This window comes from Phaeobacter piscinae (assembly GCF_002407245.1).
GTDB classification, from domain to species: domain Bacteria; phylum Pseudomonadota; class Alphaproteobacteria; order Rhodobacterales; family Rhodobacteraceae; genus Phaeobacter; species Phaeobacter piscinae.
In genome coordinates this window covers 1-57,671 of sequence record NZ_CP010684.1, presented here as the reverse complement: position 1 = coordinate 57,671, position 57,671 = coordinate 1, and the positions used below count along the sequence as shown (strand labels likewise).

Here is a 57,671-nt window from a genome sequence, read left to right as displayed (position 1 = left end):
GCCGTCGCGCCTTCAAGGATGAGCCACATTTCATGCACCCGTCCAGTCGCTGGGGAGCCTTGCGTTCGGCGCACAACCAGTGCGTTGGAAACCGCCGAAAAGGCTGCGACAATTACCAGAGAACGGTCTTCTGTCGCGACTTCTGCAGTATGGGTCGGATTAATTTGCAGGGGATCCTGCAAGAACGGCATCACGAACAGAGCCACTGCGAACGCGACAGCCGCAATACCCCCTGTGCCAAGTAGCCAAGCCCAGATGGTGCTTCGTGAGGTCAGCTCAGGTCCAAAGAGACGCCTATCAATGGCGGACTTTGCCCGTTTCGGCGGCGCGACTTCAGCGACTTCATCGGAAAACACAAAAAAGTGCTCTTCCCATCCGCGCACAAGATCACGGAGCGCAGCATCGTCGCGCAAACGTTCCTTAAAGCTGGCCCGCTCCGTTGGCGACAGCAGATGCAAGGCATATTCTGCCGCCAGAACATCGTCATCCGGGTTATATGTCTGTGCACTGCTCATCGCGTCAAACACTCTCTCAACTTTAGTAAACTCCGGCGCAGCCAAGTGCGCATGGTGTTTACAGGCACCGCATATCGAGCGGCTAAATCTTCGTAGGTCTCCCCCATTATATAGGCACCACGCACCGCGCCTGCTTTGGGATCGTCCAGTTCATCCAAACAATGATCAATCCTGCGCCTGTCCGAAGCGGCCATCACCGATTGTTCCGGCGTGGGGCCTTGATCGGCGATATCTGCGCGTTCGCTAATATCATCATTCGGTGCTTTTCTGGCCCGCAAACGATCTATCGCCAGATTGCGGGTCAGTGTGATTAACCATGTCATCGGGCTATAGCCATTCGCCTTGAAGCGATCCGCACGTTGCCACACGCGGATAAACGCCTCTTGCAAAGCCTCTTCTGCTTCGGCCCGGTTGTTTAAAACACGTAAGCAAACGCCAAAAAGTTTCGCCGAGGTTGCATCATATAGCGCATTAAATGCTTTGCGGTCCCCAAGTCCGACCCGCACAATCCAATCCTCAATGTCATTTATATCAGCCATGGGTATTCAAAACGTCCTGCTATGGATCAACGGTCTGTCGATTCAGCGTTCGATAGACGGTTGGCCGTGACACCGAAAACACCTCTGCGAGGTCACTGATTGAATAATCACCGGTCGCATGCATGCGGGTGAGTTCGCGTTGCTGCCTGTCTGATAGTTTTGGCTGTTTGCCGCGCAGCTTGCCTTTGGCGCGGGCGATGGCCATGCCTTCGCGGGTGCGCATGCGGATCAGATCGGATTCAAACTCAGCAAAAGTGGCAAGGATGTTGAAGAACATCTTTCCCATGGGGTCGGAGGGGTCATAGACCGATGCGCCCAAGGCGAGTTTGACGCCCTTCGTTTCGAGTTGGTCGGCGATAGCACGGGCATCTGGAACGGAGCGGGCCAGCCGGTCGAGCTTTGGAACAACGAGCGTGTCACCTGTCCGCACAGCAGCGATAGCTTGATCAAGGCCGGGGCGGGCGCGGTTGGTGCCGGTTAATCCATGATCAGCGTAGATGCGATCTGGAGCCACGCCCAAAGTTTCGAGCGCCTGTTTTTGAGCTGTGAGGTCTTGGCCGTCGGTCGAGCAGCGGGCGTATCCGATTTTTGTCGCAGTCATGTACAAAGTGTACGAATAAGGGGCCTCTTTTGCAAATCTAATCGTACCAGATATATGAGACACCGAAAGCAGCGGTTTCATGCGGTGCGTCTGTTCGCCTGAACCTGTCCGCTCAGCGTCCGCCTTACGGACGCCGCCGTCAACTCCCATTCAGGAAATCACCTTGCCACGACGACAGATTTTGAATGCCCGCCAACGGGCCGCGCTCTTTGACTTGCCGAGCGATCAAGAAACGCTGCTGCGGCATTACACCTTGGCGGATGATGACATTGAGCACATCCAATCTCGCCGCCGGTCGCACAACCGTTTTGGCTTTGCCCTTCAGCTCTGTGCATTTCGATATCCGGGGCGGCTCTTGGTGCCCGGTGAAATCATCCCGTCAGTGATCGCGGAATTCCTCGCGGCGCAGCTTGGTTCGAACCCCGACGATCTGGCCGATTATGCGCATCGTGCTGAAACCCGCCGCGAACACTTGGCCGACCTGCGCGAAATCTACGGGTACAAGATGTTCACCGGGCGTGGGGCCCGCGACCTCACAGAATGGTTGGCGGGCGAAGCTGAAACAACGCAATCCAACGCCGATCTCGCCCAAAGATTTGTGGATCGCTGCCGCCTGTCCATGATGATTGTGCCTGGGGTCACCACTGTCGAACGGCTTTGCGCGGATGCCTTGGTTGCCGCCGAACGGCGGATCGAGACCCGGATCGTTGATCGGCTCGATGACGATGCAAAGCATAAGCTGGGCGGCTTGCTGTCTGAGTTGATTGACGACCGGATCACCCGTTTGGTCTGGTTGCGCCAGTTTGAGATTGGCTCGAACTCCGCTGATGCTTGTCGTTTGTTGGAACGTTTGGAGCTTTTGCAGGGTCTCAATCTCAGCCCCGGCATCCTCGATGGTATCCCACCTCACCGGGTCACACGCCTCCGCCGCCAAGGCGAACGCTACTTTGCTGACGGCTTGCGTGACATATCCAGTGACCGGCGGCTTGCGATCCTGGCTGTCTGCGTCATCGAATGGGCCGCTGCCATCGCGGACGCCATTGTCGAAACCCACGATAGGATCGTTGGGAAGACTTGGCGAGAAGCCAAGAAGATCTGTGATGCGCAGGTCGATGCTCAGAAGGTGACCATTGAACAGACGCTACGCTCATTCACAGAACTCGGATCAGCGTTGTTGGCTGCAAGGGCAGATGGTTCCGATCTGAATGCCGCTATCGCAGATCACCCAGGATGGGCCGGTTTGGAAAGCCTGATCGCCCAATCCTCTAAGCTGACCGGAGCGCTTGCCGCTGACCCGCTCAGTCACGTCAAACAAGGCTATCGGCGCTTCCGACGATATACGCCGCGTATGCTGCGTGCTCTGGATATTGAAGCCGCGTCTGTCAGCACCCCGCTTTTGCAGGCGGCACAGATTGTGTCTGGGGCAGTTGCTTCAGGTACGCGCCCAACGGGGTTCCTGCGCAGAACTTCGAAATGGCACAGGCATCTGAGCGCGGAACCCGAAGACGATCACCGATTGTGGGAGGTGGCCGTCTTGTTCCATCTGCGTGACGCCTTCCGTTCAGGCGATATCTGGCTCGCGCATTCCAAGCGCTACGCCGACCTCAAACAGGCGCTTGTCCCGGTTGATGCCGCAAAATTGGTGCCGCGACTGACTGTTCCCTTTGATCCTGATACCTGGGTAAGAGACCGAAAAGCGAGAATGGCAGATGGTTTGAAACATCTCGCCAAAGCAGCGCGAAACGGAGCCATCCCCGGCGGCACAATTGAAGATGGCATCTTGCATGTTGATCGTCTGAAACACGACGTACCGCCAGAAGCAGATGAGCTTGTACTTGATCTGTATCGCCGTCTGCCTGATGCGCGCATCACTGACATTCTGATGGATGTGGAAGACGACATCGGATTTGGCGAGGCCTTCACCCATCTCCGCACGGGTGTACCGTGTACAGATAAAATCGGCCTGTTGAATGTCCTTTTGGCTGAAGGCCTGAACCTTGGCTTGAGCAAGATGGCAGAGGCAACCAGCACCCATAATTACTTTCAGCTTTCCCGCATCTCGCGGTGGCATGTCGAAAGCGATGCCATCAATCGCGCTCTGGCCATGGTGGCCAAAGCCCAATCTGACCTGCCAATGGCCCGTTTCTGGGGAACCGGCGTGACTGCATCAAGTGACGGCCAGTTCTTCCCTGCGTCCCGGCAGGGCGAAGCCATGAATCTGATCAACGCAAAATACGGCTCCGAACCAGGCCGCAAAGCCTATACCCACGTCTCCGACCAGTTCGGCCCGTTCGCGACGCAAGACATTCCGGCCACAGTCAGCGAAGCGCCCTACATCCTCGATGGCCTGTTGATGAACGAGGCAGGCAGAAACATCAAAGAGCAATATGCCGATACCGGCGGCTTCACTGATCACGTCTTTGCCGTGACATCACTGCTGTCTTATCGGTTCATCCCACGTATCCGCGATCTCCCATCAAAGCGGCTCTACGTCTTCGATCCTGCGGCCACGCCCCAAAATTTGCGTAACATGATCGGCGGCAAAATCCGCGAAGACCTGATCCGCCAGAACTGGCCAAACATTCTGCGCGCGGTCGCAACAATGGCATCCGGGTCTATCCCACCCAGTCAAATCTTGAAGAAACTGGCATCGTATCCCCGTCAGCATGAGCTGGCCTTGGCTTTGCGAGAAGTCGGGCGTGTTGAGCGGACGCTCTTCATCATCGACTGGCTACTCGATGCGGACATGCAGCGCCGCGCCCAGATCGGCTTGAACAAAGGCGAAGCCCACCACGCTCTGAAAAACGCCCTGCGCATCGGACGCCAGGGCGAAATCCGAGACCGCACCGCTGAAGGCCAACACTACCGCATGGCAGGGCTGAACCTGCTGGCTGCACTCGTCATTTACTGGAATACAAAACAACTTGGCCTCGCCGTCGCGGCCCGAATGAAAGAAGGTAAAGACAGCCCAGACGCGCTGCTCTCGCACATCTCACCCCTCGGATGGGCGCATATCCTGCTCACCGGCGAGTACAGGTGGCGAAAAGCGCGCCAATAAACCCTTAGCGTACTATTCCGCCCCCAGCCGTAAGCGACCCCGGTTGCGGCGGCCTGTTTCATCGCCTCGGCCTCCGCCGCGCTGGCAGCAAGGGGTTTGTCGCAGATCACATGAATGCCTGCATTGAGAAAGGCGATGCTGGGCCCGGCGTGCAGATGGTTGGGCGTGACGATCGCCACCGCGTCAATGCCATCTTCGCGGGCGGCCTCGGCCCGGGCCATCTCCTCAAAGCTGGTATAGCTGCGATCCGGGGCAATCCCCAGTTCGGCGGCGCTGGCAGCGGCGCGTGCGGGATCGGAGGACAGCGCCCCGGCGACCAGCTGAAAGCGGTCGTCCATCCGCGCGGCGATCCGATGCACTGCCCCGATGAAGGCCCCCTGGCCACCCCCGACCATGCCCAGTTTGAGGCGTGTCTTACGCTCTGTCGTCATAGTCCCAGCATCTCCCGGATTGTGTCAGTGTCGCGCTCGCCCCCGGCAAAATCGTCAAAGGCCTTATCGGTGACCTCGATCAGGTGGCGTTTGATGAAGGGCGCGCCCTCGGCGGCGCCCTGTGCGGGTGATTTGAGGCAACATTCCCATTCCAGCACCGCCCAGCTGTCATAGCCATATTGGGTCAGCTTGGAAAAAATCGCTGAAAAATCAACCTGCCCGTCGCCCAGAGACCGGAAGCGCCCGGCGCGGTTGGTCCAGTTCTGATAGCCGGAATAGACTCCCTGCCGCCCGTCGGGATTGAACTCCGCGTCCTTCACATGAAAGGCGTTGATCCGGTCATGGTAGAGGTCGATGAAGGCGAGGTAATCCAGCTGTTGCAGCAGGAAATGGCTGGGATCGTAGTTGATCATCGCCGCCGCGTGCCCACCGCAGGCGTCCACAAACATTTCAAACGTCGCCCCGTCAAAGACATCCTCGCCGGGGTGGAGTTCAAAGCCGATATCCTGCCCGCAGTCGGCATAGTGGTTGAGGATCGGCGTCCAGCGCCGGCCCAGCTCCGCGAAGGTCTCCTCAATCAGCCCCTCCGGGCGCTGCGGCCAGGGATAGAGATAGGGAAAGGCGAGCGCGCCGGTAAAGCTGACCGTATGCGTCAGCCCCAGCCGCTGGCTGGCGGTGGCGGCCTTGTGCATCTGATCCACCGCCCAGGCCTGCCGCTTGGCGGGGTTGCCGCGGCAATGGTCCGGGGCAAAAGCATCCAGCGCGAGATCATAGGCCGGGTTCACCGCCACCAGCTGGCCCTGAAGATGCGTCGACAGTTCGGTGATCTCCACGCCCGCATCGGCGCAGATGCCCTTTACCTCGTCGCAGTAGGTCTGGCTTTCGGCGGCGCGGTCCAGATCAAAGAGGCGGCTGTCGAAAGTCGGGATCTGCACCCCCCGATAGCCAAGGCCGGCGGCCCATTTTGTGATCGTCTCCAGTGAATTGAACGGCGCCTCATCCCCGGCGAATTGCGCCAGGAACAGGGCCGGGCCTTTGATCTGCGTGGTCACGTCTGCTCTCCCTCGGGTCTGGGTTATTCCCAGGTGACAAATTCGGTTGGTACTTCCAGAAACTGCTGTGGTGGCAGCTCCGGCGATTTGATCGCCTGAAGGGCCGCCTTGGCGAGGAAGACGCCGGTGGCTTCGATATCTTCCTGCACGACAATGATTTCGGGGCGCACGAATTTCAGCATATGCAGCCCCTCCTTGGCGACCACGTCGAACTCCTGCCCGACGGTGCAGCCGCAGCTTTCCATACCCGCAACCACGGACATGGTGGCGTTGGTCGAGGCGCAGAGAAAGCCGTCGATTGTTGGATCTTCGCGGTGTTTCTGCGCCGCCCAGTTGCGCAGATCCTTATAGAGACCGTTGCTCTGGACCTGACGGGCCACGTGCAGCTGGATCCCCAGCGCCTTGGCGGCGTGGCGGGCGCCGTTCACCATATCGTTGGCATAGTTCTGCGCCAGAGGCGGCGCCAGCAGCACGATATTCCTGCGCCCACGCGCCGCCAGTTCGGCAAGCGACAATTCGGAAAAGGCGAAATTATCGAAGTCATAATAGGGGTGCTGATCGGCCCATTTGGTGCGCCCGTGGGTGGCAAATGGGAACTTCCGTTCAATCAGATATTCCGCGCGCTTATCCTCCGGTTCGACCTGATTGAAGATCACGCAATCGGCGGTCTGATTCTCCACGATGTAGCGCACTGCGCGCAGCGGGTCGTCGTCGGGAAACACCGGTGAGACATTGAGGTGATACTGGGTTTCGCGCAGCGCCAGCCCCAGCGAGGTCAGCAACCGGGCGGTCTGGGTCATCATCTCGCGTTCTGCCGACATCACCAGACTGATGACATTGGTGCGCCCGGTGCGCAGCCGCACGCCCGCGCGGTTTGGCACATAGCCAAGCGCATCGGCGATTTCGCGCACCTTCTTCTTGGTCGCTTCGCTGATATCGGGCGCATCGGACAGCGCCCGCGAGACCGTGGGCACGGCCATGCCGCTGGCCTTGGCGATGGTTTTAAGCGTCGGCTTCTTGCCATCGCGGGGCAGACCGTCGCTTGGGGGGGTAGATTTGGCCATTGGCGCCTCGCGTTGCTCATATCGGGGTTTGGGATCCCTATCAGATCCGCGACCCCACGTCCTGTTCTTCGTGTTGCAGAAAACATCTTGCGAGGTCAATCTAAATCGTTATAAGTCGATCTATAACGATTTAGTCAGGGAGGATAAATCGTGAAATTGACATCTATGCTGATGACGACAGCCTTTAGTGTTAGCGCCACCATCGCGCAGTCCGCCGATCTGGAGGTGACCCATTGGTGGACCTCAGGCGGGGAGGCTGCGGCGGTTACGAAATTTGCCGATGCGGTCAATGATCAGACCGCGCATAACTGGGTTGATGGTGCCATCGCCGGATCCGGTACCACTGCGCGTCCGATCATTATCAGCCGTATTCTGGGCGGTGATCCGATGGCGGCAACGCAGCTCACCCATGGTCGTCAGGCCGAGGAGCTGATCGAGGCGGGGCTGATGACCGACCTCACCGAACTGGCGGAAAAGGAAGGCTGGCGCGATATCGTCAACCCGCCGTCGCTGCTGGACAGCTGCACCTACGAGGGGCGCATCTACTGTGTGCCGGTCAATATCCATTCCACGCAGTGGCTCTGGCTCAGCCACGACGCCTTTGACAAGGCGGGGATGAGTGTGCCGCAGGATTGGTATGAATTTGTCGCCGCCGCGCCAAAGCTGGCCGAGGCCGGTATCGTGCCGCTGGCGATGGGGCAGCAGGGCTGGCAGCAGCGGATCGCCTTTGGCGCGCTAACTGTTGGGCTGGTCGATCAGGACAGCTGGCGCAAGGTCTCGCTGGAACGCAACGCCGAGGTCGCCGCCGGGCCGCAATATGCCAAGGTTTTCGATGCGGTGGTCGACGCCCGCGAACTGGCGCGCAACAGCAATGTGCAGGACTGGAACCTGGCCACCAATATGGTCATCACCGGCAAGGCCGGCGGGCAGATCATGGGCGATTGGGCGCAGGGGGAATTCACCCTTGCCGAACAGGTGGCCGGACAGGATTACAGCTGCCTGCCCGGCATGGGGCTGAACCAGATCATCGACACCAGCGGTGATGCGTTTTATTTCCCGGTGATTGAAGATGCAGAGGTCAAACAGGCGCAGATGGATATGGCGTCGGTGCTGATCTCCAAGGAGGTTCAGGTCGATTTCAACCTGACCAAGGGCTCCCTGCCGGTGCGCGGAGATGTCGATCTGTCAGCAGCCAATGACTGCATGAAGAAAGGCCTCGCGATTCTGGCGGATGGCAATGTTCTGCCCAGCATGGATCAGGCGTTCTCCGCCGATACCCAGGCGCAGATTCAGGATCTGATGGCGGAATTCTGGGCCTCTGAAATGGCGGCGGCGGATGCGCAGGCGCGCTATGCCGAGATTATCGCGGACGCTGACTGAGCCGCATTTCAGCCGGGGCGCGCCTTGATTTGCGCCCCGGTTGGCGTTGCCGTCTGCCCTGATCGGCGCGCTGATCCAGAACGAGACATATCATGACACTAGCCCCTCCAACCGGCCGCAGCGGACACAACCCCGCGGCCCGGCCGCGCCCGCCCCGCGTGCTGCGCAATCTCAATGCAAAAATCGCCTCCGTGCCGATGATCCTCACCGCGCTGGTGGTGTTCATGGGCGGCACCGCCTGGACGGTTGCGCATTCCTTCACCAAATCGCGGCTGCTGCCGAAGTGGAAATTCGTCGGTTTCGATCAATATGAGCGGCTCTGGTCCAGCAATCGTTGGTTGATCTCGGTCGAAAACCTGCTGATCTATGGCCTCTGCTCGCTGGTGCTGACCATGGCGATCGGTTTCACACTGGCGGCGCTGCTGGATCGCAAGATCCGCTTTGAGGGCGCGTTTCGTACCATCTTTCTCTACCCGTTTGCGCTGTCTTTTGTGGTGACCGGATTGGCCTGGCAATGGATCCTAAACCCGGATTTCGGCATTCAGAATGTAGTGCGCAGCTGGGGTTGGGAGAGCTTTGCTTTTGACCCGCTGAACAACCCGGAAACGGTGATTTTCGGCGTGCTGATCGCCGGGCTGTGGCAGGGCAGCGGCTTTGTCATGGTGATCATGCTGGCGGGGCTGCGCGGCATTGATGAGGACATCTGGAAGGCCGCCCGCGTTGACGGGATCGGCGTGACCAAGACCTATGTCCGGGTGATCATCCCAATGATGCGCCCGGTGTTTGTCACCGCGCTGGTGATCATCGCCAGCGGCATTATCAAGCTTTACGATCTGGTGGTGGCCCAGACCAATGGCGGTCCCGGCATTTCATCCGAGGTGCCTGCGAAATACGTGATCAACTACATGTTTGAGGCCCAGAATCTGGGTCAGGGCTTTGCCGCCTCCACCATGATGCTGCTGTCGGTGATCATCATCCTTGTGCCCTGGGCCTATCTGGAATTCGGAGGAAAGAAACGTGGTTGATCTGTCCCCACAAACCCCGAAGGCCACCCCGGTCCGTATTCTGGACGGCCCGCGCGGCACCAAGCCAAAGGCGAAGGTTTCGCGGCGAAATGTCATGCTTTATGGAACGCTGCTGCTGATCGCGCTCTACTATCTGCTGCCGCTCTACGTGATGGTGGTGACCTCGCTCAAGGGGATGCCCGAAATCCGGCTCGGCAATATCTTTTCGCCGCCGGTCGAGATCACGTTTCAGCCCTGGGTCAAGGCCTGGTCGGAGGCCTGCACCGGCATCAATTGCGACGGGCTGAGCCGGGGGTTTGGCAATTCGATCAAGATCCTGGTGCCGTCAGTGGCGCTGTCCATCGCCATCGCCAGCGTCAATGGCTACGCACTCGCAAACTGGCGGTTCAAAGGGTCGGAGACGTTTTTCACCATCCTGATCATCGGCGCCTTCATCCCCTATCAGACCATGCTTTATCCGATTGTGATCATCCTGCGCGAGCTGAAGCTGATGGGATCGCTGTGGGGGCTGGTGCTGGTGCATTCAATCTTTGGCATGCCGATCCTGACACTGTTGTTCCGCAACTATTTTGCCTCCCTGCCGGAGGAGCTGTTCAAGGCGGCGCGGGTGGATGGCGCCGGGTTCTGGGGCATCTATCTGCGCGTCATGGTGCCAATGTCGATCCCGATCTTCGTCGTGGCCATGATCCTGCAAGTCACCGGAATCTGGAACGATTTCCTGTTTGGCGTGATCTACACCAAGCCCGAAACCTATCCGATGACGGTGCAGCTCAACAATATCGTCAACTCCGTCCAGGGGGTGAAGGAATATAACGTCAACATGGCCGCAACCCTTCTCACCGGGTTGGTGCCGCTGGTGATCTATCTCGTCTCTGGCAAACTGTTTGTGCGCGGCATTGCTGCTGGCGCCGTGAAAGGCTGATCTCTCATGACACTTATGACCCACTCCGTTGAGATCCGCGACCTCGACCTCCATTTCGGCGAGCTGCAGGTGCTGCATCAGCTGAACCTAGATATCGAACAGGGCGAATTTCTGGTGCTGCTCGGCTCATCCGGATGCGGCAAGTCCACCTTGCTGAACTGTATCGCGGGCCTGCTGGATATCAGCGACGGGCAGATTTTCATTCAAGGCCAGAATGTCACCTGGGCGGAACCGTCGGAGCGCGGCATTGGCATGGTGTTCCAGTCCTATGCGCTTTACCCGCAGATGACGGTGGAGGGGAACCTTTCCTTTGGCCTGAAAAACGCCCGCCTTCCAAAGCCGGAGATCGCCAAACGCGTGGCCCGCGCCGCCGAGGTGTTGCAGATCGAACCGCTGCTGAAACGCAAACCCGCCGCGTTGTCGGGCGGGCAACGCCAGCGCGTCGCCATCGGGCGGGCGCTTGTGCGCGATGTGGATGTGTTCCTGTTTGATGAACCGCTGTCCAATCTGGATGCCAAGCTGCGCGCCGATCTGCGGGTGGAGCTGAAGCGGCTGCATCAGCAATTGGCGAATACCATGATCTACGTGACCCATGATCAGGTCGAGGCGATGACGCTGGCGGACCGTATCGCCATCATGAAGGGCGGGCGGATCATGCAGCTGAGCAGCCCGGATGAGATTTATAACCGGCCTCAGAACCTCTATGTCGCCGGGTTTATCGGCAGCCCGGCCATGAACCTGATTGAGGGGGTGCTGATTGACGGCGTGTTCCATGCCGGCGATCTCGCCCTGCCGATGCAGGGGTACGCCTACCAGAACGGGCCGCATCATGGCGCCGCCGTGATCGGCATCCGCCCCGAACATATCCTGACTGGAGAGCAGATCACCCGCGCGGATACCACCGCCGAGGTGCTGGTGGATCTGGTCGAGGGGCTGGGGTCGGACACGTTGGTCTATGCCACCCAGGGCACGCAAAATTTGCGCCTGCGCATGGATGGGGCCAGCCGGGTGTCGGCAGGCGACCGGTTGCGCATCGGCTTTGACACGGGCCGCGCCTCACTCTTTGACCCCAACACCGAAGCGCGCCTGTGACGGCGCCGGAAGGACTTACCATGACTGCTATTTCCTACCAACTCTATGGCTCGCGCAACTGGCCGCTGGCTGACACGCTCACCATGCTGGCGGAGGCTGGCTACGCAGATGTTGAGGGCTATGGCGCGCTGTTTGCGCAGGTGCCGACGCTGGCCGAGGATCTGCGCGCGGCGGGGCTGAGCATGCCGACGTTGCACTACGGGCTGGACGATCTGGAGCGCGATCCGCAGGCGGCCATCGCGATTGGTCGCGCCGTTGGCGCCGAGGCGATTTTTGCGCCAATGCTGCAGGCACCGGATCGGCCTGTGGACCTTGCCGGCTGGGAGGCGTTTGCCGCCCGTCTGGTGGCCGCCGGGCGACCGGTGCAGGAGGCCGGATTTGTCTTTGGCTGGCACAACCATGATTTTGAGCTGGCCGATCTGGGCGGCGGGGTGATGCCGCTGGATCTCATCGCCGGGGCCTCGCCCGAGTTGAAACTGGAGCTGGATCTGGGCTGGACGGCCCGCGCGGGCCACAACCCGGTGGCCATGGTGGAGCGTTTTGCAGGTCAGATCCACGCCGCCCATATCAAAGATGTCGCGCCGACCGGGGCCTGCGCGGATGAGGACGGCTGGGCCGATGTGGGCCATGGCACGCTCTCCTGGGCGCCGGTTCACGCCGCCCTGCAAAAGGCTGGCGTGGATCGTTACGTGATCGAACATGACAACCCAAGTGATCATCGCCGCTGCGCCCGTCGGTCGCTGGCGACGGTACAGGCATTCTGAGAGGTCATTATGACAGAGCTGGGCATTGGCATCATCGGATGCGGAAATATCTCTCTCACCTATCTGAAAATGATCCCTCTTTTCAGCGGGATGACGCTTCGGGCAGTGGCAGATATCAACCCCGAGGCGGCACAGGCACGGGCGGCGGAACACAGGTTGCGCGCCGAAACCGTGGAGGGTCTCTTGGCGGCTGAGGATATCGCCGTGGTGGTCAATCTCACCATCCCGGAGGCGCATTATCCGCTGACCCGGCGCATTCTGGAGGCAGGCAAACACGCCTATTCCGAAAAACCACTGGCGCTGACGCTGGACCAGGCCATCGCCCTGCGGGATCTGGCGGGGCAGCGCGGTCTGCGCGTGGGATCTGCACCCGATACGTTTCTGGGCGGTTCCCATCAGCTGGCCCGCGCCATGATTGATGAGGGGCGGGTTGGCCGCGTGATTGGCGGCACCTGCCATGTGATGTCGCGCGGGATGGAGCACTGGCATCCGAACCCGGACTTCTTCTTTCAGCCGGGGGGTGGGCCGGTTCTGGACCTCGGACCTTATTATATCGCCAATCTCATTCAGTTGCTGGGTCCGGTGCGATCAGTGGCGGCGATGACGGCAGCCAGTTTCCCCACCCGCACCATCGGCAATGGGCCGCGCCATGGCGAGGAGATCCCGGTCGACACCGCCACCAATATCCACGCGCTGCTGGAATTCGACACCGGCGCGATCATCACTTTGGGAGCCAGCTGGGATGTCTGGACCAGCAGCCATCCCAATATGGAACTCTACGGGACCAAGGGGACGCTGCAGCTGCCCGACCCCAATTATTTCGGCGGCATGGTCAGGATGAGCGAAGGGGATGGTGAGTTGATCCCCCTTGCACCGGAGGATGATCACCCCTTTGCCCAGCCGAATGAGACGCGGCCCGACGGGCGCCGTCAGGCCAATTACCGGGCCGCCGGTCTTGCGGATATGGTTGCCGCCATCACCCAGAACCGACCCCATCGTTGCGGCATCGAGCTGGCAGCCCATACCGTTGATGTGATGATGGCCATTCTGAAGGCAGGCCAGACCCGCGCCTGGGTCGCGACCACCACCAGCTGCCCCCGCCCGGCCCCGCTCCCCCCGCAAGAGGCCCGCGCGCTGATGCGCTGAGGGTGGCCGGGAACTTGCTGGTCAGGTCAGCGGCCTCATTCATCCAGAGCGGAGGTGTCGACGGCCAGCAATTCCTGGACCAGCGGGTTCGGGAAGCGGCGTCTTAGGGTGATGGCATAGAAGGTTTCGCGGATGCGGGGGTGCTCTTCTGCCTCCAGCAGCCGCCCGGAGGACAGTTCATCCTGCACCACGATCGGGGCCACCAGCGCCAGACCGATGTCTTCGCGGGCCAAGAGGCGCATCATCGCCATGTCATCGACCTCCGCCGCGACCTGTGGCACCACCGACAGGCGACTGGCCATGGCATCAAAGGCGGTCCGCGCCGTATTGTCGGTGGTCGGCAGCACAAAAGGCTGGGTGGTCAGCAACTCCCGGATGGGCAGGCGCGGGTTCAGCCGGTCCGGGGTGCCAACGATGCTGACCGCCTGATCCGCGATTTGATGGGTTTCATAAGGTGTCAGGCTGTCATTGGGCGGCTCTCGGTTCATCAGCACCAGATCAAGGTTCAGCGTCGCCAGCCCTTCCAGCAGTTCGGTCGGGCTGCCGGATCTGAGGATCACCTCAACATCGCTGCGCGCCAGCATCGGCCGCAGAAATCCGATCTGAAAGTTCCGTGACAAGGTCGCCAGCGCGCCGACGCGCAGGGCCTGACGGCTGCGGCGCGTGTCCTCCAGCGTGGCGATCAGCTCCTGCCCGGTGGCAAAGATCGCATCCGCATGATCCAGTGCGATCCGCCCGGCTTCGGTCAGATGCAATTGCCGCCCGCGCCGGTCAAACAGCGGGTGCCCCAGCCGTTCCTCCAGCTGTTTGATCTGCACAGACAGGGCTGATTGCGACAGGTTCAGCCGCTGTGCGGTGCGGGTCAGATTGCCGTCATGGGCCACCGCCCAGAAATAGCGCAGGTGATGATAGTTCAGAGGCATTCGTTCACTTTAATAGAACGAAAAGAGCATAACAATGAATTTTTATTAATCCACGCCCGGCGTTACCTCTGTCGTTGACGCAGCGTCGCGTGCTGCATTGTGATTGGGAGAACCTCTTATGCTGTATTTGTTTCTGCCGCTTCTGGCCCCGGTACTGCTGCTGGCGGTGGCGGTCCGTGCCCGCCGCAGCCCCGGTCTGCGCCCTGCTCCTCTGCCGCGTCTGGCGGAATATGCGGGGCTTGGCGCCTTTGTCGTCTCGGTGATGTCAGCGGGTTTGCTGATGATGGCGGGTCCGGGCAGCTCGCCGCTGCTGGGTCTTTTTGGGGTTGGGCTGTCGGTGCGGCTGGATGTGGTCAGCGTCGTGATGCTCTGCCTGGTCAGTTTCATTGGCTGGATCGTGCTGCGTTACAGCGCCACCTATATGGATGGCGAGGCGCGGCAGGGTGCCTTTATCGGTTGGATGGCGGCCACTTTGGCGGCGGTTCTGCTTCTGGTGATGTCGGGTAATCTGGTGCAGCTGGTGCTGGCCTGGACCGCCACCAGCCTGTGTCTGCATCAGCTGCTGTTGTTTTACCGTGACCGGACCACAGCGCGCCGCGCCGCCCGCAAGAAGGCCTTGGTGGCGCGGGCCAGCGAGCTGTCCCTGGCCATCGCTGCGCTCTTGCTGATCCTGGCCTATGGCAACAGCGATATTGCCACCATTCTGGCCGCCGCCGCGCCTGATCTGCTGACAATCGCGGCCGCCGTGCTGATCGCGCTTGCGGCGGTTCTCGCCTCGGCGCAGTTTCCAACCCATGGCTGGCTGACCGAGGTGATGGAGGCCCCGACGCCGGTGTCGGCATTGCTGCATGCCGGGGTGATCAACGCCGGGGGCTTCCTGCTGATCCGCTTTGCCGATGTGATGCTGGCGGCCCCTGCAGTGATGGCGCTGCTAGTGATGCTGGGCGGGTTTACCGCGCTGTTTGGCGGGCTGGTGATGCTGACGCAGCCTGCGGTCAAGACCTCGCTTGCCTGGTCCACCATCGCGCAGATGGCGTTTATGATCATGCAATGCGGTCTGGCGCTGTTCCCGCTGGCGCTGCTGCATATCGTGGCGCACTCCCTTTATAAGGCGCATGCGTTTCTCAGCGCCGGTGAGGCGGTGGCCAATGTTGCCGCGATCCGGCGCCCGGGCCCCGTCGCAGTGCCAAGCGGGCGCAATGTGATGCAGGCCTTTGGCATCGGTATCGTGATCTATGCGCTGGTTGGCGCCATCTTCGGCTTTGACGGCAAATCGGTGCAGGCAATTGCGCTGGGGGTGATCCTGATTTTTGGCGTGGCCTATATTCTGGCGCAGGGTCTGGCCGATGCCGCCCCCGGTGCGCTGACCCGGCGCACGGTGATCTATGCCAGCGCGACCTCGGTCAGTTACTTCCTGCTGCAACTGGCGGCGCTGAAGCTGACCGCAGGCACCCTGCCCGCCACCCCGGCCCCCGGCCCACTGGAATGGGCGCTGATCCTGCTGGCGCTCATCAGCTTTGGCGCGGTGGCGGTGGCGCAGGCGACCTTTCCGCTTTGGGCGATGCACCCGGCGGCGGCGGGGCTGCGGGTTCATCTGGCCAACGGGCTTTATGCAAATGCGATTTTTGACCGGCTGCTGGGTGGCTGGTCAAAGCGGACACAGGTCTGAAACCGGGAGATTGAAGCGATGTTGATGAAGCACGAAACCTATCCTGCCGCCCTGTTGGAGCTGGTCACCTGCGCCAATCAGGCCGCCCGCGCAATCCCGCCGCTGTTTCCGCTGACTGCCAGCGTGGCGGTGAACCCATTCCTTGGCCAGCGCGAGGAACCACTGGCGGTGACCTCGGCGCGGTTGGCGCGGGTCGCGGGCACCCGGGTGACCCCACAGCGCAGCCATTGGGCAGCAAAACAGGCCGCAGGGGAACTCACCGACAGCGATCTGCGCGCCGCACTGGCGCGGGCCGGTGCTGAATTCAGCGGGGTGACGCTGGCGGATCTTCATGCGGCACTGACCCCGGCGGAGGCTGCGGGCGACCCGGTGGCCCTGCCCACGGTTGCGGACCTGGCGGCTGAGGTCTCCGGGATCGATTGGCCCGGCCTTATCGAAGATCGGATCGGCGCCTTTGCGGCCAGCCATTTCGATCAGGGTCAGGCCCTGTGGCAACCGGATCGCAGCGGCGGCGCCTATGCGGCCTGGCGGCAGTTTGCCACCCGCGACCTGACGCCGGAAGTCCACGGGCTGCGCGGCTTTGGCAGTTTTGTCAGCGCCACCAACCGGTCCCATTGGCGCGCGATTGGGCGAGCCTCGGAGACGCTTGGCCTGACCTCAGGGGCGGCGGGCACCGGGTTTCATCGCTGGCTGATCACCCTTCAGGGCTGGGCGCAATATGGCCGCTACCTGTCCTGGCAGGCCGAGCTGGAGGGCGGCAGCGACACCACCACGGTGGAGCTGCTGGCGATCCGCATGGTGTTTGACGAGGCGCTGTTTCATCAGTACCGCGATGCGATGGAGGCACGCTGGCAGGCTGTGGTCGCGCAGCATGAAACCCCGGTAACGCCAAGCCGCGATCACATCATCGACGCGATCCTGCAGGAGGCCGGAGAACGCGCCGCCCAGCGGCAGCTGGCCACCACGCTTGCGGCCACCCCGCGCCAGGTTGCTGAGGATGGCGCCGAGGGTACGGCTGCGCGCCCGGCGGTACAGGCAGCCTTCTGTATTGATGTCCGCTCAGAGGTGTTTCGCCGCGCTCTGGAAGCGCAGGATAGCGGTGTGGAGACGATCGGATTTGCCGGGTTCTTTGGCCTTGCGACGGCGCATAACGCAGCCGGATCCGATGTCACCGAAGGCCGGGGGCCGGTGCTGCTGACGGCAGGTGTCTGTTCCAAGGCTGCGGAACCGGGTGGGCTTGACCTGGCCCGGCGTTATGCGGCGCGGGCCAGACGGGCCTGGGGGCGGTTCAAACTGGCGGCCGTCTCGTCCTTTGCCTTTGTTGAGGCGACGGGCCCGGTCTATGCGGGCAAACTGCTGCGCGACGCCTTTGGTGTCAGCGGTCGCGCCGCCACCGATCCGGCGCCGCAACTGGACCCATCGGTGGATCTGGACAGCCGCATCGCAATGGCAAAAACCATCCTGTCGGCGATGTCGCTGACCGATAATTTTGCCCCGGTGGTTCTGTTGGCAGGCCATGGCGCGGATGTGACCAACAACCCCCATGCCAGCGCCCTGCACTGCGGCGCCTGTGGCGGTCACGCAGGGGATGTGAATGCGCGGCTTCTGGCCGGGCTGCTGAATGACGCCGGGGTGCGCGCGGGCCTGACTGCGGCGGGGATCGAGATCCCGCAGGACACCGTGTTTCTGGCGGCGCTGCATCATACCACCACCGATCAGGTGACGCTCTATGAGCAGGATCTGCCGGCCGGATGTGAGACCCGGCTGGCCCGCGACCTTGCGCGCCTGCGCCGCTGGGTCAAGGCTGCGGGGGCACTGGCGCGCAGTGAACGCGCCGCCCGGCTGCCCCGCGCCAAGGCGGGCGGCGATATTCTGCGCCGGTCGTCAGACTGGGCTGAGCTGCGCCCCGAATGGGGGCTGGCCGGGTGCCGGGCCTTTGTCGCGGCGCCACGCAGCCGGACCGAGGGCACGGCGCTGGACGGGCAGTCGTTTCTGCACAGCTATGACTGGCGCGCGGATGAGGGATTTGGCGTGCTGGAACTGATCCTGACCGCGCCGGTGGTGGTCGCCAGCTGGATCAGCCTGCAATATTATGGCTCCAGCGTTGCCCCGGCCCTGTTCGGCGGCGGCAACAAGCTGTTGCACAATGTGGCCGGCGGTATCGGCGTGCTGGAGGGCAACGGCGGCGCGCTGAAACCCGGCCTGCCGTGGCAGTCGGTGCATGATGGCGAGGCGCTGCAACATGATCCGCTGCGCCTGACCGTGGTGATCGAAGCCCCGCGTGAGGCCATGACCCAGATCCTGGAGCGCCACCCGCAGGTGCGCGACCTGTTCGACAATGGCTGGCTGCATCTGATTGCCATGGATGAGCACGGGCAGCTGGCCTGGCGCTACGACGGGGATCTCAGCTGGTCACGGTTTGATCGTGGGGACGCCCCCGGCGCCGCAGCCTCGCTTGGCATCGCTGCCGAGTAGTTGAGCCACCCGCAGCCTGACCCACAACGCCGCCCCGCCAATGCGCGGGCGGCGTTTTTGTGGCGCGTGATCTGGTGCCAGCAGACGGGGATTAGTCCAGCGAGACCCAGAGGACATGCGCGTCATCTTCGCTGGTTGATACGCAGCAATGGCCCATGCCGCTGTCATAATAGACCGTATCGCCGGCCTTCATCGGCAGCGGGCGGTAGTGTTCAGTATAAAGGATCAGCTCCCCGCTGATCACCAACATGAATTCCTCGCCGCTGTGGCGGATCCAAGTTTCGAACTCCGACACATCCCGCGCCTTGATCCGGCTGAAATAGGGCAGCATCCGTTTGCTGGTCAGCTCGGTACACAGCAGCTCATGGTCGTAGGTCTCGGTTTCCTGATGCTCACCCTGACCCTTGCGGGTGTAATCGCGCCGACCGGAAATATCGCTCTTGGCGGATTGCACAAAGAGCTGCGGTGTCTGCAGATCCAGCGTCTGCATCAGGCGGCGAATGATCTCGAAACTGGGGCGGGTCTGGTTGTTCTCGATCTTCGACAGGGTGGAGCGACCGATATTGGCGGCCTTGGCCGCCTCCTCCAGCGTCAGGCCCATTTCCTTACGCGAATCTCGAATCATTTTCCCCAGCGCATCGCCGTCCGGGGCCTCGGCAACCTCTGCAACGGGGGCGCCGTCTTCCGGATTGATGGGTTCCATTGGCGGGCAATCTCCTGAATTTCCCAATGTTTAACTCCCTCTCAGACACAGGTCAAAGTTTCTATGTGAAACCAATAGTTGCTTATGGTGGAAAAGTTTCTTAAAGGAAACTCATGGGGGAGTTAGGGACATATGTTCCCTGACAGACAAACTGGAGGGCGGGCGATGAGCCTATATGACCTGATCGTTATTGGTGGTGGCCCGGGCGGCTATGTTGCAGCCATTCGCGCGGCTCAGCTGGGGCTCAAGGTGGCCTGTGTCGAAGGACGCGGAACCCTCGGCGGCACCTGTCTGAATGTCGGCTGCATCCCCTCCAAGGCGATGCTCTCCTCCTCCGGAAAATACGAAAGCCTGTCGCATCTGGCCGGTCACGGGATTGCGATTGATGGCGCCCGGCTGGATCTGGACGCGATGATGGCGCGCAAGGACAAGATTGTCGGCGATCTCACCAAGGGCATTGCCTTCCTGTTCAAGAAAAACGGCGTAGACCTGATCGAAGGCTGGGCCAGCATTCCCGCCGCGGGTCAGGTTCAGGTCGGCGACGACATCCACGAGGCCAAGAACATCCTGATTGCCACGGGTTCCGAACCCACCCCGCTGCCGGGCGTCGATATCGACGAGGGCGACGTGGTGTCCAGCACCGGCGCGCTGACCCTGCCAGAGGTGCCCAAGCATCTGGTGGTGGTCGGTGCCGGTGTCATCGGGCTGGAGCTGGGCCAGGTCTGGTCGCGTCTTGGTGCAAAGGTCACTGTGGTCGAATACCTCGACCGGATCCTGCCGGGCATCGACGGCGAAATCGCCAAACTGGCACAGCGCGCCCTGTCCAAACGGGGGCTGAAGTTCCAGCTGGGCCGCGCGCTGAAATTCATCGACCGCAGCGAGGATGGCCTGACCCTGACGCTGGACCGCGTCGGCAAAGACAAGGAAGAGCATCTGGTCGCTGATAAGGTGCTGGTCGCCATCGGGCGCCGCCCGGTGATCCGGGGTCTGGGGCTGGAGGCGCTGGGTGTTTCCGTCAATGCGCGCGGCTTTGTCGAGGTGGATGAACGTTTCTCCACATCTGTCGAAGGGATCTATGCGATTGGCGATTGTGTGCCCGGCCCGATGCTGGCGCATAAGGCCGAAGAGGACGGCGTGGCCTGTGTCGAGATGCTCGCCGGTCAGGCGGGGCATGTGGATTACAACACCGTCCCCGGCATCGTCTATACGGATCCCGAGGTGGCATCGGTTGGCAAGACCGAAGAGGCGCTGAAAGAGGCGGGCACGGATTATATCGTCGGCAAATTCACCTTCATGGCCAATTCCCGCGCCCGTGCGCAGGGTGAAACTGACGGCGCGGTCAAAGTGCTGGCAACACCCGAGGGCCAGATCCTGGGCGCTCATATCTGCGGCGCACATGGCGGTGATCTGATCGCCGAATTGGTGCTGGCGATGACCAAAGGCGCCACCGTTGGTGAGGTAGCCGCCACCTGCCACGCGCATCCGGCGATGGCCGAAGCGGTGAAGGAAGCCTGCCTTGATGCCATGGGTCGGGCCATTCACGCCTGATCGCTGTCAGATCTCTCGCCCTGAGGAGGTACCCCAGATGAACGTCCCGATGCCGCGGCTCCGCCACCCGGAAAAGTCGAAAAAGGCCGATAGCGAGATTCCGCGTAAGCCGAAGTGGATCCGCCGCAAGAAAATCGAGAGCGCCGAGTATTTCGAGACCCGGCGTCTGATGCGGGACCACAATCTGACCACCGTCTGCGAAGAGGCCGCCTGCCCCAATATTGGCGAATGCTGGTCCAAACGCCACGCCACCATGATGATCATGGGGGAGGTCTGCACCCGCGGCTGTTCCTTCTGCAACGTCTCCACCGGCCGCCCCGATGCGCTGGACGCCTTTGAACCCGGTCGCGTGGCCTTGGCGGTGAAGAAATTGGCGCTGCGCCATGTGGTGATCACCAGCGTTGACCGCGACGATCTTGAGGACGGCGGCGCCGAACATATCGCCCAGACCATCCGCGCCGTGCGCCACCAGACCCCCGACACCACGATTGAGGTGCTGACCCCGGATTTTCTGGGCAAGGGCAACGCCGCCGAGATCGTGTTTGAGGCCGCGCCGGATGTGTTCAACCACAATCTGGAAACCGTGCCGCATCTCTACCCCCGTGTCCGTCCCGGCGCGCGCTACTACAGCTCGCTGCGCCTGCTGGATGACGCCAAACGCGCCAATCCGCAGGTGTTCACCAAATCCGGCCTGATGGTTGGCATGGGCGAAACATTGGAAGATCTGCGTCAGGTGATGGACGATCTGCGCGCCGCAGATGTCGATTTCCTGACCGTGGGCCAATATCTGCAGCCCACCCCGAAACACCATCCGATTGATCGCTTCGTCACCCCTGAGGAGTTCGAGCAGATTGAGCGGATGGCCCGAAGCAAAGGGTTCCTGGGGGTCTCGGCGACACCTCTGACCCGCTCATCCTTCCACGCGGATGAGGATTTTGCAGCGCTGAAAGAGGCCCGGAACCGGCAGCTCACCAGCGTCAATGCAGGGGGAGACAGCACAGCGTAAACCCCCGCATTTGGGGTCTGCCCCGCGGCTGGTCGGTCGCGGCAGGAGGGGCGGAACCCAGAAAATGACTTGTCACCGGTCGCGAACCGCAGCAAAGGCCGGGACAGGCAATCTAAGGCCAGAGAATACCACCTAAAGGGAGGAAAAATATGGAAGTTCTGAATTCAATTGTGGGCTATATCAACGAGATCGTCTGGGGCCCGCTGATGCTGGTCCTCATTCTCGGCGTTGGCCTGTTTTTGCAGGTCGGGCTGAAGCTGATGCCCATCCTGCGCATCGGCACCGGCTTTGCGCTGCTGTTCAAAGGCCGCGAGGCGGGCGACGGCGAAGGCCAGATCACCCCGTTTAACGCGCTGATGACCGCGCTGTCCGCCACCATCGGCACCGGCAACATCGCCGGCGTTGCAACCGCTGTGTTCCTCGGCGGTCCCGGCGCGCTGTTCTGGATGTGGATGACCGCACTCGTGGGCATGGCCACCAAATATTCTGAGGCCGTGCTGGCGGTGAAATACCGCGAGCAGGACGATCAGGGTAACTATGTCGGTGGCCCGATGTATTACATCAAAAATGGTCTTGGCCAGAAATGGGCCTGGCTGGGCTTTGCCTTTGCCCTGTTCGGCGCAATTGCGGCCTTTGGGATCGGCAACGGCGTGCAGGCCAACGGTGTGGCGCAGGTGCTGGAAACCAACTTTGGCTTCAACCCGTCCATCACCGGTATCGTGCTGATGGCGCTGACCGGTGCCGTGATCCTTGGCGGCATCACCCGCATTGGGGCTGTGGCTGGTAAGCTGGTGCCGTTCATGGCAGTCAGCTACATCACCATCGGTCTGTTGGTGCTGATCATCAACGCCGACCAACTGGGCAACGCATTGGGTCTGGTTTTCACCTATGCCTTCACCCCCTCCGCTGCTGAAGGTGGCTTTGCCGGTGCCGCTGTCTGGGCCGCGATCCGCTTTGGTGTGGCGCGTGGCGTGTTCTCGAACGAAGCCGGTCTGGGCTCCGCTCCGATTGCGCATGCCGCAGCTGAGACCAAAGGTCCGGTAAACCAGGGTCTGATCGCGATGCTGGGCACGTTCATCGACACCATCATCGTCTGCTCCATCACCGGTCTGGCGATCATCGCCTCCGGCGCCTGGACGTCGGGCGAAAGTGGTGCCGCGCTGACCTCGCTGGCGTTTGAAACCTCCCTGCCCGGCTTTGGCGGCTATGTGATTGCCATCGCGCTGTCGATCTTTGCCTTTACCACCATTCTGGGCTGGTCCTACTATGGCGAGAAATGCGTCGGCTACCTCTTGGGTGCCAAGGTGCTGATCGGCTACCGTGTGCTGTGGATCGTCGCGATCTACTTCGGGGCGACTGCTGATCTGGGCTTCATCTGGCTGCTTGCAGACACGCTGAACGCCATGATGGCGATCCCGAACCTGATCGCTCTCGCCCTGCTGAGCCCGGTTGTCTTCAAGGTGACCAAAGAGTTCTTTGCCTCCAACGGGCAGACCGAAGAGCCGAGCAAAGGCGCGGCAGAATAACCAAAATCAACCTACATCGGGGCGCGGCAGGCGTCGCGCCCCGGTTCCTTTCACATTCCAATTCAAGGGCAAGACGCTATGACCGACGCGCCGAAACGTACTCCGCTCTATGACCTGCATGTCGCCCTCGGCGGCAAGATGGTCGACTTTGCCGGCTGGGAAATGCCGGTCCAATACCCCATGGGCATCATGGGAGAGCACAAGCAGTGCCGCGAGAAAGCTGCGCTGTTCGATGTCAGCCACATGGGTCAGGTGATCCTGCGCGGCGACAACGTCGGCGAGAAACTGGAAGCGATCTGCCCGCAGGCCTATGCCACCCTCAAGGAAGGCAAGGCGCGCTATGGTTTCTTCACCAATGAAGACGGCGGCATCATGGATGACCTCATCGTCTCCAACGCCGGCGACCATTATTTCGTGGTGGTGAACGCGGCCCTGCGTCATCAGGACATCCCCCACATGAAGGCGCATCTCGACGGCGTCGAAGTGACCGAGATCTTCGACCGCGCGCTGGTGGCCGTTCAGGGCCCCGCCGCCGAAAATGTAGTGGGCGATCTGTGCCCTGCTGCCCGTGAGATGAAGTTCATGGAAACCATCGTCGCTGATATCGACGGTGTGGAATGTCGGCTGTCGCGCCTCGGCTACACTGGCGAAGATGGCTATGAGATTTCCATCCCCGATGCAGACGCCGAACGCATCACCAAACTGTTCCTGGCCCATGAGGATTGTGAGCCGGCCGGTCTGGGCGCGCGGGACTCCCTGCGTCTGGAAGCGGGCCTCTGCCTCTATGGCAACGATATTGACCAGTCGACCTCTCCGATTGAGGCGTCGCTGGCCTGGGCGATCCAGAAACGCCGCAAGGAAGAGGGCGGTTTCCCCGGTGCTGACCGCATCCAGAAAGAGCTGGCCGAAGGCGCGGCGAAGAAACTGGTCGGGATCAAACCCTCCGGGCGCGCCCCTGCCCGTCAGCACGTTGAGATCCAATGCGCCGAAGGCAACACCATTGGTGAGATCACCTCTGGCTGTTTTGGCCCCACCGTCGGCGGCCCGGTCGCCATGGGCTATGTCGCGGCCCCGCACGGCAAGGTCGGCGAACAGGTCAAACTGATCATTCGTGGCAAGGCCCATGACGCAGAAATCGTCGCCCTGCCCTTCGTCACCCAGAATTACAAACGCTAAGCTCCAGGAGTACCCGAGATGACCACCTATTATTCCGAAGATCACGAATGGATCACCGTCGAGGGCGACACCGCCACGCTCGGCATCACCAAACACGCAGCTGACCAGCTGGGCGAAGTTGTCTTTGTCGAGCAGCAGGACAGCGGTGAAGAATTCGAAAAAGGCGGCGAGATCGGCGTCATTGAATCAGTGAAAGCGGCGTCGGAAATCTACGCGCCTCTGGATGGTGAAATCACCGCCGTGAACGAAGATCTGGCCGACAACCCCAGCGCCCTGAACGAAGACCCCGAAGGCGCGGCCTGGATCTACAAGATCAAGCTCTCCGACAGCGCCCAGCTGGAAGATCTGATGGATCTGGACGGCTACAAGGCCCTGATCGGCTGATCCTGCTGATGGGCCGGGCCGGCTGTCGTGCTGGCCCGATCCCTCCCTTGATTACCCGCCGGTATGGTCCGGTGGGACCACCACGAATTAGGACATTCCCATGGCCTTCAAACTGACTGATTACGAAGCCTACGACTTTGCCAATCGCCGCCACATCGGGCCCAGCCCGCGTGAAATGGCTGATATGCTGAAGGTGATCGGCTTCAACACCCTCGATGAGCTGATCGACGCCACCGTGCCGCCCGCCATCCGCCAGAAAGAGGCGCTGGACTGGGGCCCGGCGATGACCGAACGCGATGCGCTCTTCCACATGAAAGAGATCGCGGGCAAGAACAAGGTGCTGACCTCCCTGATCGGTCAGGGCTACCACGGCACCACCACGCCGGCCCCGATCCTGCGCAACATTCTGGAAAACCCCGCCTGGTACACGGCTTACACGCCCTACCAGCCCGAGATTTCGCAGGGCCGTCTTGAGGCGCTGTTGAACTTCCAGACCATGGTCAGCGATCTGACCGGCCTGCCGGTGGCCAATGCCTCGCTGCTCGACGAAGCCACTGCCGCGGCCGAAGCCATGGCGATGGCGCATCGCGGTTCGCGCTCCAAGGCGAATAACGCAGCCTTCTTCGTGGACAAGAACTGCCACCCGCAGACCGTTGCCGTGATCAAGACCCGCGCCGAGCCTCTGGGCATCGATGTTGTGGTTGCCGAACCGGCAGAGCTGGATGCCGGCGCCGTCTTTGGCGCGATCTTCCAGTACCCCGGCACCCATGGCCACGTCACCGATTTCAGCGACCAGATCGCCGCCCTGCACGAGCACAAGGGCATCGCGGTTGTGGCCGCCGACATCCTGTCGCTGGCGCTGCTGAAATCCCCCGGTGAAATGGGCGCGGATATCGCCATCGGCTCCACCCAGCGTTTCGGCGTTCCGATGGGCTACGGCGGCCCGCACGCTGCTTATATGGCGACTTCGGACAAGCTGAAACGCTCGATGCCGGGCCGGATCATCGGTGTGTCCATCGATGCCCGCGGCAACAAGGCCTACCGCCTGTCGCTGCAGACCCGCGAACAGCACATCCGCCGCGAGAAAGCCAACTCCAACGTCTGTACCGCACAGGCGCTGCTGGCGGTGATCGCGTCGATGTATGCCGTCTACCACGGTCCCGATGGCATCAAGGCGATTGCCCAGTCCGTCCACCGCAAAACCGCGCGTCTGGCCGCTGGTCTGGAAGAGGCCGGGTTCAAGGTTGAACCGGAAGTCTTCTTCGACACCATCACCGTCGAGGTGGGTCACCTGCAGAAAACCGTCATGGAAGCCGCTGTGCAGCGGGGCATCAACCTGCGCCGCGTCGGCGAAACCAAGGTCGGCATCTCGCTGGACGAACAGACCCGCCCCGAAACCATCGAGGCCGTCTGGGGGGCCTTTGGCATCGACCGCAAGGACGACAGCTCCAACAAGCAGTACCGTCTGCCCGAAGCCATGCTGCGCGACAGCGCGTATCTGACCCACCCGATCTTCCACAAGAACCGGGCCGAGGCCGAGATTACCCGCTACATGCGCCGTCTGGCCGACCGCGATCTGGCGCTGGACCGCGCGATGATCCCGCTTGGCTCCTGCACCATGAAGCTGAACGCGACCATCGAAATGATCCCGGTCACCTGGCCGGAATTTGGCAACCTGCACCCCTTCGTTCCCGAAGATCAGGCGCAGGGCTACCACCAGATGATCGACGATCTGAACGACAAGCTGTGCCAGATCACCGGCTATGACGCGATTTCCCAGCAGCCGAACTCCGGTGCGCAGGGCGAATATGCGGGCCTGCTGACGATCCGCAACTACCACGCCTCGCGTGGTGAGGCGCATCGCAACGTCTGCCTGATCCCGACCTCTGCCCATGGCACCAACCCGGCCTCCGCGCAGATGGTGGGCTGGAAAGTGGTTCCGATCAAAGCGGACGACAACGGCAACATCGACGTGGCGGACTTCCGCGAGAAGGCAGAGAAACACTCTGACCACCTCGCAGGCTGCATGATCACCTATCCGTCCACCCATGGCGTGTTCGAGACCACCGTTCAGGAGGTCTGCCAGATCACCCATGATCACGGCGGTCAGGTCTATATCGATGGCGCCAACATGAACGCGATGGTGGGTGTGTCCCGTCCGGGTGACATTGGCGGCGACGTCAGCCACCTGAACCTGCACAAGACCTTCTGCATTCCGCATGGCGGTGGTGGCCCCGGCATGGGTCCGATCGGCGTGAAGGCGCATCTGACCGAGCACCTGCCGGGTCACCCGGAATACGGCACCGCCGTGGGTCCGGTCTCGGCGGCGCCCTTCGGCTCGCCCTCGATCCTGCCGGTCAGCTGGGCGTATATCCTGCTGATGGGTGGTGCGGGCCTGACCCAGGCGACGAAGGTGGCGATCCTCAACGCCAACTACATCGCCGCGCGTCTGAAGGATGCCTATCCGATCCTCTACACGTCGGAATCCGGTCGTGTGGCGCATGAGTGCATTCTGGACACCCGTCCGCTGAATGACGAGGCTGGCGTCTCCGTTGACGATGTGGCCAAGCGCCTGATCGACAGCGGGTTCCACGCGCCGACCATGTCCTGGCCGGTGGCTGGCACCCTGATGGTGGAGCCGACGGAATCCGAACCCAAGGATGAGCTGGATCGCTTCTGCGAAGCCATGCTGTCCATCCGGTCGGAAGCGCAGGATATCATCGACGGTAAGATCGATGCCGAAAACAACCCGCTGAAGCACGCACCACATACGGTGCGCGATCTGGTTGGTGAGTGGGATCGCCCCTACTCGCGCGAGCAGGCCTGCTTCCCTCCGGGCAACCTCGGTGTTGATAAATACTGGCCGGCAGTGAACCGCGTCGACAACGCCTATGGCGACCGCAACCTGATCTGCACCTGCCCTCCGATGGAGGACTACGCAGAGGCGGCTGAATAAGCCTCCCTCCCAAGACCCGAGGTGTCGCCGGTCTCGACCGGCGGCCCTCCTGTCCGGACCAATCCACGTAGAGTACGAGAGGCAGACAGATGACCATCCACGCCCCGCGCCACGGCGACACCGATTTTGCCTTTGCCCATGGCCGCGCCTTGCGCCACATCGACGTTGTCCTTCCCGACGGCGCGCCGCGCTCCTCCGCCCAGATCATCCTCGATCTGTTCGAGGCCGCAAATGAGCTGCTGGACGGGGTGCAATACCGGGTGCGCATCTGTGGTCTGGATATGCTCTCCAGCGGTCCGGCCGGTGCCCGCCCCCGCTCACTGGTGGTGTTTCTCGGCGATATTCACAGCCGCTGGCAGCTGTCCGCAAAGGAGCGCGCCCGCGTCAATCAGGTGATGCGACTGGCCGAACGCAGCGCCTTTGTTGGTGGCGCGGTGTTCCTGCTGGATGCACTGGCCCGAGGCCAGGATCACGATCTGGCAATCCACCCGAATTTCCTTGCCTCAGCCGGGGAATGCAGTCTGCGTCAGGATCAGGACGGCGCCGCAACCGCTGTCTCCGGCACGGTGCATTCGGCGATCTGCAATTTCGCCACCCCGCGGATGCTGCTGGATATTGTTGCCGCCGATTGCGGACGGCTGGCCGCCGATGGCATGGCGCATTACCTTGGCCTTGATACCGGCAAACGCCCAACCAAAAGCCGCGTCGCCCTCAACCTTGAACAGAAATCCGCAGGCGATACGCTGATCACCCAATGTCTTGCGGTGATGCAGGACAACATTGAGGCGCCGCTTTCGGTCGCTGCCTTGGCCGAGAGCCTCAATGTCTCCACCCGCTGCCTGCAGCGTCGGTTTACCCGGCATTTCGACCGTTCACCGCTCAGCGTTTATCGCGCGCTGCGGGTGGAGCGCGCCCATCAGCTGCTGACCCAGACCGATATTCCGGTGCGCCAGGTCGCGGTCGCCACCGGGTTTGGCAGCTATCAGAGCCTCAGCCAGCACATCCGCGAAACCTATGGCCATTCCCCCGATGTGATCCGTCGCAGCGCCTTTCGCGGCGTGGCCCCGGAAACCATGCGCCCGCGCCGGTTTCGTCACGCCGAAACCGCGCAGGCGGACAGCCGGGTGATGTGAACGGACGGGCGCAAGCCGGGGGTGGTCCACCTCACCGCCCGGTTCTGACCGCTGCCGTGGCAGAAGCCGGCGCGAAAGCCGCGGTCGCCAAATGCGTCAAAGCTGAGCCTGTGGTCTCCGTCTCTGTTGTAGACGATCAGGGTGTCTGGTCTATTTCCAGCGCGGCGACGGCACCGGTGCCAATACGATCCACCCCCGTTTCCACAAGGCCTATACCTCTGCCAGCCTGAAGATTCCGACCTCGGTCCTGAACCAGGCGCCAGACGCCGACGGCTATAGCCAGCTTGGCAAGGTGGAAGACGGTATTCTGCTGCTCACCGGCGGGCTGCCGGTCCAAATATTGAGGGAGACTGCGGCGAGGTCGGCATCAAACAGGTGATGGACGCAGGCGAATAAGCGAGCCAGCACAGGGGCCGCGTCTGGGATACCCCCGCGCGCGGCCCCGCGTCGGATCAGATCCGATCCTTGATATGATACCAGCCAAAGGCAAGCGGCAGCGACAACCGCCGCCAGCGGCCCAGCTCAAACCGGCGCAGGGGGCGCTGCATCAGATCCGGGTGCGGTCGCTGGTGGCGCCCCAGCGCCTGATCGGCAATCAGCGCCCCGGCATAAGGCGCCATACAGACGCCGCTGCCATGATACCCAAGCGCCGCAAAGGCATTGTCCATCCCCGGTATCGCCCCGGCAAAGGGCACCAGATTGCGGGTCATGCAGATGAGGCCGGACCAGAAATGCTCTGTCTCGACCGCGCGCCAGGCCGGGAACATGCGGTCAAAATCGCCCCTCGCCTTCGCCTCGGTGGCGGCGATATTCGCCTCACTCACCCGAACCGAGCCGCGCAGCCCCAGCAACAGGCGACGATCCGGCAACAGGCGCAGATAATGCAGCAGGGTGCGGCTGTCACAGACCATCTGTTCGCTCCACCAGCCCTGATCAGCAATCTCCGCCTCGCTCAACGGGCGGGTCACCATGATATTGGACTGCACCGGCAGATAACGCCCCGCCAGCGCCCCGGGCAGGTCATCCGAAGAATAGCCATTGGTGGCAACCAGCAGATGCCGGGCGCGGACCTGCCCCGTCGGCCCCTGCAACAGATACCCGCCCGCCGCCGGGGTGATCGCCTGCACCGGCGTGTCGGAGAACATCCGCACCCCGGCGGCCTCCACCGCACGGGTCAGGCCCAGCACGAATTTCATCGGGTTCAGCGCAAATCCCACCGGCAGGTTGACCGCGCCGTGAAACTCCGGGCTGTTCAGCCCATGGGCGGCCATCTCCTCCTGCGGGATAAACTCATACGGCAGCCCATAGCGGCGGGTGTACTCCTGCCCATAGTCATGCAGCTCCGTCAGACGATCGGGGCGGTGGGCGACGAAGGTATAGCCGCGTGAATGGCGGTCCACCTCCAGCGCCAGCCGCTCGACATAGCGCTCCACCAGATCAACGGCGGCCCGCTCCGCTGCGAAAAACTGCTCCGCATCCGCCTGTCCGTAGCGGCGCAGGATCGCGTCATCCGCCAGTTTCGCGCTGCCAACCGACACCAGCCCGCCATTGCGCCCCGACGCTCCCCAGCCCGGGCGCTGCGCGTCCAGAAGCACCACATCGGCGCCGGCCTCCGCCAGTGTCAGCGCCGCCGACAACCCGGTGTAACCGCCGCCAATCACCGCAAACTCTGCCGTGACCTCGTCCCGCAGCGGCGCATAGCGTGGCGCCGGATCCGGTAGGAAACGGTCCCAATACCGCGCGCTGATAGGCCGGTCGGTATAGGCAAGGGGTTCGTAAATACGTCTCATCCGGGCGCGCCATCACAATAAGGTCCTGCCCCGGATCTATCCGCACCGGCCCCGGTGCAGTCAATCCCGCGCAGAAGCCTTGGGCAAGTCGGCGGCGTCAGCCGTGATAGCAGGCAATGGGGCGGCCTTCGACCTCACGCAGGGCAACCGGCGTCTGATAAAGCGCGCTGAGGCTTTCGCTTGTCGCCACCTCCGCCATCGGTCCGGCAAAGGCGACGCGGCCCCCGGCGAGGGCCACAACATGATCGGCCCAGCTGATCGCATAGTTGAGATCATGCAGCACAATCACGATGCTCTTGCCGCGGGTATCCGCGAGATGCCGCAGCTGCGCCATCAGGTTGCGCGCGTGGTTGAGATCGAGATTGTTAAGCGGCTCATCCAGCAAGAGCCAATCGGTGTCCTGCGCATAGGCCATCGCGATGAAGGCCCGTTGCCGCTGACCGCCGGACAGCTCATCCAGGAACCGGTCGCGCAGATCCTCCAGTTCAAACAGCGCCAGCGCATCGGCAATGGCGGCCTGATCCTCCGCCCCCAGTCGCCCCCGGCTGTGCGGCCAGCGCCCGAAACCCACAAGATCGCGCACCCGCACCCGGCTCGCGACGTCCAGCTGCTGACCGACCACCGCCATTCGGCGCGCCAGCTCCTCCGGCTTGATACTGCGCAGATCACATCCCGACAGGCAGACCCGCCCCCAGCTGGCCGTCAACTGCTGCGCAATCAGCTTCAGCAGCGTCGATTTCCCGGCCCCGTTCGGACCGATCAGCGCGGTGATCTGACCTGCGGGCAGGCAGGCATCCACCGTGTCCAAAATCGGTTTGTCTGCCAGTGTGAACGACAGGCCCGTCACATCGATCATCTCAGTTTTCCTCTCATCAGCAGCAGGATGAACAGCAGGCCACCGCAGAATTCAATCACGATCGCAAGGCTGGACTGCAGCTGCAACAGCCGCTCAAACAGGGTTTGCCCGGCGACCAGAACAATCGCGGCAATCAGCGCCGAGGCGGGCAGCAGCAATGCGTGCCGATGGCTTTGCATCAGGCTGTGGGCGAGGCTGGTGACCAGCAACCCGAGAAAGGCAATCGGCCCCACCAGCGCTGTCGAGACCGAGACCAGCGCAGCAATAATGCACAGCAGCTGCATTTGCAGCCGGTCGTATCTGACCCCCAGACTGCGGGCCTGATCGCGTCCCAATGCGGCCACATCCAGTAGCGCCGCACGCCGCAGCAGCCAGAGCGTCGCCAACAGGGTCACCCCCGCAGCGGCCAGCAGCGCGCCACGGTCGATGCTGCCGAACTGCGCAAACATCCGCGTCTGCACCACCGCAAAGGCCGAGGGATCCATCAGCCGTTGCAGAAACACCGCCAGAGTGCGCAGCAGGACCGCGATCACCACACCCACGAGGATCATCAACTGGATGTCACCACGGGTGCGCCGCAACAGGCCGGTGAACAACACCAGCGCCGCCACCATCATCACGCCGGCATTCAGCAGAAACCCGGCAAACCCCGAGAGCTGCGCCATCGACGCCAGCCCGAACATCATCACTAGGACCGACTGCATCAGCAGAAACAGCGCATCAAATCCCATGATCGAGGGCGTCAGAATCCGGTTGTTGCTCAGCGTTTGAAACAGCACCGTCGCAAGGCCAATGGCCGTACCAACGCAGATCAGCCCGGCCAGCTTTGTTGCGCGCAGCTGCAGGATATAGGCTGACGGCGCCCCGTCGGACCACGGCAACCCCCAGCTGATGAAACTGGCAGCCGCCCCAATCAGCAGCCCCGCCAGCACCAGCAACCGGCGGTCCAGCGGCGCCCGCCGCCGCCCTCTCATGCGCCACAGAGCTGCCTCAGCCATGGGCGGGCCGTCGCAGCAACATCACCAGAAACAGCGCCGCCCCAAACAGTCCGAAAACCGTGCCAGCCGGGATCTCGTAAGGGGCGCGCAGCAGTCGGCCCAGCATGTCGCAGATCAGCAGCAGCCCGGCCCCTGTCGCCGCCACCACCGGCAGGCTGTCACGCAGATTGTCCCCCATGATCCGTGACACCAGATTGGGCACCACCAGCCCGACAAAGGGCAGCACCCCAACGGTCACGATCACCAATGCCGACACCAGCGACACCACCACCACGCCAAAGCCAAGCACCTGCCCGTAACGCAGGCCAAGCCCCCGGCTGGCCATCTCGCCCAGCCCGGCAATGGTAAATTGATCCGCCACCAGATAGGCCAGCCCCGCCAGCAGCCCGGCCAGCCACAACAACTCATACCGCCCAGACAGCACGCCGGAGAATTCGCCGCTCATCCAGATCGCAAGATATTGCAGCAGGTCGGCCTGAAACGCGATGAACCCGGCAGCGGCGGCCAGAATGCCGCCATAGACCAACCCCACCAGTGGCACCAGCAGCGGTTGCTGCGGAGGAATGCGCCGGGCCAGGGCCAGAAACACCAGCGTGCCCAGCAAAGCCGCCACCGCCGCACATAACATCTTGGTAAAGATCGGCAGCGCCGGCGCCAGCAGGGTTGCCCCCAGCAGCCCCAGCATGGCCGCCTCATTGGTGCCGGTGGTGCCCGGTTCGACAAAGCGGTTGCGCACCAACAGCTGCATAATCACCCCGGCAACCGCCATCGTGGCGCCGGTCAGGATCACCGCCAGCGTGCGCGGGATGCGGCTGATCAGCAGCAGCTGCGCCGCCTCTGGGTCCTGCAACAGCGCCAGCGGTGAGGTCTGATTGACCCCGATCACGCAGCTTAGCCCTGCCAGCAGCATCAGAACAAACAGGCACAGGCAGATCGCACCGCGTGCGGATCTGCCCGGCCTGCCCAGTCCGCTTATTGATCCCGTGGCCTCAGCCACCGGGCGCAAAGCCTGCACGGATCTGCTCTAGCGTGGCGGTCATCGCCTGGATGCCACCGCCCGCAATGTAGATCGCAGCGGAGTCGAGATAGATGACCTGCCCTTTTTTCCAGGCCTCGGTTCCGGTCACCAGCGCATTGTCCAACGTGGCCGCGGCGGCCTGATTGTCCTGACCGATGGCGCTGGCCCGGTCGATGACAATCAGCCAGTCGGGGTTGGCCTGCGCGATATATTCAAACGAAATCGCCTCACCATGGGTTGCGGCTTCGGCTGCGTCACCAGAGGGTGCCTCCGGCTGCTCGATCACCGCCTCCGGCAGGTTGAGCGCGTCATGCAGCCAGCCAAAGCGGGACTGCGCGCCATAGGTGGTCACCTTCGGCCCGTTGGTCATCACGATCAGCGCCCGTCCGCGCCCGTCTACGGCAGCCCGCGTCGCCTCCAGCTTGGCCAGAAAAGCGGTCTCAAGGGCTGTCGCTGCCTCCCCGCGCCCCATCAGCGCGCCATAGCTGCGCAACCGCGACAATGCCAGATCGACGTGGCTGGCGCCCCAGATGGTCATATCAATGGTGGGCGCGATCTCCGACAGCGCCTCAACCTGACGGGAGGAGCGCCCACCCGCCACGATCAGATCCGGAGCCAGTCCTGCAATTGCCTCGAAATCCGGTTCAAACAGCGTCCCCATCGGCGCCGCCTCGGCCTGCTGCTTGTCCAGATAATCCACATAAAGCCGCGACGGCAGCCCCGCGATGGGCACCTCCAGCGCTGCCAGCGTGTCGACGGCGGCGATGTCCAGCACCACGATTTTCTGCGGCTGCGCAGGCAGCTCCCGTCGGCCCAACGCCGTCATGACAGGCACGGTGGCGCGGTCGGTCTCTGTTGTGGTCTGATCTGCCATGGCCGGACCGGCCAGTCCAAGCATCAGCGCAGCCGCCAGCTGCAATCGCGTCCATTTTGCCATCTGTTCAATCCCGTCATATGGATAACGGCTGGCAATCAGGCTGGCTCAAAATCGCCCGCTTGTTAGGCCGGGTGACGGCAAAAGTCCAGAGACCATTCCCGCCCGCACCCCGGCGCGCATGGCAGGTGACGCGGCGTCCGGGCACACGCCGAAAGATTATATTATCGCCCTGCTTGCACGGGGCCGCATTGCTCACTATGAGACCGACAGCCCCAAAGCGGGCGCAGCCAGGTTCCCCCAGCTAACACCAGTTTATCACGCGGGTTACCATGGCACATACCACAGCACAAAAATCATCCATCCTCCTGACCGGCCTGCTGTGCAGCACGGCCCTGACGGTGTTTTCCGCAACCAAAGGCCACGCAGAGGACGACGGCGTCCTGTCGCTGGATCCGATCATCGTGAAGCAGCGCGATGCCGATGGCGATGCCGCAGACCGCGCCACCGCCGTCTATGTCGCGGATGCCGAAATCGAGCGCGCCGCGATGGGCGATCTCAAGGATCTATTTGCGGGCATCGCCTCCGTGTCGGTCGGCGGCGCCATTCCCGTGGCACAGAAAATCTATGTCAACGGGATCGACATGCTGAAGCTGGCGGTTCAGGTGGACGGCGTCAGCCAGAACAACCGCGTGTTCCACCACGCCAGCGCCAATGCCTTTGACCCCGGCCTGATGAAATCCGTGCGGGTTGATCCCGGTGTGGCCCCCGCCGATGCAGGCCCCGGCGCGCTGGCTGGCCGGGTGGTCATGGAAACCATCGATACCGAGGATATCCTAACCGAAGGCCAGGCCATTGGCGGCAAAACACGCCTCAGCTACGGCGAAAATGGCGATACCTTCGGCACCTCGCTGACGCTGGCGGGGCAGTCCAACGGGTTCGAAATCCTGCTTTATGGCAAGCGCATGACCGGTGACGATTACACCGACGGTGCCGGCAACATCGTAAACGGCACCCGCAGCGACCTGACGGCCGGCCTGCTGAAACTGGCCTATGAGACCGACACCGGGCACCGGTTTGAATTCTCCGGCCAGCAGATGCAGGACACCGCCCTGCGCAACCGCCGCGCCAATTTCGGCACCGCCTCCTTCAACCCGCTGGACACCGTCTATGACACCAAACGCACCGTCTATTCGCTGCGCTATGAGACTGTGAACGGCGGCGGCAACTGGGATCCCTCCGCGACCATCGGCTTTTCCGAGACTGAGATCGGCAGCATTGGCACCGCCGAGACCAGCGTGGGTGTGACCCGGACCTATTCCGCGACTTTCCAAAACCGTTTCCACCTGTCGGAAAGCGACACCATCACGGCCGGGATCGATTTTCAGGACCAGAAAAGCTCCGCCAGTGGCGACTATTGGGGCGCCAACCGCCCCTCCGAGACCAGCCAGACCATCGGCGTCTTTGCACAAGCCCGCCTGGAACCCAGTGACCGGCTGAAGGTCTCCGCCGGTCTGCGTTATGACTGGAACGCCTTCACCGGTCAGGATTTTGGCCAGAGCGGCCGCCCCTATGAGCAGGACAGCTCCGGGCTGAGCGGCAATCTCTCCATCGTCTATGACGTCAATGATGCACTGTCGCTGCGGGCCGGCTATTCCAACGTCTTTGGCGGCATCGGGATTGAGGATAACTTCCTGTTCTACCGCGACTGGGATTACTCCGCCCTGAAACCGCGCCGTGCCAGCAATGTGGTGGTCGGTGCCGACTGGCAAAGCGGCAATTGGACCCTCGGCGGCGAAGTGTTCCAGACCAAGATCGACGACACCCGCGATGTCGCAGGCCCGACAGTGACCAGCTATGATTTTGAAAGCCGGGGCTACAATCTGGGTGCCACCTATGGCTGGGACAGCGGCTTTGCGCGGCTGACCTTCACCGACAGCGAAACCCGCGTCAACGGCGCCGCCACCTCCAGCTATTACGTGCTGGATTCCGGCGCCCCGATCGGGCAGGTGCTGGCGCTTGAGGTGCAGCAGGAACTGCCACAATGGGACCTGGTTGTTGGTGGCCATATTGATGCGGCCTTCGACTACGACCAGCAGCTGAATGAGGCTGACGCCACAACCAAGCTGGAAGGCTACGAGGTGCTGAACCTGTTTGCCGAATACCGCCCGGCGGCCTACGACAACGTGACGATCCGCGCCGAGATCAACAACGTATTTGACCGTCAATACGCCGACCGCGCCACCTATGGCGGCGACTACCCCGGCTTTGCCACGCTGAAAGAGCCGGGCCGTTCCGTCTCGCTGGTGGCCAATGTCTCCTTCTGAGGCAGCGGCCTGATCGCCTGCGCTCTATAACCTGCGGGCGCGCTTTTTCTATGGGCGCGCCCGCGTCGGCAAGAACACATCCTGTAGATGATGCTGGCCTGTCCCCGGCACCGCGCATGCCCTTCTGAAAATTGGCTTGCACCGCGTGGGCGAAACCTTATCTTTCAAATCTGATAGAAAAACTAAGGATTATGCCAGATGCTCACGGATAGCGGCCATTTCGACACGCCCAATGCCTCCAAATACCTGCAACAGCTGTGCAAACATTTCGCCCATAAGGTGGCCGTCACCCATCACGAGACCACAGGCACCGTGGCTCTGGGCATGGGGCCTGCGACCCTGACCGCCGAGGATCAACAGCTCCGCGCCGTGGTCACCGCCCCCACTGCCGAAGAGCTGGATCATGCCCGTCAGATCATCGACAACCACCTGAAGCGCTTCGCCTTTCGCGAAGATTTTGAGGCGATGGCCTGGGCCTCTGCTGTTGCCCCTGCCTGACCATAGGTCAGACATATAAACCTGACCACAGATCAGAACTGAACCGCATACGCGGTGGAGCGCCCGCCGGCCTCCATCCGGGTCACCACACCCGCCGCTTCCAGCGCGCGCAGATCGCGGGTGGCGGTGGCCGGAGAGGTCTTGGTGATCTTGCGATAGGATTTGGCGCTTAGGCCGACCGCCAGCCGCTCCGGCCCCTGCTCAAACAGCAGGCGCAGCGCATGAGCCTGACGTTCGTTCAGCACCGGTGCAAAACGCAGAAAGAACTGATTGCGGCGCAGGATGAACGCCGCCTCCTGCCGTGCTGAGGCCGCGGCCCGCGTCAGCGTGCGCAGAAACCACAGCACAAATTCGGTGGCGTCGATTTCAGCCGCGCCAGTGTCCGGATTGCCCCCGGCCCGCTCCCTGCGCCCGGCCTGCAACGCCTCATAATAGGCCTTCTTGTCCCGCTCCACCTGTCGCGACAGCGAAAACGGCAATGCGCGGTTGCGGGCAAACACATGTTCGATCAGGGCGCGCCCAATACGGCCATTGCCATCTGACAGCGGGTGAATGGATTCAAACCACAGATGCGCCAGCGCCGCCTTCACCGCCACCGGCACCCCCTGATCGGCATTCAGCCAATCAAGGAACTGCGCCATCTCTGCCTCCAGCCGCTCCGGCGGTGGTGCCTTATAGAGAACGTCACCCGGCCCCGCCGTGGCGGACCGCACGATCTCCATTTCGAACCGCCGCCAGCGGCCCAGATCCTCCACCTCCATGCCGGTGAACAACAGACGGTGCCAGGTCAGGATCCGGGCGCTGTCCAGCGGCTGATCGGCCTTGCGCGCCGTCAGCATCAGTTCAGCCACCGCATCCGTGCGCCGCGAGATCGCCGCCCGGTCGCGATGGCGCAGCGAGGCCACAACCGAGGCCTCGATCTCGCTGGCATCCAGCGCCACCCCTTCGATCCCGAAGGAGGCCATCGCCTCCTGCACGATCTGGCGCAACAGCAGATCCTCTTGTTCCTGCGGCGCAAGCCCATGCACAAGCCCCGTCACCTCGCCCACCGCCTCGGCGGCGCGGGCCAGTTCCGGTTCAATACGTGCGTGGTCATAGCCAAATCGCGGCCAGGACGACGTTTGCCAGATCTGTGACATGAGGAGATTGGCGCCCTTATTCAAATCAATATTAACATCAATATGATCTGAATACGCTCTCTAATCAAGTCACCGTAGCGAGGAAGGGGTCACGCGGAGAGACTGCCAACACTGGAAAACTGCCGCCAATTGGCCGTGGCCTGCCCCCCGGCGAGCGATGCCACGGCCCTGGCAGTGGTGAAGGCCGCTAAATTCGCCCCTCCCCTGCGCCTCCCCCGACCATACGCCATGCGGAAATGCGACGTCTGGACAGGCCCATCAGGCTTTGCTGTCTTTGCCCCGCCGCGCACCGGCCTCACACCAAAAGCACGGTCTAACAAAAACAAAAGGATGCCCCGCCACTCACAGCAGGTCACCAGAACCGCGTGCGCCCTCAGCCGAAGCAGTCCGAGAATCGGCGCGAGGTGCACGCAACACCTTGGCCAAGCTAGCAATGGCGCGGGGCAGGTGTTATCCCTTAACATTAGGGGGTATCTCTGTGGATTGGACCGACATCGACAGTCTGGAACGCTGCAACAGCACCGATACGCTGTGGGCGCAGGCCTTGCGGATCTTTGCCACCATGGGCTTTGACTATGCCATCTACCTCACCGTGGAGGGCGATCGCAGCCATCCCCATATCCACACCAACCTGCCGCAGATCTATGAGCAGCTGCCCAGCCATCAGGATCCGTTTCTGGATCACTGCTGCAACAGCTATGAACCGCAGTTCACCGGCACGGAATTCCTCTCCGACCATCCCTATCTGGGGGCCGAGGAACGGGCCTTCATCCAAGAGGCCTCGGTCAAGACCGGGTTTCGCGCCGGCATCGCCATCCCGGTGCGGCTGCAGGGGTCAGATCGGTTTGGAGGTTTCAACCTTGGCACCGCGCAGACCCGCGACAGCTTCATCGCGCATGTGGCGGGCAAGACTGACAGCCTGCGGTTTCTCTGTCTGATCATTCACCGCCGCATGGAGGAGCTGCGCCAGAGCACCCCCACCCCTCATCCAGCCGAACCGGATGCGGAGGCCGCCGGATTTGACCGATCCTTGATCGCGCCGCCCCCGGCCGCCCTAACCCGGCTCAGCCCGCGAGAACGGGAGGTGCTATATCTGTTCAGCCAGGGCCTCACCTCCAAGGAATGCGCGGCGGTCTGCAAGATTTCACCGCATACCGTGTCGGAATACGCCAATTCCATCTACCGCAAACTGAACGTCCGCAACCGGGTCGAGGCGATCCGCGTGCTCGCTGCGGCAGAGCGTACCCCGGACCACGACGCCCCGCTCTAGCCCGCCGCCAAGACCCATCTTCGCCCCTGTCCGGCGTTCTTCCCTGCTGGCAAGGACAGGGATACCGCCCGCAGATCTGTCCCTTGCCGCCGCCCACTGCTAAAGCCCTGAGAGGGATTTTGAGGATCGGGCGCGCGATGGTCGACGATAAATATCTGCTGGCCTTGTCGGCGTTTCACCTTGGCATGGCGCTGTTCTGCACCAATCAACTGCTGCTGCACCAACGCCACCAGCGCGTCTATGTACCGCTGGCGCTGTTCTTCGTGACCCAATCGGTCAGCGAAATACTTGTCATCGTGGATTTGGTGGTCGCCGATGAGGCCTATGATTATCTGATTTCTCGGTTCAACAGCCTGCATGTGCCCGCTGTCTTTGCTCAGCCGCTGTTGCTGTGGCTTTATGTCCGCGCCCTCACATCGGAGGATGACGGCCCGCCGATCCGCCAAAGACTCTGGCATGCGGTGCCCATCCTACTGGCGATCAGCATGGTGGTGCTGTTCTGGACCATTCCGAAATCCCTGTTCGCCCAGAACGATCTGGAGTTCGCCGACCTCAGCCAATACATCCAGGCGATCCTGATCTACTTCCAACTGGTCGAGATATTGTTCTACATTCAGGTGACGCTCTATCTGATATTGATCATGAAAATGCTGTCGCGATATCGCGCACGGCTGAAGGATCTGTTTGCCACCACCGAGGATCGCGAGCTGACCTGGGTCTGGTGGATCACCACCACCGTCGGCGCCTATCTTCTGATCAGCATCGCCGAGATCCTCGCCGACCTCTTCGAAATTGAGATGTTCCAGCTGTTCAGCGACGCCTCCGACCTGACCAATGGGCTGACCAGCCTTGCCATCACCTGGGTGATCGGCATCTGGGGGGTGCGGCAACAGCCAGGTCTGATGCCCAAACCCGGTGGCGACACGCCGCCCACCACCGACCGGGAGCTGGCCGCCGCAAAATACGAGCGCTCCGCCCTCACCGATGATCACGCGGCCCGCATCGCCACCAAGATCGAACGCGCCATGACCAAGGATATGCTCTACCGTGATCCCAACCTGTCGCTCTGGGATCTGGCCAAACATATCAGCGTGACCTCGAACTACGTGTCGCAGACGCTGAATATGACGCTGCAGTCGAATTTCTTCGACTACGTCAACAAATGGCGCATTCAGGACGCGGTGACGCAGCTGCATGACACCGATGAAACCATTCTGGTGATTGCGCATGATGTCGGCTTCAATTCCCGCTCGTCTTTCTACAACGCCTTCAAACGCGAGATGAACACCACCCCCTCTGCCCTCAGGGCCAGCCGCGCCGCCGCAGATCCGGGGCGGTGATGGCGCGCGCCGGGGCGGTACCATCACCGCCCCGCCCCGCCGGTGGTGCGGTGCAGACAGGCCCGTTCATGCCGTGGCCTCAGCACCAAGTCCCCGCCGTGCCGCACGACGACGTGCCCGCCGTTGCTGACCGCGCGCGCCCAGCACCAGCATCGCCGGGGTGACCAGCAGCGTCAGCAGCGTCGCCGCCACCAGCCCGCCCGCAATGGTCGTCGACAGTTCGGTCCACCACTGGCTGGAGGGCGCGCCAAACACCATGCTGCCGGTCAGCAGATCCAGCTTCATCCCCAGCACCATCGGCATCAGCCCCAGCACCGTTGTCAGCGAGGTCAGCACCACCGGCCTGAGCCGCAGCGCCCCCGCCCGCAGCGCCGCCTCACAAGGGGACTGCCCGGCGCGGCGCTGTGCATTATAGGTGTCGATCAAAACGATATTGGTGTTCACCACGATGCCCGCCAGCGCAATCACCCCGATGCCCCCCATCACCACGCCAAACGGCCGCCCCGCCACCAGCAGCCCCAACAGCACCCCCGCGATGGAGAAGATGATCGCCGACATCACCACTGCCGCCTGATAGAAGCTGTTGAACTGCGCAATCAGGATCACCGCCATCAGCACAACCGCCGTCACAAACGCAAGGATGAGAAACCGCATCGCGGCATCCTGTTCCTCTGCCTCGCCCTTGAACCGCCAGCTGGCCCCGTCGGGCAGATCCGCCACCGCCATCGCCTGGCGCAGCCGTTCAATCTGCGCATCCGCCAGCAGCCCCGGCGCCACATTGGCCGAAAGCGTCAGCACCCGCGACTGATCCCGCCGCTCGATCGAGCCGGAGCGCGGCACCGGTGCAAAGCGGGTGAAGTTGGCAATTGGCACCAGCCCGGACGCGGTCGGCACCCGCAGGGCCCGCAGCCCGTCGAAACTGCGCTCTGCCGCCGGGAACCGCACCCGCACATCCACCGACTCCGCCACATCATCGGGACGAAAACTGGTCACCATTACGCCATGGGTCAGCAATTGCACCGTCTGGCCCAGAAGATTGAGGTCGGCGCCATAGCGCGCGGCCTCGGCGCGGTCGATCTCGATCCGCCATTCCACCCCCGGCAGCGCCCGGCTGTCGGCCACATCGGTGAAACCACCGATCCCGGTCATGATCTCGCGGATCTGTGCCACCGCAGCCTCCGCCACGGAGGGGTCACGGGCAGTGATGTGCAGATCCAGCGGCTTGTCACCGCTTGGCCCGTCGTCCTCGGTCTCCACCCGCACCTCGACCCCCGGCAGATCTGCCACCTCGGCGCGGATCCCCGCGCCAATTTCAGCGGCGGGCGGGCGCTGGTCCCAGGGGTCCAGCTCCAGCTGGATGGTGCCGATCAGGTCCAGATCATCGCCCCCGCCAAGCGAGGCCACCGCGTAGACGCTGGTGATGCCCTCGGTCTGCAACAGCTGATCCTCCACCACGCGCACCAGCGCATCACGCTCATGGATTGAAAAATTGTCCCGCGCGCGCAGCTGCACCTGCATAAATTCAGGCTCTATTTCAGGGAAAAACGTCAGTCCCGCCCCGTATTTCCCATAAAGCCCAAACGTCCCCAACAACAGCGCAAGACTCAACAGAACAGTGGTGCCGGGAAACAGCAGCGCCCGCTGCAACATCCGCGCATAGAACCCCGCCATCCCGCGCCCCAGACGCGGATCGCCATGTTCCGCCGCATGGAGCGCCTGTTTAGCCGCCGCAGTTTGCGGGGACCGACGCGCGATCACCCCGCCCAGCACCGGAATGAACACCAGCGCCATCAACAGCGATGCGGCCAGCGTCACGATCACGGTGATTGGCAGGAATTTCATGAACTCACCAGTGGTGCCGGTCCAGAACAGCAGCGGCACAAACACGCTGAGCGTGGTTGCGGTGGAGGACAGCAGCGGCCCCGCCATACGCCCCGCCGCCGCGCGGTAGGCCTCGGCCGCTGTCCGGCCCTCCTGCAGGTAGCGGTCGGCCAGCTCCGTGGTGACAATGGCGCCATCCACCAGCATTCCGACCACCAGGATCAGCGAAAACAGCACCACGATGTTCATGGTGATCCCCATCGCCCAAAGCAGCGCCACACCGGCCAGAAACGCGCCGGGGATCGACAGCCCGACCAGCAGCGCCGGCCGTAACCCCAACGCATAGATCACCACCAGCATCACCAGCACGATGGCCGCCACCACATTGGCCTCCAGATCGCCCAGCATGGTCTCCACCTCGCGGCTCTCATCCAGCAGATAATCGATCTGGACGCTCTGCGGCCAGTCCTGCTGCGCGGTGGCAATCACCGCCTTTGCCGCCGCCACGGTCTCGATGATATTGGCGCCGCTGCGTTTGGTGATATCCAGCGTCAGCGCCGGCTGGCCGTTGATCCGGGCAAAGCTGCGGGGATCCTCAAACCGGCGCCGCACCACCGCGATATCGCCAAGCGTCACCACCGCGCCGCCCTCCACCTTCACCGGCATCTGCATCAGATCTGCCGCCCCATCGACCAACCCGGGCACCTTCAGCACAAAGCGCCCGGCGGCCCCGTCGATGGCCCCGGCAGCAATCATCGCATTGTTGCGGTTGATCTGACCCACCAGCGCCTCAAACGACAGCCCATAGGTGGCAAAGGCAACGGGATCGATCAGCACCTCCAGCAGATCCGACCGCCCGCCACCGATATCAACCTCCAGCACGCCGGTCAGCGCCTCCAGCCGGGTTTCCAGCTCCCGCGCCATGCGGTTGAGGCTGCGCTCCGGTACCGGACCGGACAGCACCGTGGTCAGCACCGGAAACAGCGCCGTGTTGATCTCCACCACCACCGGCTCGGTCGCGGCCTCCGGCAGGTCGGGACGGGCCTGATCCACCGCCACGCGCACCCGGTCCAGCGCCTCGGCCACATCGGCGCCCGCCTCAAATTCCAGCGTCACGCTGGCATAGCCCTCATAGGCATGGCCCTTCATCTCCTTCAGATCCGCCAGCCCGCTCAGCCCGGTTTCCAGCGGCTTCACCAGCAGCCGCTCGCTGTCCTCCGGCGAGATGCCCGACAGGCTGGTGCTGACATAGACAAAGGGGATCGGAATATCCGGATTGCTTTCCTTCGGAATACTGACGTAGGCATAGGCGCCACCGCACAGCAGCGCCGCAAAGATCAGGATCACCGCCCGGCTGCGGGCAAATATCACCGCGAGACACCCCCTCATCGCCGCGCCTCCGCGCTTGCAGCCTGTCCCGTGGTGGCCGCCGCCTCTCGGGGCCGCACCACCTCGCCCGCCGTGACAAACCCCTGCCCCACCGTGATCAGCCGCAGCTGATCCGGCAGCCCGCTGACCCAGACGCCATCCCGCTCGGACTGGACGATCTCCACCGGGGTAAAGACCACGCGATCCGCGTCATCCACGCTCTTGATGCCCAGCACCCCGGCCATATCCAGCGAGAGCAGCGCCGGAGACAGAAAATGCGCCTGCACAACGTCCAGCGGCACCGCAATCCGGGCGCTGATCCCCGCCGGGATTGGGGGCGCATTGGGTGGGGACGGATTGTTCAGCACCACCTCAGCGGCGAAGCTGCGGGTGTCGGCCTGCGCGCTTTGCCCCAAGAAACTCAGACGCCCCTCGGCGCTGTTCCCGTTCAAAAACCGCACCTGCGCCACGGCCCCCGCACGCAAGGATCCCCGCTGGTGTTGCGGCACCTGAAAACTCACCCTTAGCGGATCCAGCGCCACCACCCGCGCCACTGCCGCCCCCTCCTGCACATAGGCACCGGGGGTGAGGTCGAACGCCTCCAGATGACCGGCAAAGGGCGCGGTGATGCGCGTCTCTGCAAGGCTCTGACGGGCGGCGGCCAGATCCGCCTTGGCCACGGCCAGCGCCTCGCGCGCCTCGCTCAGCCGCTGTTCCGTGCTGGACCCGCGCTGATGCAGCGCCGCGGCGCGGGTATGATCCCGCTCGGCCCGCAGCACCGACGCCTCCGCCCGCGCCAGCGACGCTGTGCGCTGCGCAGGCTGCAAGCTGGCCAGGAGCTGCCCCGCCTCTACCCGCGCGCCTTTGGTCACCGCAACGCGGGCCACGTGGCCGGACATCTCCACCCTCAAGGTCGCGTCCCGGTCGGGTTTGCTGACCCCTTCGGCCCGCAGCATCCGCGTCACCGGGGCGGCCTGTGACAGGCGCACCGCAACCGAAACAGGCTCTATTGTAGGAGTTTTCGCCTCACCGCCGCCTGCCACAGGGGCGGCGGGCCAAACCAGACCCGCCGCCATCCAGATCACCAGCCCGGCGCAAATCAGCGCCGCCAGACGCGGCGGCCATTTGGCCTCCGGGTCGCTGACAAATTCCAACCCCGCAGGATCCGCCCCGCCCGCGCAGCCGGGGGGCAGCGGGGCTGGGGCGGGCTGTGCCACAGATGCCGTTGCAGGCCGGATCACCTGAGGGTCCGGCGCCGCTGGGGGTACAGTCGGGGCGGGCGTCTCAGCAGCAGCCTGCGACGTTGGGGACGTCTCGTTCACGGCAGATACCGGTGGCACAGCGGCAGCAGAGCCTGCCGGAGACGCGGTGTCACGCCGCGCCTCCTCTGCCCTACCCTGCTGGTTCGCATGAAGCGGGGTGGCCATGGATCAGAAGCTGTAGATCAGGCCAAGCCCAACCGAATAGCGATCCTTGTTGTTGGTCAGCGGGCTGTCGTGAACCTTCTTGTCGACCAGCTGATAATCCACCGTACCCAGCACCGAGACTGTGTCGCTGATTGGATAGATCACGGTCATATCGACAAAGGGTTCAGTGGTGGAGCCGACATCATAGGCGGCGCGCTGCGCGTTTGCCTCGCTCGCCGACACCCCGTAGAGGAAGTTGTTCAGCTTGCCGTCCCGCATCCGCGCCCCGGCGCCGATATCGACCCCCAGCTGGCCCATCTGGAACTCGGTCCCGAACTTGGCCTCGACGTGATAGCCGTCATGCTCATTGGAGACATCCGCCATCGCGCTACCAGCCACATAGAAGCCGTCAAACCGATAGGTGACATCAAACCCGGCCTCGATCGGGGTGCTGCGCTTCAACCCGGCAAACAGCGGCTTGTTCTCCGGGAAATCCGGTTTCTCACCTGCGCCCACACGCACCGAGACCTCCAGATCCTCACTGTTCAGGAAATGATAGGCGACCCCGTCCCAGCCGATATGCAACCGATCACTGTCATAAGACACAAACGGCAGCGCGGCGGCCTCTGTGCCTTCGCCTTTATACTGATCGGAGGCCGCAAACGCCCCCAGCCCAAGGGTGAACTGCCCGTTGGCAAACAGCCCCTCAGCGGCGGCGCCTGATGCGCCCGCCAGAAAACACGCGGTCACGAGAGCGGCGCTGCGTTGAAGTTTCATTGTCGTATCCTTTTTCAGGTCTTGGTTGGGTATCTGTGATTTGCCCCCCGCTACGTGTGTTCCGCAGCCAGCGTCGGGGCGAATGAAAGCATGGTATTCGGCGTCTTTAGATCAGGCGCCAGATAGGGATCGTCTCAGCCGTCAGGCGCGGGCGCAGATCCCTGTCCGTGCGGACACATCCGGACAACGGACAGCCGGCCCGGCGCGGATCAGCGCCGCCGATGGGTGATATCGGCGTGCACCACACAGGGCTCCGCTGAGCCGATCTGCCGGGCGATGCGCGGCGGGAAAGTGATCGTGGCCACCGCCTTCTGATCGATCAGCCCCTCCGAGATCACCCGTGTCTTCAGAGCGGTCACCGTTGTCACCTTGCCAAACAGGGTGCGCTCAACCTCTGTCATCACCCCTTCCCAGCGGTTGGGGCTGGTGCGGGTCCAGTCGATATCGACCTCCCAGGCCGCATTAAGATGGTTGAGGTCCAGCGGCGTGGAAAAGGTCAGCGGCTTGGAGTACAGCACCTCATCCTCGGCATCGGCCTCAATCTCGCGCCGCAGGGTGGCTGAACAGCCACTGACCGAGCGGAACTGCATCAGCGCCAGCCAATGACCGTCGCGCGGCTGGATATCATCCGCACCGGCGCCGGCCGGGGTCGCGGGCGACACCCCGATGGCAAGCCCCAGCGCGATGCAGACCACCACCGGCAGCAGGGGCACAGTGCGCCGGTACTGTCGCAGGGCTGCGGTCAGGTGACGGGGATGAAAAGAAGGTCTGAGCATGGCGCGGTCTCTCTCTGGCCAGATATCGGGGTGGGCGACAACAGCGGGTCATCGGGGCAGCGCATCGGCCACCTTGGACACAGCTGTGACAGACCCCCGCGCCCCTGTCGTCCAACCGGGCCGGACAGGACGTGAACCCTGCCCGTCCCGGCAGGACAGGACGCCGGACAGGGTATTTTCGCCTGCAGATCGGCGATCTCAGCGCAGATCCGCTACCGACTCGCTTGACATAGTACCAAACGGTTTCATATAAAGAGATACCATTAGGTATCACAAAAGGGAGCAAAGACCGCTATGGCCCAGGCGCCACCGCACCCATCGGCGATACAGCCGCCCGATCAACCGCAAGAACAATTGACTGAGCAGATGGCCTTTCGCGCTCTCGCCGATCCGACCCGCCGCCAGATTCTGCGGCTTCTGGCGCAGGACAGCCTGACCATCGCCGAGGTGGCAGAGAATTTTCAGATGACCCGTGCGGCGGTGAAAAAACATCTCACCATTCTGGACGAGGGCAATCTGATCTCGGTCCGTACCGAAGGGCGCGCCCGCCTCAATCGCCTCAATACGGACGGGCTGCGACAGGTGTTCGACTGGTTCGGCTTCTTCGATGCCTTCTGGGACGACCGCCTTGCGACGCTCAAATCCGAAATCGAAAAGGACATCCAATGACCGATACGATCCTGCGCAAATCCATCTATCTGCGGGCCGCCCCGGCCCAGGTCTGGGCCTATCTGACCGAACCGGAGAAACTGGCGATCTGGTTTCACAAGCCCAAGACCCCGCTGGTCGAAGGCCCCTATGAAATGTTCGGCACCGAAAGCGGCAAGAGGCTGATGTGGGGTGAGGTGCATCTGGCCGAGCCGTACACCCGGCTTGAGTATAGTTTCACCATCGCGCCAATGGGCGATCAGACCAGCACCGTCTCCTGGACCCTGACAGAGGTGCCCGGCGGCACCAATCTATCGCTTAGCCACACCGGGCTGCCGCAGGGGGTTGAGGCCTTCGATCTGTTGCTGGCGCTGGATAAGGGATGGGACGAACATCTGGCCCGCATGCGGACCTCCGCCCACGAAGACTGACCAGAGAGTGACATAGGGCGCTCTGCTCCCGGCACGCGGATCAGCGGCGCCGGGGGTGGATCAGCCGATCACCGTGACACCGGGAATGTTGCGGATCAGCTCGACGTCCTCGAAGTAGCGATCCGTCATCGTATCGACAAAACCCTGCGACCAGCCGGGCAGGTCGATTTCTTCCTCTACCGCATCTTCGGAGTGAAAATAGGACAGGAACAGCTCCCGCACCTGATCGCGCTGTGCCTCGCTCAGCTGCGGGCGTGCGGTCAGATAGGCCTCCAGCCGCCGGGTGCCTTCTTCGGTCATCGCCTGCCGCAGAATATCCGTCTCACCGGCAAAGCGGTAGCCCGCCCCCTGCCCGGTGATCTGCCCCAACACCCGCGGCCACACCACCGGGGTTTCTTCGTTGCACCAGACGGTGATGCCGCAATCGGGATTGGCGCTCAGGATATCGCCGACCACCTCGGACCAGCGCAGCTCCATCAGATCCGTATCCCCGGCAAACCCGTACCAGTCCTTCTGCGACTGCGCACCAAAGGCGGTGGGCACCAGTGTCGCCGGATTGCACAGGCCCAGGAAAAACTCACAGCGTGTCTGCGGAAACACCGCGCGCAGCGCGGCGGTATTGGCCCCGGCGTTCTTGTACAGGCGCCCGCCGTTCAGCATCCAGGCCGGTACGCCTAGAACGCTCGACATCGACAACACCACCCGCGACACATCCGCCTCGCGCAGCACCCCATCGAGAAATGCCTCACATTCCAGTTCGCCCACACCTTCCTTTGCAGCACGCCCTTTCAGATCGGTCAGCTCCTTCAGATAGGTGCCCGGACGCCGCACCAGCACACCCTCCTTCAGCAGCCGCCCTGCATCCTTGCGCAGGGACCAGACCAGCTGATCCTCATCGGTGAACGGCGCGCCGATATGCAGCGCAACGGTCAGCTCTTCCGACCCTTGCGCGGGCGCGGTCGAGAAGCTCTGCTGTTCTGTCATATCCAACTCCGCCCCGGGGATGTTGCGTGATAGGTGGCACCGGATCCGTCGCCACAGCCGAAACTGTAACCGGCGATCCCGATCCCCAAACCGGGAGACCCACCCCGCAGAATTGCCGCGGTGTTTGTCTTAGTGTTGTCCCAATTTTGTCCTTTCTGTAGCGAGCGCCCGGAAGAAGAGTCAATGCACCGGCCCGCCCCCTGACGCACCAGGCCCACAGGATCGGCGATCCCCGGCCGATCGCAGCCCCCGCCGGCGAGCGCCGTAGTGCCGTATCGCCCTAGCCCGCTGTTTGCCGCAGGTCTACAGTTTCACTTTGCATCGCAGAGCGCGGAAAACTCACCTCGAATACCGCCCCGCGTGGCTGTGCCGGCCGGACCTGCACATTGCCACCCCAGCTCTTCACCGTTTTCTTAACAAAGGCGAGCCCAAGCCCGCTGCCCTCGGTCGAGGCAGACAACCGGTGGAACGGAGCAAAAATCTGCTCACGATGCTCTTCCGGGATGCCCGGGCCGTCATCCTGCAGCGACAGTGTTACCACGTCACCGTCGCTCTGCGCGCTGAGAATAATGGTGCCGCGATCCCGGTCGTGGTGCTGCAGCGCATTCACGATCAGATTGCGCATCACCATGTCAAAGGCGATGGGATTGACCTGCAGCTGGGGCATGTTGGCCTCGATGATCACCTCGATCCCTTCGCGCGGGCCCGCCAGATCCAGCACCTCCTGGAGGCGCGGCGACGGCTCGATCACTTCGGACCGGTGGCTTTCGCTTTGGGTGGTTGTATAGACCAGAAGATCCTGAACCAGCCGCATCATCCGATGGGACAGCCGTTCCATCTGCAACCAATTGGCCTCAACATCCTGCGGCAGGGTGATGCCTGCCTCCTCCATATCTTCGGCCATGAATTCGATCAGATTGAGCAGGCTGAACAGCGGCGCCTTCAGATCATGCGCCGCGATGGCGGAAAAGGTGCGCAGTTCTTCATTCGCCACCTCGAGCGAAACCGCCTGCTGCGCAATGGTGTCCTGCTGGTGCTGCAACTGGGTCACATCCACCCGCAAAGACGCGAAATGTCCCGCGCCCAATCTGACATCGCGCGCCTGAAACACCCGTCCATCCTGGGTCCTCACTTTGCGCATTTCACTCTGGCCGCGGTGCAGCGCTTCAATGATGCCGTCCACCTTTTTCAGGATCTCAGCGTCGCTCAGATCATTCTGAATAGTGCCATCAAAATAGGATTGAAGGATCATCTGGCGCATCGTTGCGCCTTTTTTTAACGATGGTACCATGCTGGGAAAGATAACTTCAAACCCGTGGTTCCAATGGATCGCCTTGAGATCGCTATCAAAGATAACGATCGCCGCCGCCACCTCATCCAATGCACCGATCAACAGCTGATCACTGGCCCGGTCCCGCGTCAGCTCAGCCGATTGGTTTCTATAGTAGAAAAACCAGTAGCCCAGCACCAGGATCGCAGCCAGCATTGCCGCCGAAATCAGCAATCCCCAACGCACCAGCACATTATCCCAAAGCGTGCGCGACCGGCCAAACCAGGTCTGCTCCAGCTTGGCCAGGAACTCAGCCGATATGCTGCTATCGATCGCCGCATTCAGCTGCGCGCGCAGCGGCTCATTGTCCGCCGCGACCACAAACCCGTATGCGCTGGTCACCAGCGGGGGTGACAGCGGCGCAATCCGATCTTCAACTTCGGCCATGCGCAGCCGCATCAGAAAGCTATTATGCGCCGACACCACGGCGTCAATCTCGCCCGTCAGCAAGGGCAGGATCAGATCGTCAGTCGTCTCAAATTCCACCAGATTTGCGAAGGGGATCAATCGCGCACCGGAAATCGCGAAACTGCCTCGCACCACGCCGACAGTGGTTCCGGTCAGATCGCCAAGATTTTGAATGGAGCCACTACCCCGCACAAACACCTGTAATTCAAAGGCGCCCAACTTCTGTGTTGCCAGTCCCGCCGCCAGCCGTTCCGGGGTCAGCGCCAGCAACGAGGTCACTTCCGCTGCCCCGCTGCGCAGTTCCTCCAGCATGCCTGCCGGGTTGCGATTGGGCAGGAACACCACCTTGCGCCCGGCCGTATCGGCAATCCGGCGCATGATATCAATGGACATACCCTGCGGCTGCCCCGCCGCGTCAGTAAAGGAATACGGGTGGAATTCCTCGTAGGTCATTCGGATCGGCTCCGCTGTCGCCGTACTCGCGAGGGACAAAAAGATGCCTGATAGTATCACTGGCAAGATCTGCCTGATCATGGAGATGTAAAGAGCCTGCAAATTCCGTCCAGTCGTCGGTACCGAAAGTGACGCCCATCTGGCCAAGAAATGCTGAACTGACCGTTAAAGTTGGGCGTTCGGTATAGTTTTAGTCATTAATTAGCGCAAAAAAAGTGGTCGATATGGAAGAACTTGACGAAATAATGGGCGCGATGCATCAGCACCACGCCCCGAAAGAGTGACCGCCAGCGGCAGATCGCCGCTGACGATGGTTCATATTGGGATTACTTCTCGTAATCAGGCAGCTGTTCCAACTCGTCCTTGCTCATCGACACATAGGCGCGCAGGTCGTCGCCATCATCGGCGCGCAGAATGTCCATCTTGCTCAGCTCCAGCTCTACGGTTTTTTCACCCAGCCCCAAGAAGCCACCGATGTCCGCAACAACCGACTTCACCTTGCCGTCGCTGGTCAGATTGATTTGCGAAACCTCACCGATCCACTCATCCTTGCTGTCATAGAGCGGTGCACCGGTCAGCTGCTCGCTGGTCAGATCTGTTGTGGATGCCGTCACGAAGCCCTCTCGGGTGAAGGGATCCTTGGTCGCGTCAAAAGCGGATTCAGCTGTCTGCTCGGCATCGTCTACCAATGCATCCGCGTCGTCCTTGATTTCGCCGGCAGCCGCAGTGGTCTCCTGCTTCATCTCCTCGACGTCCGCGCTCACCTGGCGGGTCCAATCATAGGTCGGCGCCTCTTTCAGCGCATCGGCCGAAGCCTCCATCACCAGGAAGAAGTCGTTCAGGTCTTCGGCAGTGGAACTGTCGGCGACAAATTTCACCGATTTCATATCCACGGCGACTTGATTTTCGCCCATGCCGAGGAAGCCGCCGATATCAACCAGAACGGAATCCACGGTGCCGTCGCGATTCAGCACCACATCGTTGATTTCACCAATGTCGTCCCACTCTTTCTGTACGCCAGCGTATTCGGTTGCTTCCTGGCCATTTTCGGCGCGGTAAACGCGCATACCAATGAATTCGGAGGCATGAATGGCCATCGGATCAGCCTCAGCGCGGAACATATCGCCGTGACCATCCGCCAGAACGGCGGTCGCAGGTGTCAGGGCAATTGCGGTAGAGAGAAGCAGATTTTTCATTGTTTTCATCCTCTTGTGCTGTCAGCGTAATGCTTGCTGTTACTGGTGGGATAACTCGACCAGCGTCATAATGGTTCCCGGCGTGCTGATTTTTTTTGATCGGGACCAGGGCGGCTGATGCGCCTGCCGTGGATCCGCCAGAAAATGGCGCGCGGCTGTTCTGCCGCTGGGTTCTGTTTGTTTTTTGGTGGAGATCTGGACCGGCGCGCCCCCCCCGTGTGGCGCGGGCGGGCATTGGTCAATCGGGGCGGGCATGGTCTGGGCCTGATGGGGCACGATATGCTTATACGTGTGTCCCCGCATCCGCAGCCCACGACCTGACCCGCCCGCAGCTGTTAGCCCAGCTGATCCTCTATCAGGGCCAGCAGCGCCTCCACCTGATCGGGGTCAAGGCTGCGCCCTTTGAGATCAATCCGCACCGCCGTGGGGGCCACTTCGGCCGACAGATCACCACCCGACGGCAGCTTTCGCGCTGCCAGACGGGTGACCTGACGCGGGCGTCCGCCACGGGGTTTGACCTCAGGTGTCGGCCCCGCATCTACCAATACCGCCTCCAGCAACCGCCACTCGGCCCGCTCATCCGCCGGATCCGCCCCGGCCAAAGCAGAGCGCAACGCCCCCTGCCCGCCCGAGCGCAGCGCCGCCGCCAGTTTCAGCCCGGCCTTCTCCGACAGCGCATTGGGGTAGCGCAACAGATCGCCCAGCCCCTCATGCACGGCAGCAAAGCTGCGCACCTTCGAGCGTTTCGCCTTGGAGGCCGCGCCGAACAACGCATCCACCGCCGCCTCGACCGAGGCAAACACCCCCTGCCCCGCCACCAGCACCGCGATGCGCCCGCGTTCATAGGGCGTCAGATTGGCGCGCAGCTCGTTTTCTTCGATCATCGCCACATAGGCGCCAGCACTGTCAGCCCCGCGCCGCAGGAAGGCCGGGATCGCGGCAAAGCCGTCCTCGCTCCGGTTCAGCCGCGCATAGGCCTCCAGACGGCGGAAGCCGGAGACCAGACCGTAGCCCTCCTCCAGCGCGATCACCTCAACCGGGCTGCGCAAACCATGGGTGCGGATCGACGCGGTCAGCTCGTCCAGCTCCTCCTCGTCGATCTGCATTCGATCCCGGCGCAGATAGTCGCGGTCGATCTCCGCCAGCGGGATGCGCAGCACGGTTTCGCCCGCATCCTCGGCGGCGCGCCAGCGCTCGGCGTCCGCCTTGTCGCGGGCCATTTCCACCCGGTCCGCAACCGATGCCATGCCATGCAACTGCGCCGCCTCAGCCGAGACTTTGGCGATGGGCGGCGCGCTGGCCGCGACACCACCGGGCGCCGGATCAAAAGGATTGATGCCGGGTTTCGTCGCGAAACCCTCCTCGATGGCTTCGATCTCGGATGCGTCGGGGGCGCTCAGCCGTCTGCGTTTTGCCATGTTATTCCGCCTCTTCCATCTGGGTGTCGCGCCACCAGCTGCCGATGAGCAGCTCTTTGAATTCCGCATAGGTCCGATCAAAGGTTTCGCGACCGCGGACATAGGTATCGCGGTTGAAGTCGCGATAGTCTGCTTCGTAGATCCCATTCACCTGTTCTCCCGCCTGCCCAACAAGGGCGGTGACATCCTGACGGTAGGCGTTCATGAAATCTCCGAAATAGGCCTGGATCACATTCGCCATATCCGTCTGCTGACTGGCGTCAAAGCGCGTGATCAGCGCCCTTACTACATCCCATTCAAATTTAATTTCAGGCAAACCGGCCGCGCGCTGTGCCATATTCTCCCCCTCCTCGATGGAGGCAAAGGTGGAATAGAGCATATCGAAAAACCGCCCTGTGGAGTCAAACTCCAGAAACGACGCCCCCAGCGGCACCAGCAGAATATCCGCCGCCGACAGCGCATTGATGGTCAGATAGCCAAGCGCCGGGGGCGTGTCGAGGAAGACGATATCGTAGTCATCCAGAATGCCCTCCTGCTCCAAAAAGTTGCTCAGCGCATCCCACAGCGGCCAGCTGCGCAGTCCCATGCGCCAGACCGGGATCTGAAATTCCGCCCAATAGAGGTTCAGCTGCGCACCAATCAGATCAATGTTGGACCAATGGGTTTTCTGAATGACGTTTCGCGACGAAACCCGCAGCGCCTCATTCAATGTTTCATCCAGCGGCAGTTCCGGCTCCCCGGCGGCGGCGCGCACGGCGTTTTCCGCCACCACCGATTTGGCATAGTCCTTGGCGATCAGCGGAAAGACGGTGGACCATTCATCCTCCACCGTGCCGCCGAGGATGGAGGTCATCGAGCCTTGGGAATCCAGATCAATCACCAGCACCTTGTAACCATCCAGCGCGGCGGACATCGCCAGATGCGCAGCGGTGGAGGTTTTGCCAACGCCGCCTTTGAAGTTGGCGACCGCCGTTACCTTGGCAGGCACGCCTTTGGGGCGGTAGGGCAGGTATTCCTTGGTTGAGATCCCTTCGGAGGCGAAATGCTGTCGCAGCGCCAGAACCTCCTCCAGCGTGAACCATTTGGAGCCGCCTTCGCCCTCGCCCTGCGGCAGGTCGGGATGGTTCTTCAACACCCGGCGCAGATGCTGTGGCGCCACCGGGATCAGATAGCGGGTGATCTCCCAAGTGGAAAATTTGCGCAGCCGCTTTTCGCCATCGGGGGCATAGCCGCGCCGGGCCAGATCTTCGCGGCCCTTGCTGCACATGGCAGCCGCCTTGGCAAAACGGGTGGTCTGGATCGGATCCGGCAGCTTGGCGGCGGCCTGTTCCGGGTCCAGATTGAAATAGGGAGGCAAGGTGGGAGAGGTCATGAAGCTGCTCGATCTCTGTGCATAATTTATGCTGGGTCTATGCGCGTGTTTTCTGTTTTCGCTTATATGCCAGAGAATAGGGAACATCTCCGGTGCTGCATAGGTGGTATGGACCCATCGTAGGGATTTTTTCGGGTGCCTTATCCGCGCAAAGAGAGGTTTCGCGGCGAAACGTTCCTGTTTTCCCTCAAAAACTCAAAAATAGATCACAGCTAAACGTTTATATTTTTTAGAATCTTTAGAGTCTTTGGTATGGATTATATACCTGATTACAGTCACTTACCCCAGTTTGGGGACCCGGCTTCGGGTTCAAGGGCACCCAGATACAGGATCAAAGGGACCCATCAGCAGGATAAAAGGAGCCTGAACGCGGGGCAAAAGGCGCCGATTCTCAGGATAGTGATCTTTGTCGATTGGGACCGTCCTGCCGCGCAAACCACCCTGATGACGCCCTATGATAGACCGCCATAGGGTCGTGATACAGAGCCTGATGCGTAATTTTTGACACTGATCGGGCGAAATATGTGGTGCGCACTGGGCGCGCGCTCTGTGCCTCTGCGGCGCAACACCCGGCGGAATCATGCGATGCTGGGCCGGTGCCGCGATTCGAAAGATCGGCGCCTCAATCAGCGGGCGTCCCGTGAACGGGTACCTTTTAGACGACACCCGCCACAGGGGCCAGCTTAGTGGGGGCGCTGAGGCCGGGCTAGGCTGCCCGCAAAAGGAACCCATGCGCGGTTGTCGTATGGGTTCCTTTTGTGGCAGGGTATGGCGTAAAAGAGAGCGATGATGACAGGCAGTGATTCCATGGCAGAGCCCAGCTTTGACGAAGAGCGGCTGACCGGCGCGTTGACCCGCGAAACGGTGAAGAAAAACGTGGCTGCGATCCATATCAGCGGCAAGTTGACGCTGCTGCAGCGCAAGCTGTCAAATGTGCTGCTGCTCAACGCCTATGACACGCTGACCTCCGCGCGCAGCCATACCATCGACGCGCGCACTTTGGCGATGATGGTGGGGTACAATTCCAACGATATCGACAGCCTGCGCGCCAGCCTGCGGGCACTGGCGGAAACCGTCGCGGAGTGGGATATGCTGGATGAGCAGGGCCATCAGGAATGGGGCGTCTCTTCGCTGCTCAGCTTTGCCAAGCTGAAAAACGGTGTTTGCGAATACGCCTATTCGCCAGAGCTGGCCAAGAAACTGCATGACCCGAAAATCTTTGCCCTGATCAACGTCAAGATTCAGCGCAACTTCAGTTCCGGCCACGGGCTGGCGCTCTATGAGAATTGCTACCGGTTTGTGCGCACTGGCTCCACCGGCTGGTGGGGGCTGGAGATCTTTCGCAAGCTGATGGGGGTGGATGGCTCCGCCTATTACGAGAGTTTCAAACATCTCAATGCCAAGATCATCAAACCGGCGGTGGCCGAGGTCAATAAATCCTCCGACATCATTATCGAACCGCAGACCCGCAAGAAGGGCCGCGCGGTCAGCGAAATCCGCTTTCTGATCCGCGAAAACCCGCAGATGGCGATGTTCCAGATCGACGACAGCGAGGGGCTGCGCCAGCAACCGGTCTATAAGGCACTGCGCGGGCAGGGGGTCTCTGACCGGCTGGCGCGGCAATGGATCACCGAACACGGGGCCGACTATGTGCAGCAGAAGCTGGACTATGTGGCGGGGCAGGGGGCGGTGAAATCACCGCTGGGCTATCTGCGCGCTGCGATTGACGGAGATTATAGCCTGTCGCCGGAGGGCGCAGTGACGCCGCCGGTTTCAGCCGAGGAAGAGGCCCGCATTCGTGAGGCACAGGCGCGCCGTGACGCCGACGCCGCAGCCGAGGCCGCCGCCTTTGACGCACGCGCCGCCGCCCGCCGTGATCGCGCCCGCCATCTGGATATCGTCGAAACATTGGTTTCGCGGCGAAACCCGACCCAGCGCGATGCGGACAAGCGGCTGTTCCTGTCGGGGCTGGACAGCGATCTGGACCGTGAGCATTTCCGCCAGCACGGCTGGCGTTCGGCGCTGAATGCCGGTGCGATCATCGCCTTCTGGCAGGAGTTGGAGCCGGAGGCTTTTGACGGCTAG

The 57,671-nt window shown here is 62.2% G+C and carries 46 protein-coding genes and 1 pseudogene (1 of these 47 running past the window's edge); 24 read left to right on the top strand and 23 right to left on the bottom strand.

From position 1 onward, the window contains the following. The 3 genes in view from phaeop14_RS18940 to phaeop14_RS18930 are tightly spaced (at most 19 nt apart) and all read right to left on the bottom strand, a layout consistent with a single transcriptional unit that may run on beyond the window. Positions 1 to 515 carry the 5' portion of an anti-sigma factor gene (locus tag phaeop14_RS18940; protein ID WP_096790613.1) on the bottom strand. It extends 178 nt beyond the left edge of the window, so only the first 515 of its 693 coding nucleotides appear in the window; it begins with the start codon at positions 513 to 515; the stop codon falls past the left edge of the window. Then, the gene (locus phaeop14_RS18935) at positions 512 to 1,054 is read right to left on the bottom strand and encodes a sigma-70 family RNA polymerase sigma factor (protein ID WP_096790612.1); all 543 of its coding nucleotides are present in this window, start codon (positions 1,052 to 1,054) and stop codon (positions 512 to 514) included. The genes phaeop14_RS18940 and phaeop14_RS18935 overlap by 4 nt, the downstream gene beginning before the upstream one ends. Before the next feature lie 19 nt (positions 1,055 to 1,073). Beyond that, the gene (locus phaeop14_RS18930; RefSeq protein ID WP_096790611.1) at positions 1,074 to 1,655 is read right to left on the bottom strand and encodes a recombinase family protein; all 582 of its coding nucleotides are present in this window, start codon (positions 1,653 to 1,655) and stop codon (positions 1,074 to 1,076) included. Positions 1,656 to 1,818: 163 nt separating this feature from the next. Here phaeop14_RS18930 and phaeop14_RS18925 point away from each other — a divergent pair, with 163 nt between their 5' ends. Further along, positions 1,819 to 4,713: a Tn3 family transposase gene (locus phaeop14_RS18925; RefSeq protein ID WP_096790610.1), complete on the top strand. Its 2,895-nt coding sequence runs from the start codon at positions 1,819 to 1,821 to the stop codon at positions 4,711 to 4,713. A 53-nt stretch (positions 4,714 to 4,766) separates the two neighbouring features. Here phaeop14_RS18925 and phaeop14_RS18920 read toward each other — a convergent pair. The 3 genes and pseudogenes from phaeop14_RS18920 to phaeop14_RS18910 form a co-directional block, all read right to left on the bottom strand. Continuing rightward, positions 4,767 to 5,144: pseudogene (locus phaeop14_RS18920) on the bottom strand (Gfo/Idh/MocA family protein); the annotation flags it as partial. Further along, positions 5,141 to 6,196, bottom strand: coding sequence for a sugar phosphate isomerase/epimerase family protein (locus tag phaeop14_RS18915; protein WP_096790609.1), 1,056 nt, complete (start codon positions 6,194 to 6,196; stop codon positions 5,141 to 5,143). The pseudogene phaeop14_RS18920 and the gene phaeop14_RS18915, both read right to left, overlap by 4 nt. Before the next feature lie 23 nt (positions 6,197 to 6,219). Beyond that, positions 6,220 to 7,260 carry a LacI family transcriptional regulator gene (locus phaeop14_RS18910; protein ID WP_096790608.1) on the bottom strand — a complete coding sequence of 347 codons (1,041 nt, stop codon included), beginning with the start codon at positions 7,258 to 7,260 and terminating at the stop codon, positions 6,220 to 6,222. Between the two features lie 150 nt (positions 7,261 to 7,410). On the opposite strand from phaeop14_RS18910, the gene phaeop14_RS18905 reads away from it, so the two are divergent. The 6 genes from phaeop14_RS18905 (at position 7,411) to phaeop14_RS18880 (ending at position 13,589) form a co-directional block, all read left to right on the top strand. Continuing rightward, positions 7,411 to 8,640: an ABC transporter substrate-binding protein gene (locus phaeop14_RS18905; protein ID WP_096790607.1), complete on the top strand. Its 1,230-nt coding sequence runs from the start codon at positions 7,411 to 7,413 to the stop codon at positions 8,638 to 8,640. Between the two features lie 92 nt (positions 8,641 to 8,732). After that, positions 8,733 to 9,665, top strand: coding sequence for a carbohydrate ABC transporter permease (locus phaeop14_RS18900; RefSeq protein ID WP_096790606.1), 933 nt, complete (start codon positions 8,733 to 8,735; stop codon positions 9,663 to 9,665). Continuing rightward, a complete protein-coding gene (locus tag phaeop14_RS18895) occupies positions 9,658 to 10,587 on the top strand; it encodes a carbohydrate ABC transporter permease (RefSeq protein ID WP_040171888.1) in 930 nt (309 codons plus the stop codon). The genes phaeop14_RS18900 and phaeop14_RS18895 overlap by 8 nt, the downstream gene beginning before the upstream one ends. 6 nt (positions 10,588 to 10,593) lie before the next feature. Next, complete coding sequence (locus tag phaeop14_RS18890) at positions 10,594 to 11,679, top strand: ABC transporter ATP-binding protein (protein ID WP_082035369.1); 1,086 nt, start codon at positions 10,594 to 10,596, stop codon at positions 11,677 to 11,679. Positions 11,680 to 11,699: 20 nt separating this feature from the next. Next, positions 11,700 to 12,443 carry a sugar phosphate isomerase/epimerase family protein gene (locus tag phaeop14_RS18885; protein WP_096790605.1) on the top strand — a complete coding sequence of 248 codons (744 nt, stop codon included), beginning with the start codon at positions 11,700 to 11,702 and terminating at the stop codon, positions 12,441 to 12,443. A gap of 9 nt (positions 12,444 to 12,452) precedes the next feature. Beyond that, positions 12,453 to 13,589 (top strand): Gfo/Idh/MocA family protein, encoded by a 1,137-nt coding sequence (locus tag phaeop14_RS18880; RefSeq protein WP_096790604.1) that lies wholly within the window; start codon positions 12,453 to 12,455, stop codon positions 13,587 to 13,589. 35 nt (positions 13,590 to 13,624) lie between these two features. On the opposite strand, the gene phaeop14_RS18875 is transcribed toward phaeop14_RS18880, so the two are convergent. Next, entirely contained in the window at positions 13,625 to 14,512 is an 888-nt protein-coding gene (locus tag phaeop14_RS18875) for a LysR family transcriptional regulator (protein WP_040182197.1), read from the bottom strand. Between the two features lie 118 nt (positions 14,513 to 14,630). Here phaeop14_RS18875 and phaeop14_RS18870 point away from each other — a divergent pair, with 118 nt between their 5' ends. Beyond that, complete coding sequence (locus tag phaeop14_RS18870; protein WP_096790603.1) at positions 14,631 to 16,181, top strand: proton-conducting transporter transmembrane domain-containing protein; 1,551 nt, start codon at positions 14,631 to 14,633, stop codon at positions 16,179 to 16,181. A gap of 18 nt (positions 16,182 to 16,199) precedes the next feature. Then, positions 16,200 to 18,656, top strand: coding sequence for a YbcC family protein (locus phaeop14_RS18865; RefSeq protein ID WP_096790602.1), 2,457 nt, complete (start codon positions 16,200 to 16,202; stop codon positions 18,654 to 18,656). Positions 18,657 to 18,747: 91 nt separating this feature from the next. On the opposite strand, the gene phaeop14_RS18860 is transcribed toward phaeop14_RS18865, so the two are convergent. Next, on the bottom strand, positions 18,748 to 19,359 hold the full coding sequence (locus tag phaeop14_RS18860; RefSeq protein WP_096790601.1) for a helix-turn-helix domain-containing protein: 612 nt from the start codon (positions 19,357 to 19,359) through the stop codon (positions 18,748 to 18,750). A 165-nt stretch (positions 19,360 to 19,524) separates the two neighbouring features. Between phaeop14_RS18860 and lpdA the strand changes: the two genes are divergently transcribed. The 8 genes from lpdA (at position 19,525) to phaeop14_RS19940 (ending at position 29,467) form a co-directional block, all read left to right on the top strand. Continuing rightward, positions 19,525 to 20,907: a dihydrolipoyl dehydrogenase gene (gene lpdA / locus phaeop14_RS18855; RefSeq protein WP_096790600.1), complete on the top strand. Its 1,383-nt coding sequence runs from the start codon at positions 19,525 to 19,527 to the stop codon at positions 20,905 to 20,907. A gap of 37 nt (positions 20,908 to 20,944) precedes the next feature. Further along, positions 20,945 to 21,913: a lipoyl synthase gene (gene lipA / locus phaeop14_RS18850; protein ID WP_096790599.1), complete on the top strand. Its 969-nt coding sequence runs from the start codon at positions 20,945 to 20,947 to the stop codon at positions 21,911 to 21,913. 149 nt (positions 21,914 to 22,062) lie between these two features. Continuing rightward, positions 22,063 to 23,439 (top strand): alanine/glycine:cation symporter family protein, encoded by a 1,377-nt coding sequence (locus tag phaeop14_RS18845; protein ID WP_096790598.1) that lies wholly within the window; start codon positions 22,063 to 22,065, stop codon positions 23,437 to 23,439. A gap of 78 nt (positions 23,440 to 23,517) precedes the next feature. Then, entirely contained in the window at positions 23,518 to 24,615 is a 1,098-nt protein-coding gene (gene gcvT, locus phaeop14_RS18840) for a glycine cleavage system aminomethyltransferase GcvT (protein WP_040182211.1), read from the top strand. 18 nt (positions 24,616 to 24,633) lie between these two features. Continuing rightward, positions 24,634 to 24,999: a glycine cleavage system protein GcvH gene (gcvH, locus tag phaeop14_RS18835; protein WP_014876560.1), complete on the top strand. Its 366-nt coding sequence runs from the start codon at positions 24,634 to 24,636 to the stop codon at positions 24,997 to 24,999. 100 nt (positions 25,000 to 25,099) lie between these two features. Then, entirely contained in the window at positions 25,100 to 27,955 is a 2,856-nt protein-coding gene (gcvP, locus tag phaeop14_RS18830) for an aminomethyl-transferring glycine dehydrogenase (RefSeq protein WP_040182214.1), read from the top strand. Positions 27,956 to 28,044: 89 nt separating this feature from the next. Then, positions 28,045 to 29,088 carry a helix-turn-helix domain-containing protein gene (locus phaeop14_RS18825; protein WP_040182216.1) on the top strand — a complete coding sequence of 348 codons (1,044 nt, stop codon included), beginning with the start codon at positions 28,045 to 28,047 and terminating at the stop codon, positions 29,086 to 29,088. Positions 29,089 to 29,233: 145 nt separating this feature from the next. Next, positions 29,234 to 29,467: a heme-binding protein gene (locus tag phaeop14_RS19940; RefSeq protein WP_338090143.1), complete on the top strand. Its 234-nt coding sequence runs from the start codon at positions 29,234 to 29,236 to the stop codon at positions 29,465 to 29,467. Positions 29,468 to 29,540: 73 nt separating this feature from the next. Here the strand turns inward: phaeop14_RS19940 and phaeop14_RS18815 are convergent, their stop codons facing one another. The 5 genes from phaeop14_RS18815 to phaeop14_RS18795 form a co-directional block, all read right to left on the bottom strand. After that, a complete protein-coding gene (locus tag phaeop14_RS18815; RefSeq protein ID WP_096790597.1) occupies positions 29,541 to 30,878 on the bottom strand; it encodes an NAD(P)/FAD-dependent oxidoreductase in 1,338 nt (445 codons plus the stop codon). Positions 30,879 to 30,975: 97 nt separating this feature from the next. Further along, a complete protein-coding gene (locus tag phaeop14_RS18810; protein ID WP_040171927.1) occupies positions 30,976 to 31,734 on the bottom strand; it encodes an iron ABC transporter ATP-binding protein in 759 nt (252 codons plus the stop codon). Then, positions 31,731 to 32,732 carry an iron chelate uptake ABC transporter family permease subunit gene (locus phaeop14_RS18805; protein ID WP_244905869.1) on the bottom strand — a complete coding sequence of 334 codons (1,002 nt, stop codon included), beginning with the start codon at positions 32,730 to 32,732 and terminating at the stop codon, positions 31,731 to 31,733. Before phaeop14_RS18805 ends, phaeop14_RS18810 begins: the two co-directional genes overlap by 4 nt. Further along, complete coding sequence (locus phaeop14_RS18800; RefSeq protein ID WP_096790631.1) at positions 32,725 to 33,729, bottom strand: ABC transporter permease; 1,005 nt, start codon at positions 33,727 to 33,729, stop codon at positions 32,725 to 32,727. The genes phaeop14_RS18805 and phaeop14_RS18800 overlap by 8 nt, the downstream gene beginning before the upstream one ends. Beyond that, the gene (locus phaeop14_RS18795; RefSeq protein ID WP_096790596.1) at positions 33,722 to 34,687 is read right to left on the bottom strand and encodes a siderophore ABC transporter substrate-binding protein; all 966 of its coding nucleotides are present in this window, start codon (positions 34,685 to 34,687) and stop codon (positions 33,722 to 33,724) included. Before phaeop14_RS18795 ends, phaeop14_RS18800 begins: the two co-directional genes overlap by 8 nt. Positions 34,688 to 34,956: 269 nt before the next feature. On the opposite strand from phaeop14_RS18795, the gene phaeop14_RS18790 reads away from it, so the two are divergent. Together phaeop14_RS18790 and phaeop14_RS18785 are read left to right on the top strand one after the other, a co-directional pair. Continuing rightward, positions 34,957 to 36,951, top strand: a complete 1,995-nt coding sequence (locus phaeop14_RS18790; RefSeq protein WP_096790595.1) for a TonB-dependent receptor plug domain-containing protein — start codon at positions 34,957 to 34,959, stop codon at positions 36,949 to 36,951. Between the two features lie 198 nt (positions 36,952 to 37,149). Beyond that, positions 37,150 to 37,449 carry a DUF2218 domain-containing protein gene (locus phaeop14_RS18785; RefSeq protein ID WP_096790594.1) on the top strand — a complete coding sequence of 100 codons (300 nt, stop codon included), beginning with the start codon at positions 37,150 to 37,152 and terminating at the stop codon, positions 37,447 to 37,449. A gap of 32 nt (positions 37,450 to 37,481) precedes the next feature. On the opposite strand, the gene phaeop14_RS18780 is transcribed toward phaeop14_RS18785, so the two are convergent. Then, on the bottom strand, positions 37,482 to 38,588 hold the full coding sequence (locus tag phaeop14_RS18780; RefSeq protein WP_096790593.1) for a Fic family protein: 1,107 nt from the start codon (positions 38,586 to 38,588) through the stop codon (positions 37,482 to 37,484). A 478-nt stretch (positions 38,589 to 39,066) separates the two neighbouring features. Here phaeop14_RS18780 and phaeop14_RS18775 point away from each other — a divergent pair, with 478 nt between their 5' ends. Together phaeop14_RS18775 and phaeop14_RS18770 are read left to right on the top strand one after the other, a co-directional pair. Continuing rightward, the gene (locus phaeop14_RS18775) at positions 39,067 to 39,858 is read left to right on the top strand and encodes a helix-turn-helix transcriptional regulator (RefSeq protein ID WP_244905868.1); all 792 of its coding nucleotides are present in this window, start codon (positions 39,067 to 39,069) and stop codon (positions 39,856 to 39,858) included. Positions 39,859 to 39,995: 137 nt separating this feature from the next. Then, positions 39,996 to 41,198 (top strand): helix-turn-helix domain-containing protein, encoded by a 1,203-nt coding sequence (locus phaeop14_RS18770; RefSeq protein ID WP_096790591.1) that lies wholly within the window; start codon positions 39,996 to 39,998, stop codon positions 41,196 to 41,198. 66 nt (positions 41,199 to 41,264) lie between these two features. Here phaeop14_RS18770 and phaeop14_RS18765 read toward each other — a convergent pair whose 3' ends face one another. The 4 genes from phaeop14_RS18765 to phaeop14_RS18750 all read right to left on the bottom strand — a co-directional run bounded on the left by phaeop14_RS18765 (position 41,265) and on the right by phaeop14_RS18750 (position 47,346). Beyond that, entirely contained in the window at positions 41,265 to 44,408 is a 3,144-nt protein-coding gene (locus phaeop14_RS18765) for an efflux RND transporter permease subunit (protein ID WP_096790590.1), read from the bottom strand. Further along, positions 44,405 to 45,814 (bottom strand): efflux RND transporter periplasmic adaptor subunit, encoded by a 1,410-nt coding sequence (locus phaeop14_RS18760; protein WP_096790589.1) that lies wholly within the window; start codon positions 45,812 to 45,814, stop codon positions 44,405 to 44,407. The genes phaeop14_RS18765 and phaeop14_RS18760 overlap by 4 nt, the downstream gene beginning before the upstream one ends. Before the next feature lie 3 nt (positions 45,815 to 45,817). Continuing rightward, positions 45,818 to 46,570: a MipA/OmpV family protein gene (locus tag phaeop14_RS18755; RefSeq protein WP_040182141.1), complete on the bottom strand. Its 753-nt coding sequence runs from the start codon at positions 46,568 to 46,570 to the stop codon at positions 45,818 to 45,820. Between the two features lie 209 nt (positions 46,571 to 46,779). Beyond that, positions 46,780 to 47,346 carry a hypothetical protein gene (locus tag phaeop14_RS18750; RefSeq protein WP_244905867.1) on the bottom strand — a complete coding sequence of 189 codons (567 nt, stop codon included), beginning with the start codon at positions 47,344 to 47,346 and terminating at the stop codon, positions 46,780 to 46,782. Between the two features lie 294 nt (positions 47,347 to 47,640). Between phaeop14_RS18750 and phaeop14_RS18745 the strand changes: the two genes are divergently transcribed. Both phaeop14_RS18745 and phaeop14_RS18740 read left to right on the top strand, forming a co-directional pair. Next, a complete protein-coding gene (locus tag phaeop14_RS18745; RefSeq protein ID WP_096790588.1) occupies positions 47,641 to 48,015 on the top strand; it encodes an ArsR/SmtB family transcription factor in 375 nt (124 codons plus the stop codon). Further along, the gene (locus phaeop14_RS18740; protein ID WP_040171820.1) at positions 48,012 to 48,425 is read left to right on the top strand and encodes an SRPBCC family protein; all 414 of its coding nucleotides are present in this window, start codon (positions 48,012 to 48,014) and stop codon (positions 48,423 to 48,425) included. The genes phaeop14_RS18745 and phaeop14_RS18740 overlap by 4 nt, the downstream gene beginning before the upstream one ends. Positions 48,426 to 48,485: 60 nt before the next feature. Here the strand turns inward: phaeop14_RS18740 and phaeop14_RS18735 are convergent, their stop codons facing one another. The 5 genes from phaeop14_RS18735 to phaeop14_RS18710 form a co-directional block, all read right to left on the bottom strand. Beyond that, entirely contained in the window at positions 48,486 to 49,409 is a 924-nt protein-coding gene (locus tag phaeop14_RS18735; protein ID WP_040171822.1) for a hypothetical protein, read from the bottom strand. Positions 49,410 to 49,689: 280 nt separating this feature from the next. Continuing rightward, positions 49,690 to 51,600: an ATP-binding protein gene (locus phaeop14_RS18730; protein ID WP_244905866.1), complete on the bottom strand. Its 1,911-nt coding sequence runs from the start codon at positions 51,598 to 51,600 to the stop codon at positions 49,690 to 49,692. A 326-nt stretch (positions 51,601 to 51,926) separates the two neighbouring features. Then, positions 51,927 to 52,796 (bottom strand): PRC-barrel domain-containing protein, encoded by an 870-nt coding sequence (locus tag phaeop14_RS18725; protein WP_096790630.1) that lies wholly within the window; start codon positions 52,794 to 52,796, stop codon positions 51,927 to 51,929. Between the two features lie 335 nt (positions 52,797 to 53,131). Continuing rightward, the gene (locus phaeop14_RS18715) at positions 53,132 to 54,214 is read right to left on the bottom strand and encodes a ParB/RepB/Spo0J family partition protein (protein WP_096790585.1); all 1,083 of its coding nucleotides are present in this window, start codon (positions 54,212 to 54,214) and stop codon (positions 53,132 to 53,134) included. Between the two features lies 1 nt (position 54,215). Continuing rightward, a complete protein-coding gene (locus phaeop14_RS18710) occupies positions 54,216 to 55,586 on the bottom strand; it encodes an AAA family ATPase (RefSeq protein ID WP_096790584.1) in 1,371 nt (456 codons plus the stop codon). Between the two features lie 807 nt (positions 55,587 to 56,393). On the opposite strand from phaeop14_RS18710, the gene phaeop14_RS18705 reads away from it, so the two are divergent. Next, positions 56,394 to 57,671, top strand: a complete 1,278-nt coding sequence (locus tag phaeop14_RS18705) for a replication initiation protein (RefSeq protein WP_096790635.1) — start codon at positions 56,394 to 56,396, stop codon at positions 57,669 to 57,671.

Excerpts from the sequence above, each read along its gene's own strand:
- phaeop14_RS18935 (WP_096790612.1), bottom strand. The coding sequence starts at position 1,054 with ATGGCTGATATAAATGACATTGAGGATTGGATTGTGCGGGTCGGACTT.
- phaeop14_RS18930 (WP_096790611.1), bottom strand. The coding sequence starts at position 1,655 with ATGACTGCGACAAAAATCGGATACGCCCGCTGCTCGACCGACGGCCAA.
- phaeop14_RS18910 (WP_096790608.1), bottom strand. The coding sequence starts at position 7,260 with ATGGCCAAATCTACCCCCCCAAGCGACGGTCTGCCCCGCGATGGCAAG.
- phaeop14_RS18900 (WP_096790606.1), top strand. The coding sequence starts at position 8,733 with ATGACACTAGCCCCTCCAACCGGCCGCAGCGGACACAACCCCGCGGCC.
- phaeop14_RS18890 (WP_082035369.1), top strand. The coding sequence starts at position 10,594 with ATGACACTTATGACCCACTCCGTTGAGATCCGCGACCTCGACCTCCAT.
- phaeop14_RS18885 (WP_096790605.1), top strand. The coding sequence starts at position 11,700 with ATGACTGCTATTTCCTACCAACTCTATGGCTCGCGCAACTGGCCGCTG.
- phaeop14_RS18880 (WP_096790604.1), top strand. The coding sequence starts at position 12,453 with ATGACAGAGCTGGGCATTGGCATCATCGGATGCGGAAATATCTCTCTC.
- phaeop14_RS18875 (WP_040182197.1), bottom strand. The coding sequence starts at position 14,512 with ATGCCTCTGAACTATCATCACCTGCGCTATTTCTGGGCGGTGGCCCAT.
- phaeop14_RS18870 (WP_096790603.1), top strand. The coding sequence starts at position 14,631 with ATGCTGTATTTGTTTCTGCCGCTTCTGGCCCCGGTACTGCTGCTGGCG.
- phaeop14_RS18865 (WP_096790602.1), top strand. The coding sequence starts at position 16,200 with ATGTTGATGAAGCACGAAACCTATCCTGCCGCCCTGTTGGAGCTGGTC.
- phaeop14_RS18860 (WP_096790601.1), bottom strand. The coding sequence starts at position 19,359 with ATGGAACCCATCAATCCGGAAGACGGCGCCCCCGTTGCAGAGGTTGCC.
- lpdA (WP_096790600.1), top strand. The coding sequence starts at position 19,525 with ATGAGCCTATATGACCTGATCGTTATTGGTGGTGGCCCGGGCGGCTAT.
- lipA (WP_096790599.1), top strand. The coding sequence starts at position 20,945 with ATGAACGTCCCGATGCCGCGGCTCCGCCACCCGGAAAAGTCGAAAAAG.
- phaeop14_RS18845 (WP_096790598.1), top strand. The coding sequence starts at position 22,063 with ATGGAAGTTCTGAATTCAATTGTGGGCTATATCAACGAGATCGTCTGG.
- gcvT (WP_040182211.1), top strand. The coding sequence starts at position 23,518 with ATGACCGACGCGCCGAAACGTACTCCGCTCTATGACCTGCATGTCGCC.
- gcvH (WP_014876560.1), top strand. The coding sequence starts at position 24,634 with ATGACCACCTATTATTCCGAAGATCACGAATGGATCACCGTCGAGGGC.
- gcvP (WP_040182214.1), top strand. The coding sequence starts at position 25,100 with ATGGCCTTCAAACTGACTGATTACGAAGCCTACGACTTTGCCAATCGC.
- phaeop14_RS18825 (WP_040182216.1), top strand. The coding sequence starts at position 28,045 with ATGACCATCCACGCCCCGCGCCACGGCGACACCGATTTTGCCTTTGCC.
- phaeop14_RS18815 (WP_096790597.1), bottom strand. The coding sequence starts at position 30,878 with ATGAGACGTATTTACGAACCCCTTGCCTATACCGACCGGCCTATCAGC.
- phaeop14_RS18810 (WP_040171927.1), bottom strand. The coding sequence starts at position 31,734 with ATGATCGATGTGACGGGCCTGTCGTTCACACTGGCAGACAAACCGATT.
- phaeop14_RS18805 (WP_244905869.1), bottom strand. The coding sequence starts at position 32,732 with ATGGCTGAGGCAGCTCTGTGGCGCATGAGAGGGCGGCGGCGGGCGCCG.
- phaeop14_RS18795 (WP_096790596.1), bottom strand. The coding sequence starts at position 34,687 with ATGGCAAAATGGACGCGATTGCAGCTGGCGGCTGCGCTGATGCTTGGA.
- phaeop14_RS18790 (WP_096790595.1), top strand. The coding sequence starts at position 34,957 with ATGGCACATACCACAGCACAAAAATCATCCATCCTCCTGACCGGCCTG.
- phaeop14_RS18785 (WP_096790594.1), top strand. The coding sequence starts at position 37,150 with ATGCTCACGGATAGCGGCCATTTCGACACGCCCAATGCCTCCAAATAC.
- phaeop14_RS18780 (WP_096790593.1), bottom strand. The coding sequence starts at position 38,588 with ATGTCACAGATCTGGCAAACGTCGTCCTGGCCGCGATTTGGCTATGAC.
- phaeop14_RS18770 (WP_096790591.1), top strand. The coding sequence starts at position 39,996 with ATGGTCGACGATAAATATCTGCTGGCCTTGTCGGCGTTTCACCTTGGC.
- phaeop14_RS18765 (WP_096790590.1), bottom strand. The coding sequence starts at position 44,408 with ATGAGGGGGTGTCTCGCGGTGATATTTGCCCGCAGCCGGGCGGTGATC.
- phaeop14_RS18760 (WP_096790589.1), bottom strand. The coding sequence starts at position 45,814 with ATGGCCACCCCGCTTCATGCGAACCAGCAGGGTAGGGCAGAGGAGGCG.
- phaeop14_RS18755 (WP_040182141.1), bottom strand. The coding sequence starts at position 46,570 with ATGAAACTTCAACGCAGCGCCGCTCTCGTGACCGCGTGTTTTCTGGCG.
- phaeop14_RS18750 (WP_244905867.1), bottom strand. The coding sequence starts at position 47,346 with ATGCTCAGACCTTCTTTTCATCCCCGTCACCTGACCGCAGCCCTGCGA.
- phaeop14_RS18745 (WP_096790588.1), top strand. The coding sequence starts at position 47,641 with ATGGCCCAGGCGCCACCGCACCCATCGGCGATACAGCCGCCCGATCAA.
- phaeop14_RS18740 (WP_040171820.1), top strand. The coding sequence starts at position 48,012 with ATGACCGATACGATCCTGCGCAAATCCATCTATCTGCGGGCCGCCCCG.
- phaeop14_RS18735 (WP_040171822.1), bottom strand. The coding sequence starts at position 49,409 with ATGACAGAACAGCAGAGCTTCTCGACCGCGCCCGCGCAAGGGTCGGAA.
- phaeop14_RS18730 (WP_244905866.1), bottom strand. The coding sequence starts at position 51,600 with ATGACCTACGAGGAATTCCACCCGTATTCCTTTACTGACGCGGCGGGG.
- phaeop14_RS18725 (WP_096790630.1), bottom strand. The coding sequence starts at position 52,796 with ATGAAAAATCTGCTTCTCTCTACCGCAATTGCCCTGACACCTGCGACC.
- phaeop14_RS18715 (WP_096790585.1), bottom strand. The coding sequence starts at position 54,214 with ATGGCAAAACGCAGACGGCTGAGCGCCCCCGACGCATCCGAGATCGAA.
- phaeop14_RS18710 (WP_096790584.1), bottom strand. The coding sequence starts at position 55,586 with ATGACCTCTCCCACCTTGCCTCCCTATTTCAATCTGGACCCGGAACAG.
- phaeop14_RS18705 (WP_096790635.1), top strand. The coding sequence starts at position 56,394 with ATGGCAGAGCCCAGCTTTGACGAAGAGCGGCTGACCGGCGCGTTGACC.